Annotated in this window: 40 protein-coding genes and 4 pseudogenes; 11 read left to right on the plus strand and 33 right to left on the minus strand. The window is 34.7% G+C overall.

Annotated elements, in window-relative coordinates; all coding sequences use genetic code 11:
• From M014_RS0119585 to M014_RS0119610, 6 genes and pseudogenes are all read right to left on the minus strand, one after another.
• A pseudogene (locus tag M014_RS0119585) lies at positions 1 to 226 on the minus strand (helix-turn-helix domain-containing protein); the annotation flags it as partial.
• A 204-nt stretch (positions 227 to 430) separates the two neighbouring features.
• The gene (locus tag M014_RS0119590) at positions 431 to 1,933 is read right to left on the minus strand and encodes a malate:quinone oxidoreductase (protein WP_026593210.1); all 1,503 of its coding nucleotides are present in this window, start codon (positions 1,931 to 1,933) and stop codon (positions 431 to 433) included.
• A 446-nt stretch (positions 1,934 to 2,379) separates the two neighbouring features.
• Complete coding sequence (locus tag M014_RS0119595) at positions 2,380 to 2,925, minus strand: DUF2179 domain-containing protein (RefSeq protein ID WP_026593211.1); 546 nt, start codon at positions 2,923 to 2,925, stop codon at positions 2,380 to 2,382.
• 211 nt (positions 2,926 to 3,136) lie between these two features.
• Positions 3,137 to 3,547, minus strand: a complete 411-nt coding sequence (locus tag M014_RS0119600) for an ATP synthase subunit I (RefSeq protein ID WP_026593212.1) — start codon at positions 3,545 to 3,547, stop codon at positions 3,137 to 3,139.
• Positions 3,548 to 3,599: 52 nt separating this feature from the next.
• Positions 3,600 to 4,901, minus strand: a complete 1,302-nt coding sequence (locus M014_RS0119605) for a hemolysin family protein (protein WP_441296564.1) — start codon at positions 4,899 to 4,901, stop codon at positions 3,600 to 3,602.
• A 145-nt stretch (positions 4,902 to 5,046) separates the two neighbouring features.
• Entirely contained in the window at positions 5,047 to 5,454 is a 408-nt protein-coding gene (locus tag M014_RS0119610; RefSeq protein WP_026593214.1) for a MerR family transcriptional regulator, read from the minus strand.
• A 418-nt stretch (positions 5,455 to 5,872) separates the two neighbouring features.
• Here M014_RS0119610 and M014_RS0119615 point away from each other — a divergent pair, with 418 nt between their 5' ends.
• Positions 5,873 to 6,760, plus strand: a complete 888-nt coding sequence (locus tag M014_RS0119615) for a DMT family transporter (RefSeq protein ID WP_026593215.1) — start codon at positions 5,873 to 5,875, stop codon at positions 6,758 to 6,760.
• A 145-nt stretch (positions 6,761 to 6,905) separates the two neighbouring features.
• Here M014_RS0119615 and M014_RS0119620 read toward each other — a convergent pair whose 3' ends face one another.
• Both M014_RS0119620 and M014_RS0119625 read right to left on the minus strand, forming a co-directional pair.
• A complete protein-coding gene (locus tag M014_RS0119620) occupies positions 6,906 to 7,346 on the minus strand; it encodes a hypothetical protein (RefSeq protein ID WP_026593216.1) in 441 nt (146 codons plus the stop codon).
• Positions 7,347 to 7,444: 98 nt separating this feature from the next.
• Entirely contained in the window at positions 7,445 to 8,314 is an 870-nt protein-coding gene (locus M014_RS0119625) for a pentapeptide repeat-containing protein (RefSeq protein ID WP_026593217.1), read from the minus strand.
• A gap of 187 nt (positions 8,315 to 8,501) precedes the next feature.
• Between M014_RS0119625 and M014_RS0119630 the strand changes: the two genes are divergently transcribed.
• Positions 8,502 to 8,678 carry a DUF1272 domain-containing protein gene (locus M014_RS0119630; RefSeq protein WP_026593218.1) on the plus strand — a complete coding sequence of 59 codons (177 nt, stop codon included), beginning with the start codon at positions 8,502 to 8,504 and terminating at the stop codon, positions 8,676 to 8,678.
• 39 nt (positions 8,679 to 8,717) lie between these two features.
• Here M014_RS0119630 and M014_RS0119635 read toward each other — a convergent pair whose 3' ends face one another.
• The 4 genes and pseudogenes from M014_RS0119635 to M014_RS30500 all read right to left on the minus strand — a co-directional run.
• A complete protein-coding gene (locus tag M014_RS0119635) occupies positions 8,718 to 9,287 on the minus strand; it encodes an SGNH/GDSL hydrolase family protein (RefSeq protein WP_026593219.1) in 570 nt (189 codons plus the stop codon).
• 14 nt (positions 9,288 to 9,301) lie between these two features.
• Positions 9,302 to 10,126, minus strand: coding sequence for an MBL fold metallo-hydrolase (locus tag M014_RS0119640; RefSeq protein ID WP_026593220.1), 825 nt, complete (start codon positions 10,124 to 10,126; stop codon positions 9,302 to 9,304).
• 49 nt (positions 10,127 to 10,175) lie between these two features.
• Entirely contained in the window at positions 10,176 to 11,024 is an 849-nt protein-coding gene (locus tag M014_RS0119645; protein ID WP_026593221.1) for an aminoglycoside phosphotransferase family protein, read from the minus strand.
• 116 nt (positions 11,025 to 11,140) lie between these two features.
• Positions 11,141 to 11,416 (minus strand): annotated as a pseudogene (locus tag M014_RS30500) (NUDIX hydrolase); the annotation flags it as partial.
• A 141-nt stretch (positions 11,417 to 11,557) separates the two neighbouring features.
• On the opposite strand from M014_RS30500, the gene M014_RS0119655 reads away from it, so the two are divergent.
• Entirely contained in the window at positions 11,558 to 11,767 is a 210-nt protein-coding gene (locus M014_RS0119655; RefSeq protein ID WP_026593222.1) for a hypothetical protein, read from the plus strand.
• 50 nt (positions 11,768 to 11,817) lie between these two features.
• On the opposite strand, the gene M014_RS0119660 is transcribed toward M014_RS0119655, so the two are convergent.
• Positions 11,818 to 12,585, minus strand: a complete 768-nt coding sequence (locus M014_RS0119660) for a GNAT family N-acetyltransferase (protein ID WP_026593223.1) — start codon at positions 12,583 to 12,585, stop codon at positions 11,818 to 11,820.
• A gap of 646 nt (positions 12,586 to 13,231) precedes the next feature.
• On the opposite strand from M014_RS0119660, the gene M014_RS0119665 reads away from it, so the two are divergent.
• Entirely contained in the window at positions 13,232 to 13,501 is a 270-nt protein-coding gene (locus M014_RS0119665; protein ID WP_026593224.1) for a DUF1292 domain-containing protein, read from the plus strand.
• Positions 13,502 to 14,151: 650 nt separating this feature from the next.
• On the opposite strand, the gene M014_RS27285 is transcribed toward M014_RS0119665, so the two are convergent.
• Positions 14,152 to 15,009 carry a M23 family metallopeptidase gene (locus M014_RS27285; protein WP_231503980.1) on the minus strand — a complete coding sequence of 286 codons (858 nt, stop codon included), beginning with the start codon at positions 15,007 to 15,009 and terminating at the stop codon, positions 14,152 to 14,154.
• A 614-nt stretch (positions 15,010 to 15,623) separates the two neighbouring features.
• Between M014_RS27285 and M014_RS0119680 the strand changes: the two genes are divergently transcribed.
• Both M014_RS0119680 and M014_RS30240 read left to right on the plus strand, forming a co-directional pair.
• Entirely contained in the window at positions 15,624 to 16,043 is a 420-nt protein-coding gene (locus M014_RS0119680) for a VOC family protein (protein ID WP_026593226.1), read from the plus strand.
• A gap of 1,002 nt (positions 16,044 to 17,045) precedes the next feature.
• Positions 17,046 to 17,185: pseudogene (locus tag M014_RS30240) on the plus strand (enoyl-CoA hydratase); the annotation flags it as partial.
• 93 nt (positions 17,186 to 17,278) lie between these two features.
• Here the strand turns inward: M014_RS30240 and M014_RS0119695 are convergent.
• On the minus strand, positions 17,279 to 17,809 hold the full coding sequence (locus M014_RS0119695; RefSeq protein ID WP_026593228.1) for an NAD(P)H-dependent oxidoreductase: 531 nt from the start codon (positions 17,807 to 17,809) through the stop codon (positions 17,279 to 17,281).
• Positions 17,810 to 17,939: 130 nt separating this feature from the next.
• Here M014_RS0119695 and M014_RS0119700 point away from each other — a divergent pair, with 130 nt between their 5' ends.
• Positions 17,940 to 18,275: a winged helix-turn-helix transcriptional regulator gene (locus M014_RS0119700; protein ID WP_026593229.1), complete on the plus strand. Its 336-nt coding sequence runs from the start codon at positions 17,940 to 17,942 to the stop codon at positions 18,273 to 18,275.
• Between the two features lie 19 nt (positions 18,276 to 18,294).
• Here M014_RS0119700 and M014_RS27290 read toward each other — a convergent pair.
• The 5 genes and pseudogenes from M014_RS27290 to M014_RS0119725 form a co-directional block, all read right to left on the minus strand.
• A pseudogene (locus tag M014_RS27290) lies at positions 18,295 to 18,615 on the minus strand (subclass B1 metallo-beta-lactamase); the annotation flags it as partial.
• Positions 18,616 to 18,649: 34 nt separating this feature from the next.
• On the minus strand, positions 18,650 to 19,471 hold the full coding sequence (locus tag M014_RS0119710; RefSeq protein ID WP_026593231.1) for a hypothetical protein: 822 nt from the start codon (positions 19,469 to 19,471) through the stop codon (positions 18,650 to 18,652).
• A gap of 466 nt (positions 19,472 to 19,937) precedes the next feature.
• Positions 19,938 to 20,219 carry a MazG nucleotide pyrophosphohydrolase domain-containing protein gene (locus M014_RS0119715; protein ID WP_026593232.1) on the minus strand — a complete coding sequence of 94 codons (282 nt, stop codon included), beginning with the start codon at positions 20,217 to 20,219 and terminating at the stop codon, positions 19,938 to 19,940.
• Between the two features lies 1 nt (position 20,220).
• A complete protein-coding gene (locus tag M014_RS0119720) occupies positions 20,221 to 21,237 on the minus strand; it encodes a C45 family autoproteolytic acyltransferase/hydolase (protein ID WP_026593233.1) in 1,017 nt (338 codons plus the stop codon).
• Positions 21,238 to 21,298: 61 nt separating this feature from the next.
• On the minus strand, positions 21,299 to 22,144 hold the full coding sequence (locus tag M014_RS0119725; RefSeq protein WP_026593234.1) for a MerR family transcriptional regulator: 846 nt from the start codon (positions 22,142 to 22,144) through the stop codon (positions 21,299 to 21,301).
• A gap of 207 nt (positions 22,145 to 22,351) precedes the next feature.
• Here M014_RS0119725 and M014_RS0119730 point away from each other — a divergent pair, with 207 nt between their 5' ends.
• The gene (locus M014_RS0119730; protein WP_026593235.1) at positions 22,352 to 22,729 is read left to right on the plus strand and encodes an FAS1-like dehydratase domain-containing protein; all 378 of its coding nucleotides are present in this window, start codon (positions 22,352 to 22,354) and stop codon (positions 22,727 to 22,729) included.
• 234 nt (positions 22,730 to 22,963) lie between these two features.
• Here the strand turns inward: M014_RS0119730 and M014_RS0119735 are convergent, their stop codons facing one another.
• From M014_RS0119735 to M014_RS0119745, 3 genes are all read right to left on the minus strand, one after another.
• On the minus strand, positions 22,964 to 23,962 hold the full coding sequence (locus tag M014_RS0119735; RefSeq protein ID WP_026593236.1) for an HAAS signaling domain-containing protein: 999 nt from the start codon (positions 23,960 to 23,962) through the stop codon (positions 22,964 to 22,966).
• Entirely contained in the window at positions 23,949 to 24,296 is a 348-nt protein-coding gene (locus M014_RS0119740) for a PadR family transcriptional regulator (RefSeq protein ID WP_026593237.1), read from the minus strand. Before M014_RS0119740 ends, M014_RS0119735 begins: the two co-directional genes overlap by 14 nt.
• A gap of 171 nt (positions 24,297 to 24,467) precedes the next feature.
• On the minus strand, positions 24,468 to 24,920 hold the full coding sequence (locus M014_RS0119745) for an AraC family transcriptional regulator (protein WP_026593238.1): 453 nt from the start codon (positions 24,918 to 24,920) through the stop codon (positions 24,468 to 24,470).
• A gap of 226 nt (positions 24,921 to 25,146) precedes the next feature.
• Between M014_RS0119745 and M014_RS0119750 the strand changes: the two genes are divergently transcribed.
• On the plus strand, positions 25,147 to 26,184 hold the full coding sequence (locus M014_RS0119750) for a serine hydrolase domain-containing protein (protein WP_026593239.1): 1,038 nt from the start codon (positions 25,147 to 25,149) through the stop codon (positions 26,182 to 26,184).
• Between the two features lie 83 nt (positions 26,185 to 26,267).
• Here M014_RS0119750 and M014_RS0119755 read toward each other — a convergent pair whose 3' ends face one another.
• From M014_RS0119755 to M014_RS0119775, 5 genes are all read right to left on the minus strand, one after another.
• Positions 26,268 to 26,633, minus strand: coding sequence for a DUF4180 domain-containing protein (locus tag M014_RS0119755; protein WP_026593240.1), 366 nt, complete (start codon positions 26,631 to 26,633; stop codon positions 26,268 to 26,270).
• A 55-nt stretch (positions 26,634 to 26,688) separates the two neighbouring features.
• Positions 26,689 to 26,937 (minus strand): hypothetical protein, encoded by a 249-nt coding sequence (locus M014_RS0119760; protein ID WP_026593241.1) that lies wholly within the window; start codon positions 26,935 to 26,937, stop codon positions 26,689 to 26,691.
• A gap of 277 nt (positions 26,938 to 27,214) precedes the next feature.
• A complete protein-coding gene (locus M014_RS27295; protein WP_081811095.1) occupies positions 27,215 to 28,315 on the minus strand; it encodes a flavin-containing monooxygenase in 1,101 nt (366 codons plus the stop codon).
• A 500-nt stretch (positions 28,316 to 28,815) separates the two neighbouring features.
• Complete coding sequence (locus M014_RS0119770) at positions 28,816 to 29,922, minus strand: alpha/beta hydrolase (RefSeq protein ID WP_026593242.1); 1,107 nt, start codon at positions 29,920 to 29,922, stop codon at positions 28,816 to 28,818.
• 95 nt (positions 29,923 to 30,017) lie between these two features.
• Positions 30,018 to 32,309: a glycoside hydrolase family 3 C-terminal domain-containing protein gene (locus M014_RS0119775; RefSeq protein ID WP_026593243.1), complete on the minus strand. Its 2,292-nt coding sequence runs from the start codon at positions 32,307 to 32,309 to the stop codon at positions 30,018 to 30,020.
• A 151-nt stretch (positions 32,310 to 32,460) separates the two neighbouring features.
• Between M014_RS0119775 and M014_RS0119780 the strand changes: the two genes are divergently transcribed.
• Positions 32,461 to 33,723, plus strand: a complete 1,263-nt coding sequence (locus M014_RS0119780; RefSeq protein WP_026593244.1) for a helix-turn-helix domain-containing protein — start codon at positions 32,461 to 32,463, stop codon at positions 33,721 to 33,723.
• Positions 33,724 to 33,932: 209 nt separating this feature from the next.
• Here the strand turns inward: M014_RS0119780 and M014_RS0119785 are convergent, their stop codons facing one another.
• The 4 genes from M014_RS0119785 to M014_RS0119800 all read right to left on the minus strand — a co-directional run bounded on the left by M014_RS0119785 (position 33,933) and on the right by M014_RS0119800 (position 38,684).
• Positions 33,933 to 35,153: an aspartate aminotransferase family protein gene (locus tag M014_RS0119785; RefSeq protein WP_026593245.1), complete on the minus strand. Its 1,221-nt coding sequence runs from the start codon at positions 35,151 to 35,153 to the stop codon at positions 33,933 to 33,935.
• Between the two features lie 118 nt (positions 35,154 to 35,271).
• Positions 35,272 to 36,186 (minus strand): D-alanine--D-alanine ligase, encoded by a 915-nt coding sequence (locus M014_RS0119790; protein ID WP_026593246.1) that lies wholly within the window; start codon positions 36,184 to 36,186, stop codon positions 35,272 to 35,274.
• Positions 36,187 to 36,197: 11 nt separating this feature from the next.
• Positions 36,198 to 37,640 (minus strand): MocR-like pyridoxine biosynthesis transcription factor PdxR, encoded by a 1,443-nt coding sequence (pdxR, locus tag M014_RS0119795; RefSeq protein WP_026593247.1) that lies wholly within the window; start codon positions 37,638 to 37,640, stop codon positions 36,198 to 36,200.
• A 624-nt stretch (positions 37,641 to 38,264) separates the two neighbouring features.
• Positions 38,265 to 38,684 (minus strand): GNAT family N-acetyltransferase, encoded by a 420-nt coding sequence (locus tag M014_RS0119800; protein ID WP_026593248.1) that lies wholly within the window; start codon positions 38,682 to 38,684, stop codon positions 38,265 to 38,267.
• Positions 38,685 to 39,796: 1,112 nt separating this feature from the next.
• On the opposite strand from M014_RS0119800, the gene M014_RS28710 reads away from it, so the two are divergent.
• Complete coding sequence (locus tag M014_RS28710) at positions 39,797 to 39,904, plus strand: YjcZ family sporulation protein (RefSeq protein WP_000505670.1); 108 nt, start codon at positions 39,797 to 39,799, stop codon at positions 39,902 to 39,904.
• A 247-nt stretch (positions 39,905 to 40,151) separates the two neighbouring features.
• Here the strand turns inward: M014_RS28710 and M014_RS0119820 are convergent.
• A protein-coding gene (locus M014_RS0119820; RefSeq protein WP_231503981.1) for an IS3 family transposase occupies positions 40,152 to 41,218 on the minus strand; the annotation gives its coding sequence in 2 pieces (ribosomal slippage) (positions 40,152 to 41,026 and positions 41,026 to 41,218; 1,068 coding nt in all).
• Positions 41,219 to 41,325 lie beyond the last annotated feature (107 nt).

The following is a 41,325-nucleotide window of genomic DNA, read 5'->3' on the forward strand; positions in this document are numbered from 1 at the left end:
CTATTTCACTTAACTCCCCGGGTCCTTTTCCGTAAGAATACTGTTTACCTACAGGTTGTTGGAAACGATGAGTCTGATCTGTATGATACCAGTTCATCCATCTTTTAATTTGACTTACATTTTTAACCCCCAATGTTTCCATAATTGTTCGGTTAGAATAACCTTCCTTTTTCATTTCAACGACTTTCCATTTTATTTCTTCTGGATAATGAACTCTTTTCTTCAAATGAAAAACACCTCCACTTAATTCGCATTTAGTATGCGAATTAAGGAGGTGTTTTTTTCATGTCCCATTAATGGGGTTCACTTTATTCATACATGGGGCTTTCATTTTTTATAATATACAATCTTTAAGACTAACTCTTATCAAATATTTGTTTACAAATTACTTATATTCTCTTTAAACATCTTTGTTTTTACATCCAAAGAATTAACTATAAACTAGTTCTTTTTTGCTTAAACCAAGCACCTCTGCTGTTGAAGTATGAATTTCTTGGAAAAGCTCTGGGTTTTCTACTAGTGACACACCATAAGAAGGAATCATTTCTTTTATTTTCGATTCCCATCCGTTCATATGTTGTGAGAAGCACTTTTCTAATACTTCGAGCATAACGTTAACGGCAGTAGAAGCACCCGGAGAAGCACCGAGCAATGCAGCTACCGAGCCATCAGAAGCACTAACCACTTCCGTACCAAATTGAAGTGTTCCTTTACCACCGGCATCAGTATCTTTAATAACTTGCACACGTTGGCCTGCCACCACTATGTCCCAATCCCCGCTTTTGGCATTTGGAATAAACTCACGTAATTCTTCCATACGCTTTTCACTCGATAACATAACTTGCTGAATCAGATATTTCGTTAATGCCATCTCTTTTACACCTGCCGCCAACATAGTGAGGACATTATTTGGTTTTACGGAACCTATCAAATCAAAATTCGAACCAGTTTTTAAAAACTTTGGTGAAAAGCCAGCAAACGGCCCAAACAGCAATGTTTTCTTGTTATCTATATATCTTGTATCAAGATGTGGAACAGACATTGGCGGAGCACCAACCTTAGCTTTACCATATACTTTTGCATGATGCTGTTCTACAACTTCTGGATTGTTACATACCATAAATAATCCGCTTACCGGGAAACCTCCAATATGTTTTGACTCAGGAATACCGGTTTTTTGTAGTAAAGGTAGACTTCCTCCCCCACCACCGATAAAGACGAATTTTGCAGTATGATATTCAATTTTACCGTTATCAATATCATGCACTTTCACTTCCCAGGATCCGTCGCTAGTACGTTTAATATCCTGAACACTATGCTTGTAGTTTATCTCGACATTTTTACTCTGTAAGTGGTCAAACAACATACGTGTTAAAGCCCCAAAGTTGACATCCGTTCCAGAGTCGATTTTTGTTGCCGCTATTGACTCATTCGATGTACGACCTTCCATGATAAGCGGCATCCACTCCTTCAGTTTTTCAGGGTCATCAGAAAATTCCATCCCTTGAAACATCGGATTATTTGAAAGCGCTTCAAAACGTTTTTTCAAAAACGTTACATTTGTTTCCCCTTGTACCATACTCATATGAGGTATTGGCATAATAAAGTCCTGTGGATTACGAATCAGATTACTGTTTACAAGATAAGACCAAAACTGTCTTGAAAGCTGAAACTGTTCATTAATTTTGATAGCTTTGCCAATATCTATAGATCCGTCAGGTTTTTCGGATGTATAGTTCAGTTCACACAGTGCAGCGTGGCCCGTCCCAGCATTATTCCATTCGTTAGAACTTTCTTCTCCTGCGTTTGTAAGTTTCTCGAACACTTTGATTTCCCATTCAGGTGCTAACTCTTTCAATAATGATCCCAAAGTCGCGCTCATGATTCCGGCACCAATTAAGATAACGTCTGTTTTCTGCTGCATGTTGCTCATGATAATCTCTCCATCCCCTATATTAGCAAAAAAGTGTAGGCGCATCTTCTCAGATGTCGCACGCCTAGGCCCCAACCTAGAAACATATCTTTTCTGCCTCAATTATAGCCATATCATATTCTATTATAACTATTAATCGACTAAAATATCTAGTATTATCTGATAATTATAAACCATTTAATCCGGTAAACAAGTAAGAAGTTCGTACACAAGGGCCTAAAAACACCAAATAACCAATGTCTAAACCTTAAGATAAAGGCTTTGGTTCGCCTTTACCTGTGAACCGAAACCCTCCAATTTTTTACCGTTACTTATAATATGTTTCCCCGCACTTAATAGAGATTAAAAAGGAAAAATTAATTAATTTACAATGTATACTACGTCACTTTCTCTCAAAAATATCCATATCATCAATAAAAAGGAGAAGCTTTTCGCTTCTCCCTTCTTTACGATGCGTGCTCCTTCTTCTTCATTAATGCTCTTTTTTTCATAGCTTTTGTTAAGTAGCCACCTTTGAAAGAACGAATCTCATATGAAGACATAAATGCCTTCGGTGCGATTCGATTAATAATTTCTAAAAGCTCTTTCTCACGTGAACGCTTTGCAACAATATCTAAACGGTAACGAATCGAATTTATCCCTTCCCCTTCAAATACAGTTACACCAAATCCTGAATGTCTTAACTCATCAACTAACTCATTGCAACGGTCTAGTAAACTAACTTGGTATGTAATATACCCAATTGCCAATTTATTTTCTATATAACCACCTAATAAAAGCCCGGCACTAAAGCCAATGACATAGGATACAATATTCATCCAATTTGATAAATCTTGGAATACAATCCCTAAACTTACAATATAGATTGCACCTTCTAATAGTCCAACACCAGCAGCGGATCTTGTTTGATTCTTTACAAGCAAAATCGTCCGGATTGTTAAAACAGGAACATAAATAATTTGAAGTACAAAAATAAGTAGCGCTTGTAACATTTGCATCCACCTCTTTCAAAAAGTCTTTTGTCATAATAACATATATAACCTTTAGAAAGCGATGGGTTTTCATAAAATTCTTTAAGATTTCGCATGAAAAATAATGTAAAACTTTATTCTCCGTGTTTTTTCTTCACCTTCATATGTTTAGAGGTGGGAGTCCTCTCGAAAGATATGATAGAAAAAGGACTTTACGCCGGTCTTTTTACATTTAGTTCAAATTCTTTTCATTTTTTCCTCTTCGTTTCTCTTCTTCTTTAGCTAATTGTATATTCGCATAGGCTAAATTCGCAATCATTAAAAAGTGCCCGCCTAAAATGCCAGTACCAAATGCCCACATTTCCATTTCATGTTCAATTTCATACATAATGATTGCACCCAATATAGCAGCTGCAAAACGATTTAAAATCCCTAATCCTGGCGCTCGTTGTTTTAATACAATGCTTTTCCCAATCTTTTCAACTCGTCTTGCTAGCAACCAAAGACAGTATGCGCTGACTGCTAATCCGATCCCAAAGCCAGTAACTTGCTTTGAAAAAGGCGTTATCGTCCATAAAAGTAGTAAACCACTAAAAATCATATATAACTGTAGTTTGTATACTCGTAACGCAACTTCAATCAAAATATCCGCTCCTTGTTTCAAGTTTTGCAATAGGTAAAAAAAAAGCAGCAACCTACACAGTTGCTGCTTTCTCTTGTTGATGATCAATTTTTCGAATTTCAATGCGTTTAATTTGATATGCATCTTTTTCAAGAACTTTAAACTCATATCCTTCTGCTTCGACACATTGTCCTTCTTCAATTTCATGGTTCTGCATCATAATCCATCCACCAATTGTATCCACATCTTCTTCTTCGATGTGTAAACCAAATAAATCTTTAACTTCTGTAATCAACACTTTTCCATCCACAATTTTGTGATGATCATTTATGTGTTGAATTGGTGGGTGTTCATCTTCATCGTATTCATCACGAATTTCGCCGACGATTTCCTCCAATATATCTTCAAGCGTTACAATTCCGGCCGTGCCTCCGTATTCATCATATAAAACAGCCATTGGAATTCGCTTTTTCTGCATTTGCAGAAGTAAATCGTGAATTGGAGTTGTTTCCATAACTTCAATAATCGGACGCATATACGTACGAATAGATGATAAATCTTTTGTATCGCCTTTCATATATCGAATAAAGAAGTCTTTTACGTTAACCATACCAATAATATCATCTTTATCTTCTCCAAAGATTGGATAACGCGTGTATCGTTCACTTTGGATGATGTTCATGTGCTCTTCTACTGAATCTTCGAGATAGAAACCGACAATTTCCGTCCGTGGTACCATAATCTCTTTCGCAATGCGGTTATCAAATTCAAAGATATTATTTACATACTTATATTCTGCTTGATTAATTTCTCCACTTTCATAGCTCTCTGAAAGAATTAATCGTAATTCCTCTTCAGAATGGGCTACTTCATGTTCAGAAGCCGGTTTCAAGCCGAACAAACCAGTTATAACACGTGCTGAACTATTTAGCATCCAAATAAAAGGATACATTACTTTATAGAACATCATGAGCGGTCCAGCAAATAATAAAGTTACTCTTTCCGCCTTTTGAATTGCCATTGTTTTTGGTGCTAATTCACCTACCACAACATGTAAATATGTCATAATCATAAAAGCAAGACCAAAAGTTAATACATGAGATATAGAAGGAGTTATATTCCATTTCTCAAATAGCGGACGCAAAAGCTTCTCTATTGTCGGTTCACCTAACCAACCCAGTCCCATTGCCGTAACTGTAATTCCTAACTGGCAAGCAGATAAATATTCATCTAAATTTGTTGTTACCTTTTTTGCTGCTAACGCACCGCGTTTTCCTTCCGCAACAAGCTGATCTATACGACTTGAACGTACCTTAACAATCGCAAATTCTGCTGCTACGAAAAATCCAGTAAATGCGATTAAAATCGCAACCATGACTAAATTAAATATTCCCAATGAATCCCCTTAGTAAAAAAACTAAGGTGTTCACCTCCTGTATACTTATAATGTTTTCTGATTCTCTATTTCTTTAGAAAACATAGCGCTATACAGAAATTAAAAGAGTCGGATCCAATTTCAACTATAAAAATAGTATCAATGTTTGTATTAAAGTCGTCGTTTGACCAGATAAAGACTTCGATATTTTTTCACGTTGTGAATCTGTTAACCCATCTAATAGAGGTTTCAACTGTGTTAGTTCTGCTTCTAATTGATGGATATGGTTTGTCACTTCATTCACTTGTTTCGAAACGTGTTCATTGATACCGAGCAGCTTCTTTCTCTCCTCGATCCTCTCTTTAATCTCACAAAGCGGCATATGCATTTCCTTGCATTTCTCAATAAATTGTAATGTCTCAAATGCTGTTTCATCGTAATAGCGATAATTAGATTGAGATCGCTCCGCTTTTAAGATACCTAGATTCGTATAATAATCAATCGTTCGTTTCGATACGTGAGCCAAGTGAGCCAACTGTCCGATTCGATACACCTTCCCAACGATTTTTCCCTCCCCATTTATGTTAAGAACATCATACAATACATAAACTGTACAGTCAAACGTGACAGTTTTCTAGCTCTGAATATGAATGACCAATTCGCACTTGATCTCCCTTCTCTAAACTAATTGACTTTGGATAATTACTAATGTGAGACTGAATCACAACATATTTCATTTTACCTATCCCATATTCTGAAAATTAAGTTATAATTTTATTATAAAACTTATTTACGATAAACAAATTCAAAATATTGAGAGGAGAAATTCTTATGTACTACAGCAACCTTTTCGAAAATGATCAACCTGTAATCCGTCTATAATCTAAGGCGGGCATGCTTATATTTTTATAAAAAATATGCCTCGTCTTAGGACTTGTAAGGATCCTACAAATAGACGGAGGTATTTCACAATGAAACAAACAATTTTAGGTGCCATATGTTTATCACTTGCAGCAAGTATTTGGGGTGGTATGTACGTTATCAGTAAATATGTACTAGACTTTGTTCCCCCTCTTACACTTGTTTGGCTTCGCTTTATCATCGCTTTTTTCGTTCTATATATTATTTTGAAAATAATTGAACGAAAAAATAAAAAGAAACTCCTCATTCATAAACGAGACTGGTTACTTTTTGCTTGGATCGGTTTCATTGGCTATTTTATTTCAATTACATGCCAATTTGTTGGAACAAAATTATCAGATGCTCACACAGGTTCTTTAGTTACATCAGCCACTCCAGCATTTATGGTTGTATTTGCTGCTTTGATTTTGAAAGAAAAACTAACTGCACGTAGAATACTCTCTACCATCTTAGCTACAATAGGCGTCACAATTGTCATCGGATGGGATATAGAGATGGGTTCTTATTTTATTGGCACAATCATTTTAGTTGGAGCTGCCATTACATGGGCTTTACTATCTATTTATGTAAAAATTGCTTCTAGCCGTTTTTCATCCTTGGTCATTACAACGTATGCAATATTCTTTTCGTTATTTTTCATTACACCGTGCATGATTTGGGAGTTACAATCAAGTCCAATTGAAAACTTAAATCCCACAATCATTTTAGGTATTCTATATTTAGGAATCATCTCCACTGCAGGTGCCTTTTTTCTTTGGAATAAAGGACTTGAGTTAATGGATGCCAGCATCGGTTCATTATTTTTCTTTTTTCAGCCCATCGTTGGTTCATTACTAGGGTGGCTATTATTGAATGAAACATTAAACAGCAACTTCTTTATTGGTGGTGCCCTGATTATATTTAGTGTAGTGATTACTACACTTGAAAAGAAGGGCTAACAATAGCAAAAAACACAGGCTGTATAATACTCCAGCCTGTGTTTTTAATTTCTGTTATACACTGTTAAATATTGATGTTGACAATAATCAGAAGTATATTGGGCCTGTTTTTATATCCACTTCTTTAAATCCTTATTTACAAATGTCAAACATACCAAGCATCCTCAGTGAATCTATTCCATTCTAATGTAAAGTTGTTTGCTTTAAGTTTGATACTGCAAAATTGTTTTGTTTTCCAATCAGTGCCGAACATTTCAAAAATAAAATTATTTCTAATTGAACTTTGGCTAAAAGTCAAAAACTCCATTTCTTCCAATTCAACTATTGGGACTTCCTTATCAATTCCATCATCAAAATGGATAATGAGTTTAATCATTGTTACACCTTTAAAAGTAAGTTTGCATCTATCCGTTGCCTTTGCAACTTTATAAGGATTGAGAGGATGAATTTTGGAAATATAAACAAATTCAAATTCAAAAATAGCCATATCTTTTTCAACCTTTATTTCTTCAACACAGCAATCGTGAAAATCTAAGTAGTCAAAATAATGATTTGTGGTTTTATATTCCCAAGAATTCAAATTCACTCTATTTAACACCCCTCAATTAGAAATTACGATAAATGAATAATCTAGGTTTATCCTAAGTGGTAATTGTTATGAAACATTTACATATTATCTTTTCCTCAAGCAGACCAGTGCGCCGGACGAGAAAGCAATCTTGGTAATTTCGTGTTGACATCCCCTTTCGCTGCGTTAACCTGAACTTGAGTCAGAAAAACACTCTCAGTAAGATCTGCCCCACGAAGATCAGCGTCTCGTAAATCGGCACCAATAAAGTCAGCCATTCTTAAATCTGCTCCTCGAAGATCAGCTGCAATTAAGTATGCTCCTCGTAAATTTGCTCCCTTAAGATCTGCCTTTCTAAGCTTTGCCCCCATAAGGTTTGCTCCTCGATGATTAATCCTTTTATTTTTTTTCGAACTCTTATACTTGTAACGTGACTCCGTCCATACTAATTCGCTTGTCTTTAATAGAAGTTCATTTACATATGCTCGGTGTGATGGAATGTTTAAATCCATCAGCAATTCTGGACTAAGCTGAGAAAGTCGTTCCGTCTCTGCAATTGCGTCAAAAATTCCCTTATGAATCGTACGTGTCGCTTTTAACGCTAAAGCCTCATTCAAATACCACAGCATCTCATGAAGTTGGTGCATAATTGGGAAAACGTCATACATTTTCTTGGCATGTTTTGAATCTCCCCTCCAGTCAACTCCCTCAAAAGTAACCTGTGAAACTTTTTGTCCCGCACCAAAACACTCAAATACAGTACATCCTTTAAAACCTCTCTGCCTTAGATTTTTATGAATGCTACAACGAAAATTTGATTGCAGATTAGAGCAAGGCTTACCAGCATCCTTATTAACTGCAAAATCTGCCGAAGCTGCGAAAGGTAATGCAACGCAGCACAAACTGAAGCAATTCTCACAGTCAGCTCGTAAACTATTAAAACTCACATCAGTTTTTGCATCCAAAAAATTATTATTCTCTAACAAAACATGTACCCCCTGTTGTTCTACCTCTTATTTCATTTTAAATACATAATCAATTCGTAAATCAAATATCATATTTCATTTCAAACGCTACGCTAACTTCCAAATATAATTTCATATGAAAAGGACATATTCTCCAACCTATATTATCATTAAATTATAAAGATTCATACAATCAGGAGGGAATCATATGACATTAGAAATGAAAACAAACTGCCAAACTTGCAATGCTTCACTTCAAACGGATTCGGAAGCTTATATTTGCACTTACGAATGTACATTTTGTGCACCGTGCACGGAAAAAACAAATCATGTTTGTCCAAACTGTGGTGGTGAATTAGTGCGTAGACCCAAAAGAAAATCATAAAAGCAAAGCTACTCATAGCTTTGCTTTTCATTTGAACACTTATTTAAAAATCTCTTTCAATTCACTTCCAATTAACTCAGATAAATATTCATAACCAACAGCATTAAAATGTAAGCCGTCACGCTCTTCATTTTCTACGAATTTCTTATAATCTAATTCTTCAATCATGTGAGAATGTAGATTAAGAAAATGAACTCCTGTTTGTTCTGCCACTTCTCTTACTACTTCCGCATACTGTAATAATACTTCATTTGTTCTTGCGTACTGCCTTTCCTCATCCACTGGTGCTGGACTTATGAGAAGCACTTTTTCTGGTGAAATTCTTTTCACAATCGTAATTAAATTTTCTTCATATTCTTGTAGTGATACTTGTTTATGAAATGCTGCATCATTCGCACCAAAAAAGACTGTTACAAATGTTGGCTCGTAACATAAGACATCCTCTTCTATTCGTTTTAATGCGTCAAACGTATTGTCACCAGAAACCCCTGCATTTACCACTTTCCATTCAGGAAACAGACTTTGTAAACGCGGTGTTAATCTAGGTTCGCCATTCCAGAATGTTTCACCGTCTGTAATACTATCACCAAAACATACTAATGTTTTCATTTCCGTTTCCCTTCTTATGTATGAAATAATTTTCCTTCTAATGCTGAAATATAGCGCTGAGCCGAACGTTCTACAGCTTCATTTGCATTCTCTTTTACTACCCTGTGAAAAGCGTTGTATAAACGATTAAAAGGAAGTGACTTTACCCTTTTGGCCATTTCTTCAACTTTATTTACTGGTAACGGAATTAAATTGGGATAGCTATACATAAAGCTCACCCACTCTTGATCCGCTACAACTTGAATAATGTCCCCTGTTAATAAAATCCCTTTCCCTTCATTCCCCTGTGACCAGTGTAAAACAGAACCACCTTTAAAATGTCCGCCTAGACGATGCACAGTGAGTTCATGAGATAATTGCAATGATTCTCCTGACCAAAAAACAATATGTTTACTTGGACGCATGACCCACTGTTTATCATCTTCATGAATATAGATTGGTACATCGAATCTTTCCGCCCATTCTACTTGAGTAGAATAATAGTGCGGATGGGATAACGCAATTGCATCTAATCCCCCTAATTCTTTCACCTTCTCAATCGTATTTTCATCGAAGTATGTAATACAGTCCCATAACAAATTATACGATTCTGTTTTTACCAAATAAGTTGTTTGACCAATCGCAAATTCTGGTTTCGTTGTCATGCTATATAATCCTGTTTCTTCTTCAATGATTTCATTTTGATATGTATGGCTCGCTTGTAAATCATCAAGTGTTGTCCAAGATTGCCCTTTCGGATTCACATACTGCCTCTCCTCATTACAAATCATACAATTCACTGGTTCTTCTGTACTCGCTGCATATTGCACGCCGCACGTTGTACACACAAAATTCTTCATAAAAATTCTCCTGTCCCTATTTATTTTTTTATCTATCAATCTTTCATTGTTAATGAATTTGATCCATCCAATAACGCCAAGCTTGTAAATAAGCTTCTAAATCTTCAGGATGATGTCTCATACAAGTGTCTAATCTGCAATATAAAGCGATTACAACTTCTTCATATAAAACTTTTCTCGTTCTATTATGAAATACACTCTTTTCTACTACCTCGCCTATTGTTTCCTTCGTTAGATCTTCCGGCGTCGAACAAAATGCATAAATGAAATCATATATTGGATCTCCCAAAACTGGCAGAGGGTCAATCACACCATATAGTCTATGCTCATTAAATATAAAATTATGAAATCCACAATCCCCATGTAATAAATATGGTTGATTACTATATCTCGTTCTATTTGGACTGTGTACTAATTTAAGAACAGTATGAAAATCTTCTTCTGCTATATAGGATTTTACAGTTTCATTAGCTTCCATCACCCTCTCTAAAAGAAAGACCTGCCAAGAGTCTACCGGTTCTTCTTTCCATCCCCACTGATCCATTTTCATAGCTGGTTTATATGTATGAATCACTTTCTGTACAAGTGTAAAAAGAATATCTTTTTTATTCTCAACATCATAACTTGTGGAACCAGGGATAAATGAATAGACCATATATCTATTGAGTGAATCTACATACAAAAGCTTAGGAAATACACTTTTGTCTTCATAAAATTTAAGGAAATAAGCCTCTTCTCCAATTACTTTCGGTTCATTCAACTTAACAACGCACGGCTCATTTCCTTCTATAAGGTACAGTCTACTTGTAGTACCGCCGGTTAATCTCTTGCACCCTTTTGGATAATGATCAATGACTTCATTAACAATTAATTGTTCAATAATTTCTGAAATATCCACTTTTCCTATTCCCACTCTGCAAATGTATTTGAAATTCCTATAAATAAGACAACGTTATTATTATTTGACAAATATAAGGAAACTCCTTTAATTTTTATATTATAAAAAAGCAATCCTCATTTCTCCGACACCGATAATGCTGCAACTAATATCTCTATACAAATTTCATTCCACTTTGGATAATATAATGTAATCTCATTTGGTTTCACAAATACCATACTACTCGATTCGTACTCACCGCTAAAATCATACACTTCTGTAATATCCATCCGGTACAACGGTTGATATCCTACCTTAGGCTATGGATCATTGGCATTCCAATTCGGGTTTTCACCATGGTTTACAGCAATATATCCAAGTAAAAGACATTCTCCTTTTACATATCCTTCTTCCTAATACATATTTTATTTTCACACAACAAAAACCTGCTACAAATTGGAGGTTATATAAAATGAACCTTACTTGTATTCTCTTTTAATTTTTATAAATAAGGGAATGCTATAAAAACACCCGTATAATAGGAGGTTTTATATATGAAACACGATTTTTTACAAGCCGTAAATCAAGCTATCGGTAAGGTTGAACATATTCATATTGAAGAAAGTGGCGCGGACAGCCTACTGATTCATCACGATGATGTAAGGCAATTGAAACAAGTTGCTGAAACGTTAGAAAATAACAATTTCCATTCCGTTATGAGGCAAAATGGGAATACATCTTTTATTGAAGTAGTAAACAGATAAAAAAAGTTCGGTCATATACCGAACTTTTTTTATCCTCTCAGCCCCTAAACCTATTTAAAAGTTTTGCAATACAATTCCGTTTCTGCCTTTATAGAGCATCCGTTTTTCAAAAAAACCTTTTGCATTTTTTCATTTGTCATATGGGTACTTCCTATATAATAGGTAGCTCCCCTTTGCTTTAACAAACGTAAAGATTGAAGATGAATATGAGCACTAAGTCCTTTTCCACGTTCCTCTGGCAATAATCCGAAATAAAATAATCGTCCTTCCTCCTTCGTACCAGGTTCAATATGAGGAATAGATATTCCAATCGGTTGCTCCTTATCATAAAAGGCAATACATGATTTTTCCCAACCCTGGCCTAATTCTGCTTGTATAGCGTAAAAATGTTCATTGATATTAAGAATGGATGATTTATTATCTGACCCTAGCATACATCGCTCCCAAAGTGATTTAAATTCTTCTTCAGACAATGTCCCTTCATCTATAGAGCGAAAATTATACTGTTTCTCTGGAACTACGATACACGAAAGTTTGCGAAACACTTCTATTTTTGCTGCATAAAGCTGAAAACCAAATTCACGTAATATTTTTGCACTCGGAGTATAACTGTTAAAACTTTTATCTAGTAAAACACTCGCTCTTTTTACCTTCCAACTTGAGCAAACCTCTACAAATCTTTTTATCTTCTCTTTATAATTTTGAAGATCATACAGCGCATCTTCTTCAATTTCTTCAATTGTTACTGCATTTGGTAACCCATTTAATACTTTTTTGGAGGAACCAAATATGTTTTGAACCGTTGTAAGATTACACATTGTGTTCACCTTTCTATGCAAAAGTTAAAACTACCAATCATAGAGTACAAACATCCGAAATTATACTATTCGGGTTACCCCCATTAAATCCCTTTCAGTTCTAGAATAAAATGTTTTCAGTTTAATGAAAATTTAACCGTAAACATACAGATAAAAAATGGGCTCCTAGCATTTACATTTCCGTTTCATTCCGCCTACTTCTATAGCGAATTAATTAAGTGTAGCGTGAGACATACATCTATATAACGCTTCGGTAAATACAGATAACCCTTGTTTTTATGCCTATTCATAAAAAGCACGACACCCTTTCTCATTAACATAAGAGAACAGTAATGCACTTTTAATCTCAAGAATTTGAAATGTCCCCAAAACGAAAAATTTATTATTTTACAGTTATTTATGAGAATTCGACTCATTTTTTTCGTTTTTGGCGCAACCCATTTCTAAAGTTCATGGGCATATGACGAGAACCCAAAATGTATTCATTCATATTCACAGATGATATCTTTTTAGTTTACTTCTTATGCTGAAGCAGCAAGAAATTGTTGTACTTTGCGCATTAATTTGATATTTTATGGAAAGATATACTAGTAAGTATACGATTTGAACATTCTATTTTTTAGAGTGTAACAGGAGGAGAATGAATATGTCTGAAATTGAAGTAGGCGAAATTTTCACCCTTAGCGATGAGAGTAATGAGGAGCAGGAAGTTGAAGTGCTCGGAACAATGAATGTCGAAGGAGCAGAATACATTGCTGTTGGCTTTGTAGAAGACATTGAAACGGAAACAGAGGAAGACATTGATATCTTCTTTTTAAAAGTAGAAGAAGATAGTGAATTCTCATACATTGAGAGTGATGAGGAATTTGAAAAAGTATCTGCTGCGTTTGAGAAAATGATGGAAGAGCATGAATAATATTAGTTGGACACAAGAGGGGGATGCATATCACCCCTCTGTTTTTGCATATAAGGGTGCCGCCCATCTCCATCAAGCTAAGATGTTGAATTACCCCCAAAACGAAATTTTTCTCACCAAATTTATTTGCGTTAATTAAGTTCAACTTTTTTGTTTTTGTAGCATTTAATTTCATTAGGTTGAATACCCATTTTTTTGAGAATTTCCTGATTCATTTTAAGATGGAGGCGGAAATCCATAGCATTTCTCGAAACACTTTGCTAGATCACACTACTTGCATTCTTGCAATCTATATAACCATTATGTGCATTATGCATCAAAGGCTGTATTTTAACAGATTTACTAATCTCTTCACGGTGCTTTCTAATTTTACAAATCAATCCTAGAAAAAACGATCCAAATAACGAACTGCTGTTGGTTTGAAATAGTGTTTGATTAAAATGGAACTACAAACGCTGGATTTATAACATAAGAAAAACTCACATTTTGAAAAAAGATTGATCAAAATATGAGTTCGATTTGTTATTTGATGATTATTGTTTATAAAAATGGTTGATCATTTTTAGGTTCGTTTTGTTGAATATTAGTGCTCGTTAACTGAATCAAATCGATTAATCTTTCAGATGTAATTTTTCTGAAATAAAAAATTGTTACTTCAATGGAGTATTTTGGGGTTTTATAACAGCATCTTTTTTCGGCATTAAGTCACCGTTTATACCTTTAAAAAAGAGAGGTAATCCTTCTGCTAAGACAGGGTGTATAACTTTAGTTGGATCTTGTCTTTGATGATGAATATGTAAATGAGGTTCTGAAGATGAACCGCTATTCCCAACACGTCCTATTACATCCCCTGGTTTTACATGATCTCCTACTTGAACAGAGATACTATCTTTTTTTAAATGGTTAAGTAAAAGATAAGTACCTGTTTCTTTTATTTTTATGTACACATGATTTCCTTCCATTGAATTAAAATTTTCTGATCCTGGTTTAATGTCAGCTTCATCATCTGAAACAGCAACTACTATTCCAGAAACCGGCGTATGAATTTCTTTATTCCATATTCCGTAATCTTCATTCCTATCACTTTTAATATTATATGGTTCCATTACTAAATCATATGCCCATCTCTCTGATGCCCATGTTGCATGAGGTAAATTATCTTTGACACTATCTCCCCCCCAACCAACTACAGTTTTTTCAGCTAAAGGCCAACTTACCGTTATAGATGGTTGTGCACGCTTAATATTGTTTGGATAAGCACAGAGAATAATATTCATGGTCATTAAAATTGGAAAGATTAATACTATGTTTATCATTACATTAATAAACAACTTTAAACTTTTTTTCTTTTTAACAATTAAAATGATAAACATGACAAAATTAATTAATAATCCTAGTGCTCCTATGATAGGTAAAACTAATTTGAGTATTGCCCATGAATACGCACCAAATATACCACCAATAAAAAAAGAACTGATCCATAATAGTAAAATGAGCCCTATTAACACACAATTTGGATAACCAATCTTTCGCAATAATTTTTTTAAAATAAACTACCCCTCCTTATATCTAAAATCTATTAGGATTAATATTTCAGTAGGCTCTTAACTCAATCTGTTCATCTATTGCCAAATAATAAGAACCATTCCCATTAAATATAACAATTTAAGGATAAAATTTCCATGCAACTTCAGGTGTAGATTCAGTCCGTTATTATTTTCTTATTAAGCAAATCTGTTCCTATAGTTAAAAAAGAAACCTACCCTTAGACAAAAATTATCTAAGGGAAAAAATATCGTAACATTTTTAGAAACGTCGTGACTTTATTCAAAACATCGCGACTTTATTTCAAATCCACAACTGCATCTTATTGAATAGAAAGTTCATTATTTGGTCTCTTTTGATGTACCCGTATAGGAAAAAGCAATTTCATATTGATAGTAAAGATAACTACAGAATAATTATGATGTTATGTAGCATATATATAGTCTAGTTGCCTGAACTATTAATCATAAAAAAAATCATATCAGTAACACTCTAATACTTTTCTTTTACCATTCAGGTGTTACTCGTATAAGGCAATATATTTCTGTTTAATTCCTGTTTAAAAGGAGATGGTTGAATGAAGTTAAATCATTTGAATCTATGTGTTGATGATTTATCAGAAGCTAGGCATTTCTTTGAAACATTTTTTGATTTCCAATTTTTAGAGCAAAAAGGAAAAGCTCTTGTAGTCATGAGTGATGAAAATGGATTTATTCTCGTGTTAAGTGATCCAAAAGCATTCAAGGGAAACAAGGCTGTTACATATCCTGAAGCTTTTCACATTGGTTTTTTGGTGGAAACTTCAAGTGAAGTTGATCAAGCATATAATCGTTTAGTTGCTGGAGGCATCGAAATAGATAAGGAACCTTATACAATGAGAGGTAGTAGTTACGGGTTTTACTTTACAGTATTTAATGGTTTATTAATTGAAGTTTCTTGCCTTGACTATAAAGATGGTAAGAAAGTTTCAAAAGCCAATGACACATTCCTTACATAACAACTTTCAACCGAACAAGTCATATCTCATATAAATTAGTTACGAAAAAGGTCTCTTTTTTCTATTCAGGGGCCTTTTATATTGAGTAGCGATCAAGAATATAAAATACCTTACGTACATAAAAATGAGGCTTCTACATAAGTTTTAAGCAAACTTTTTTATAAAATGAAATGTTCATCCATACAAAAAGAATCCATTTGTTCAAACCTTATTCCAAACCAATCCATTACATAAGTAAGCGTCAAATATTTTCCACCAGCCATTTGTATATAACCCATGAGATAATCTCTTTACATACTACATGTGGAGGTTTTTTATGGAAAAACACCTATTAGAAAAAGAATGGGAAGTTTAGTTTAGAAAACCTTGCAACAGAACCAAGTTAATAAGCGATTTTGATCCAAAGGCGGCAAAACATATTCCTCCGATAGCTTTGCGGTCTATTCATACATTACCAATTTAAGCCCATTATGATATAATTTTTGTAAAGAGAGGTGAATTTTTTGGAAAGGAAAAATCTGAAGGTATTCACTAAAATCTCGTTCTTTACAGCACTGACTACGATTATTGTTATACCAACCTCCTTATTCATTTCATCTATAACTTCGGACGAGAGTGTGGAATCTATCCTAAGTGTCTTTATATCACTTGCGTTTTTTACTTCCTTATTTGGCATTCCCTTGAGCATCGTTTCAATGTTCAGTAAAGAAAATTTAACTAAAAGAAGTTTTGCTTTAATTGTAAATTCACTGCCAATCACTCTTTTTGTTTATGCTCTAATTATGGAATTTATAGATGAATTCCTTCAAATTGCACCTTAAATGAGTTCAAATAAAAAGGAAATATAAATAATTTTGAGTAATTAGCTATTAGGAAAAATGATATAGAAAGTCTTTACGTGGAGTGGCGAGAATGATTGACTTGTTTCTCAAAAACGGTTCATCAATCGCAGAGACTTGCCCATTAGCTTTCAGTTGTATTAACTAAATAAATATCGAAATATTCTCACGCCCAGTTTTTAGTAATGGTACCATCCGTTGTGACGTAACTATTAAACAATTTGAACTGGATTAAAAAATCGCACAAAAATTATTGCGGCGTTTACATGTATGAATCAACTTGAAAAGGAGTTTGTTTCATGAATATTACATCTCTTTCGACTTACTGTTTTATTATTACGTTTACTTACATAAAAAATATCCCGATACCTACAAAAGGACCGGAATATTTTTAAATCATATATAAAGATTACGTTTATTCATAATATAGTTAATATACTTAGCTGCACTGCTCTCGATATCTTCATCCTTTAGTTGATATTCCGCTCCATACAACGTAAATGTTGGTATAAATTTCATCCCCGTATATAGACAAGTCGCCTGGAATGGTTTTGTTAGTTCGTTCATTGTAAACCCATCTTTATACTGCGTCTCTAATCCCCCTATAGAAATCGCCAAACCAAACTCTTTATTACGTACTTTATCCCCTGTAGAACCATATGCAAAGCCGTACGTCAGCACATCATCAAACCACTTCTTTAATAATGGTGGTGAACTATACCAATAGAACGGAAATTGAAATATGTAACGATCGTGTTCTAATAATAACCTCTGTTCATAATCAACATCGAATTCCCAATTAGGAGCTGTTTTATATAATTCATGCACTGTTATCTCATTAGAATACTTTTCCAATTCTTCTTTCCATCTTTTATTAATCCGTGACTCTTCAATATTAGGATGTGCTACAATTACAAGTGTTTTCATCGATTATTTTCCCCCTTATAAAAAAATGAAATCCTTAAGTATTAGTATGTGTTAGTTACATATAATTGAAAAGTACGTACTTTCAGGTGCTATAGGAACCTCAAAGTACCTATGGAGGTGTAATATATAGATGAATCAGAATCATAACTTTCCTATCGCTACCACCCTTGAAGTCATCGGAGGAAAATGGAAGAGTAGTATTTTATGCATTCTCATGAGCGGAAAGAAACGGACACACGAACTGAAACGTGCAATCCCAGATATTACACAAAAAGTTCTGACGCAACAATTGCGACAACTTGAAGCTGATGGAATCATCCATCGTACTGTATATAAAGAAGTTCCACCAAGAGTTGAATATACAATAAGTGAATATGGAAAATCTTTAATTCAAATTATGAATGAAATGTGTGAATGGGGAAAAGATCATCAAGTCAAAAAATCAACAAAACAAAAGAACCCTTAAATGGGTTCTTTATATATCACTCTTGAAATTTCTTTTCAGTCATCTCTATTAATTCCTTTGTAAATTTATCATCCCAGGAAGAATCAATAAGTACCAACCCTTTAGAGATATTTAATATTAAGCCATTTGAAGGGACTGCGTCCCCATTAAAGTAACCAAGTTCTGTATGAACCCATACTTTTGAGTTTATCTGAGAGATTGAAATAGTCCTCTCCTGATTTTTAATTACGCTTTGTTCTTCTTTTACTACCGCATGCACTGGCTTTACAAAACTAGCAAACTGTCATCCCCCTAATAAGGCTATGCACACCCCTACTTTTAACGCTTGTTCTTTTCTCATAATCATTACTTCCCCTCGTTTTTTCTGCACATTTTTATTTACTAGGAAGCTTTGATAGACGCTCCTTATAATTTTTAGATAATAAAATATTTAGCACACCTATCATATTATTTGTTTCTTGTCGTGCTTTTTCATATGCTTCTGAAAAGGCCACTTTATTTTCCTTTGGTTTTTCAATGTTTGCCAATTCACGCCAACTTTTCTTCATCATTTCATATTTTGCATATAACCCGGAATCTGTTTCAGATTGTGCTACTGGGGCCATATAATCAGATTCTCCACCTTTTCGAAGATATGCAAGTGCCCCTGTAATCTCATCATTTGAAAAATCACCTTGTCTTGCGGGTGCTTCTAATACACGAAGTGACCGAACAGATACGTATACAGCCTTTACAAGTGCTCTTTCTAAATTCGATATTTCATCCCATGATTTATACTGAAAAGAAGGATCCTGTCCTCTAGTCATAAATGTAAACCCTTCTTTAATCAAATCAGTTGGCGCATTTTCCAGCGGCTCCCCTGTATGAACATTTACAATTAAATCCCCATAATTAGATATATCAGTTCTTCGACCATCTTCACTCGTAACACGGCGAATCGGATGATCTGTGTAAAGTATGTATCCACGTTTATCAATATGTTGCTTTAATTCCTCTACTGTTGTTGCAATTCCAATTTGTCCCTCTTCTTTCTTTTGTACTTCTTCTTTTTTCTCTGCAGAATTTTTTCCTTCTTGATTCAATGCCGTATTTTCTTTTTTCTCCTCTGCTGGCTTTACTGCTTCTTTTTCAGCACAAGCAGACAATGTTAATAATGCAACCATTGTTATTAGATTTAGTAACCGTCTAAATTTCATGTCATTTCCCCTCCATATTCATTATACATACAAAAATTAACAAAAACTAACATAATCTTCTTATCATTCATACTTTTCTAATTGTACAATTACATACTCTATTCCCTCTTGAAATGCGCTATTTGTCCAATAGAACATCTACGATTATTTTAATATCTGCGATGTAGCATAAAAAAAAGAACTTGGTGTATCCCAAGTTCTTTCTCCTCTTTATTCATTAAAGATAACTTTTTAAACTTCTCTACAGTCTCAAAATAATAATCTGATTCCTTTTCCCTTTGCTTATTAATTCCCGGAATTTGATGGGACCAACCAGCTGGCAAATGTAACGTTACAGCTTTTTGCTATTTCTAGTGCAGATTTTAAATCCTCTAATACAATAACTTCATCTTCACGTAAATTCCTACCTATTGCATTCCTTTCACTATTATTTCATGTTAGTGTCATATCATCTAACTTTATATCTTTACCACTCTCTATCTCGATTGATTTTCATCTTTTCCTGAAATGCTTCCTCTAAATCAATTTCTAATTTATTCGCTAAATCGCACACATTCCAAATTACATCAAACATCTCTAAGCCTATTTCTCTATTCGTATTCTGATCCTCATTTCGCTTTACAATTGCTTCTGCTAGTTCCCCTAATTCCGCCATTAAGTACATTGTACGCATTTCAATCGTTGTATTCTGAAATCCTTTTTCTTCACTGAAGTTTGCTACATACTGCTGAAATTCAGAAAGCTTCATTTTATATCCCTCTTCCCTTTTTATGAATTTCTTCTACCAATCTTCTATCTTCTTTATATTTGCAGCGATTTGGCTGCCCTTCTGCACGATGTATTCTTAAGCTATTTAACTCATATACAACTGAATATAACGTCCCAAAATTATATTTTTTTAGATTTAAACAGACATGTTCTTTACTATTCGATAAGATACCCTGTACACTTTCTCGATTTAACTGCGCATTTTTTCTTAACTGTTCCTCCATATAGATATATCTATTTTGGGATTTACTCCAATCATTATTAACATTTTGTTGTAAACCTATCATTTCTTTACTTACAAAATGATTTGTACAAATGATAAAATTTTCATCCTCTCTTGGTCTCCGTACAAACATGTTATGTGGCGCTTTTTCTACTACTGCCATATTTCCTGACCCGTCTGCTAATAAGTAATTATTACAAATTGAAGACGGGAATTCACTTATAATATGTATCGCCTCTTCTACCGTACTTGCATTTTCTAATATTTTGCGAACTGCCACATAAAAATTTAATCCCACTTCTTTATATTCACTTTGTACAAGCGTAATCGCCACTGCTAATCCTTGTTCATTCATCCCATCTACTTTCCCTAAAAACACATCAGAATGTCCAACATACGAATATTTCTCGTTAGGACAAACGAGTGAACTCTCCGTATATTTTTTCATATCTAAAATCAAATCATAGTTTCTTCCCATAATCACTTCTGAACCGTTATAACATGCAAATATACTACATTGCGCTTCTGGTTCGAATACGCCTATACTCAATATAAAAGAACTGACCTCTTCATACGTTACATAACAACCTTCAGCAAACCCTTTCATTTCTTCTATAAGTTCTGGGTAAAAGTCTTTTAATAAACCATGACTTTGTCTCCCAAATATTAATTTTTCTTCTGAAACTTTTGGGAATCGAAAACCATTTTTATATAAAATGCTTCCATAATGTTTTCCCATCTCATAATGTGTTCCCCGTAGCCTTGGGTGATACATATAACCCTCTCCTTTTCTCTTCCTAAGGATAAGGTATATCCTCCTGTAACAGGAGGGTCAATTAAGAATAGACCGGAACACACACTTTCGTTATAAAATGTAACGGATTATGTTTGGATGCCGGCCGAATGTTTTTATAATCGATTTGTTCAGTAAACACTCCCTGTTCATACACTTCAAAAGGTGAATCCCTTACTACATATCCCTTTTCCTCAATGAAATCCATTATTTTTTCATATGCAATTTCTAATTCCGAATACGGTCCTTTTACAATCGCGCAAATATGTTTTCCCCCCTCTAAACAACGAACATTTGAAAGTGCACGATCGTACTCTTTTATAGGTACACAAACTTCTAAATCTATCGGTGCATTCCCTTTATCAAATTGATGAAAAACTGTCATCATTTTCCCATCTGCTTCTAGCCCATATGCGTATAACCTTTCAAACAATTTTTTTACAGTAAAATCGATTTCTCGCATACATACTTTTTCACGAACGCCATAAATCCATTGTCTTTCCCGTATTTCTTCAAAGCATTCTGTTACATTTGAAACAGTTACAAACGGCTCATTTCTTTTCAAATCATTAATAGATTGATGAATCCCCTCCAAAGTTTGCTGTATTTTTATCATTTTCCGCTCTAACTGTAGAGCCTTTTCTTGCAAATGATTCACTAATCCGGTGTCATCATGACTTTCTATGACTTCCTGTATTTCTTGTAATGAAAAACCGAAACTCTTTAGCTTTTTTATATATTGTAACGTTTTTATTTGCCCATAATCATAATACCGATATCCTGTTACAGAATCAGTATGCAAAGGTTTTACAAGATGAATTGCATCATAGTGATGTAACGTTTTTATAGATACACCACATATTGTTGAAAACTGTCCAACTGTATACATGTACGATCCCAGCCTTTATTTTCAAATTATTTCCTATCAAACTATATTTTACTATATAACGTATTTATTTTTTCACTCAACTTATTTTAATCTATATGTGTACCTTATTGAACTAATGGTCAGAATAGTTGAACACCGCCCTTAATTGCTATAATATTCAAACTATAATAAACCATAACAGTATTTAAACTTTAGGGGGAGATTTATATGTCTTTAAAAGCAGGAGATATCATTACGTTTGAACGAACTTTTTCAGTAAGGGACGTTGAATTATTCACAGAGGTTTCAGGTGATGAAGGGATTCACCATATAACACCAGATGAACAGGGAAGACTTGTAATTCAAGGATTACTAACGGCAACTCTACCAACGAAAATAGGTGGAGATAATAACGTACTGGCTCGTACTATGAATTTTGAGTTTTTAAGACCTGTATTTACAGGGGATACGATAATTTGTGAAGTTAAAATTGAAAAGTACGAAAGGCAAGAAAATAATAGAACAGCTATTATTACATCCTTTTCATGTGAAAATCAAAATGAAAAAGTAGTATTAAAAGGCAACTTTTCAGGTGTAATACTTTAAATACTAATTGTTCCGTCACTCCACCATTCAATGAATTGCTTTAAAGAAGGAACAACCTAAGTACGACCATCATCTTCGTGATTCCAGACATAACTTATAATCATTAAGTAAAGAACCCCCCCTGATTTCAATTAAAAAGCAGGAGGTTTTGGTATTTTAATAGCCTTAGTGAAATGAATAAACTATTTTTGCTTATTCAAGAAAAACAATGATTAATTGAAAAAGAAATACGGATTAACGAATTTTAGCCTTGCGGAAACCATCAAATGCACTGATTACTGCAGATATTGTAAAGATGAAAATACCACCGCCAACTATCCATGTTTTAAATTGATTAGTAGTAATAGTAAATACATCCGCCATATACGTAATGAAATCTTTGTTTAATAAATTAGGATTTAATAATATTACAATGAATACAACGGTTCCAATTAGCTGAAGGACCGCATTGCATATTGCCATTCTTTGCGTCCATTGTCCCTTTATTAATTTATAAAGGGACAATGCTATTTCTAAACCTATCATTATAACAACGATTGGCCAATATCGAAGCAAAACATCTTGACTGAAAGTTGGCGCTACAAATTCAAGTCCGTTTCTACCTCCTTCATATACACCTACAAGATGATTCGCATAAAAATAAAGAGTTGACCAAATTGCAGTCCACAATAAACTTCCAAATACCTCGCCCTTTGAAATCGTTTTTTTCTTAGGGACATTAGGGATATTTTTCAAATCATCAGGAGTCCATTTTTTAAGGCTTGCTGTTAATGGCTGCTCATCTCTTCCATTATCTGTTCTTTCTAAAATAGCAAACACAACTGTTAACCAAAAGAATACTTGGATCCCAACTTCAATGATGGTCCATGCTCCTTTGCCCATAAGACTCAAAACAATATTTATAACCGCTTGTTCTCCACTATATCCAATAAAATATACGGCAATCATCGAAATTAACGAAACGACAGCGGCAATCGGTAAAATCATTTTTAATAGCGCCACATATACATCAAAATAACGTGGACCAATTAAGTGCATTGGCCGATCTCGATAACCACTAGCCAATGTGACTGGACTCCCTAATTTTTCAAGAACCGCCTTTACATCTTCTTCACTGTAATCATCAGGAAGCATATCCTCTATGGTTGATCGTAACTCAAGTGTAATATCTTCACGATTTTTTTCAGGTAGCCTTCTTGTAACTTCCTGAATATAAATCTCAATTAGATTCATCATCTTCTTCCCCTTCTAATAAGTTATAGAGCTTTTTTGAATTCTCCATCCATTCCCTTCTTAACTGTAAAAAGATATCTAGCCCATATTCACTTAGAACATAATATTTACGAGGTCTACTTTCAGATGTATCCCAACTACTTGTCACCAAATTCTGTTTCTCTAATCGGCGAAGCAATGGATATAAAGTACTTTGATCAATCGTAATACCTGATTCCTCCAATAACTGAACAAGTGAATATCCATACTGTGGTGTTCGTAATTGACTTAAAACGGCTAATGTCAATGTTCCTCTCCTAAGCTCTGTCGTTAACGAATTCAATAAATTACTCATTCACCCACCTCATTTTTATTACTATATGTCATACAGTATTTAATTTATGCTATGCAACATACACCATTGTTGTGAGAGAAATATTTTAAATTTAGAAATAAAAAGAAACCAGAAATTAGATACGTCTAATTTCTGGTTTCTTTTTTAGTTTTACTTTAGATGTGCAGAAAGTCATGATTTTATAGGCACGCAGATTTCGCAATAATGATCGCGAACCATCTCTCCAATGTATCTTTCGAAAATTGGCCGAGCGTCAATCTGATAACCATAGTTTGACAACGCAGAAAAAATTTCGCTCCACGCTTTTTGAATATCTTCAGCTGTGTGTTTGACTTTGAAAATCGCATATTTCCCACCAAAAAGTTTGCTTTCACCGACGAGATCATCAATTTGATAATCGTCTGAAATAACGATACCGGCATCGTATCGGCAGTTTTCAGGCAGTGTTGTTTCAGGGGTGTCATGTGAAATCCCAAGAATTATTGATGTGCTAGAGAAAAGATTTTTTTCCGCAGCCCATTGCTTTAATTTTTGCATCGCTTGAACATTAGCAGGACCATATGGACCAACTTGTCGTACATATGCGATGCGATATTGTGGAAGAGTTTCGACCTTAATATTCATATTTTTTATTTCCTTTCTGCATCAATATTTACTACATTTCAAATGCTATCACAATATAAAAATAGAATCATTTGATTTTTTAAAATTTTGAAACACCAAAATCACCAATGAAATTCTACTCCTAATCTAGTTAAATATGATACACCCCTCCCCCTCTATATTTCCCTTTATTTTACATCCAGTTTATAATATAGTGATTATAATAGTATGGAGGAAGAATAATCATATGGTACTCAAAACACTACATATATATGAAAAAATGAATCAATATTCGGTATCCGGACTAAGCTTAGCTATTATTCGTAACGGAAAATTAGAACACACTGAAGGTTTTGGCTCACTTGAGTTGGGTACAGCTAGGAAGGTTAACGTAAATTCTATTTTTAGCGCTTGTTCTATAAGTAAATTCCTCACAGCGATGCTCGTATTGAAATTAGCAAATCAAGGGATACTGAACTTAGATGAAGATGTGAATAATAAACTTGTATCTTGGAAAGTTCCTGAGAATAAGTTTACTAGTAGCAAAAAAGTTACCTTACGAAATCTATTAAGTCATCAATCAGGAATCATTGATCCACCTGAAAGCTTTGATATATATCATTCTACAAAAGGAAAACCTACCATTCTTCAAATTCTTCAAGGTCAAACATTTTATTGCCCAGTCCCAATTGAAGTGCAATATGAACCGGACAGTACCTTTCACTATTCAGATGCAGGATTTTGTATAATAGAACAACTCATAGAAGACGTTACTGGGGAACCTTTTAATCTTTTATTACAAAAATTCATATTTGATCCTTTACATATGAATAACAGTACACTCCTGCACCCAATGCAAGATACGACAAATAATCCTTTCGCTTGTGGTCACGATAAAAACGGACATGTGGTAGATGGAAAATATCCATCCTATCCATATTCAGCTGCTGCAGGAGTTTGGTCAACTCCGACAGATTTATCCACTTTAGTAATAGAAGTCATCCAGTCTTTACAAAGCAAAAGCAAACTCGGTCTTTCCTCCAAAATCGTCAAAGATATGATTTCTCCACAAGGTTGTTCAAAGTGGACTGGATTGGGTATATTTCTGGACACTCCAAACCAAGAAATAGAAATTTCTTCACTTGGTTGGGGCGTTGGGTTTCAATGTTTAATGCTTGCATATCCTTATAGAGGTACTGGCGCTGTCATTATGACAAACTCGGATTTAGGTGTTCATCAAAACGAGGGGATTATTGGAGAGATTGTTAACTTATTAAAACTATAAGAAGCTTTAGTAACAGGCCTATAATAAAAAAGCTAGCAAAAAGCTAGCTTTTTTCGTTCTGACAAGCATAGAAAGATCCAATACTACACAGAATGTAGAGCACTTAAAGCCGATTCTTCATCTGCTAAAAAGAATACTGCCTTCCCTTTATTACATTCATATATAAAATCCGCAAGACTTTTACTATTATATACACTGAAATCCCCGACAATAGCTAATTTTACGCCGTAGTTCATATACTTTTGTAAAATTTCACCCGCTAGACGAGTTCTTAAGTTGAAAAATTCCTCTGTAATATTCATTTTTTTCATCAATATTTTTTGGCAATCATGCTCATAATTGATGGATGCCATTAAGTCTAATGCTCCTTGTACATCACCTATTACGATATCAGTACTTTCTATAATGGCAACTTTAGAATTATCTTTTTCATGAATACTTATTTTCATCTGTATCCCTACCTAACAATAGATTTTTCATTACATTATGATTCCTCTTTTTTCTTTATATAATATTTTTAGCTACAATCTTGAGATGCTCAGGGGCGATGATTTCCTTTATATTTTCTTGAAGATCCTCGTGTAGCATGTCTTCAAGATACTCCAATGATACTTCAAGAGGTGTACACTCTAGTGTTTCAATGTTTAATAGGGAATAATGTTCTTTTTTCTTTATTACCATGTACCGATTCTCTTCCGTTACAAGTAAAGAACCTAATCGAATTCCGAATAAACGTTGATCATCAAATTTCATACTATATACCTCTCTCCATTGATAAACATACTTTAATATTATTTATACACAAATCAATATCCATATTATAACTTTAACAGAATATATATCTAAATAACATAAAAATTGGTATTATCGTCTTTATACATGCAACCGACACTACACTTTTTATATGCAAGATTCTTAATACTCCATATATTACGGTGTAAAAAAACTTTCTCAACATATAAAAATCATTTTTTAGTTTTCTAAATTATCAGAATATATTATAATGAATTTAATAAAAGTTTGACCTCTCCTAATTATGTACATATTGCTGATCGGTAGGAATTGCTACCGATCTATTTTTTATTAACATTAAATCTTCTTTTCGAATAATTGAAAATAAAAACTCTGCATCTCGGCCCACACCACAAAGAAGCGCGGACCCTCTTTGATGTTGCCAAGGCAATCCAATATAATATAACCCTTGCATCCCGCTAACGCCTCTTGTATGAACGGGTAATCCTGCTTGATTCACTGCACCTTCTACGTCAATCCAATGATAATTTGGTATAAATCCTGTAGACCATACTACATTCTGAACCTGGCATGTGTTATCATCTGAAAACACTACTTTGTTCCGCAATGCATTTACGACCTTAGACTTCACTGTTATTGTTCCATTACGAATAAGCTCTCTACATTCATAACCAAATATAGGATCTTTCTGCTTCTGAAACCACCTTCCCCGCCTTGTATGGGTTCCTGCATATAATAATCCTATTTTCTCAAGCCAGGAAAAAATACTCCTTCCCATTATTTTTAGTGGTAAAAAAGAAAGCGGATGACTTACCGCAATCGTAACATCACGAGATTTCGCAAGTTCTACTGCAATTTGTGCACCTGAGTTTCCTCCCCCAACTACAAGAACTGCTCCTTCTGGAATTTGCTTTGGTGATTGATATTGTGAAGAATGAATTTGAAAGATATCATTTGAAAGATTTTGAGAAATGGAAGGAATGAAAGGTTGATCAAAAGCGCCTGATGCGATAATAACACGTTTGGATCGTAGTACTTCTTTAGGCGTATAAACCTCAAATTCATCCTCTCTCTTTCTTACTTTAAAAACATTTGGTTGTAGCCTCACTGGTAAAGAAAAACGCTGTGCATACGCTTCTAAATAATTGGAGATTTCATCTTTAGTAGGAAATTCATTTTGATTTCCCTCTAGCTTCATACCCGGCAGTGTACAATAAGCTCTTGGTGTAAACAATTGTAAAGAATCGTATCGCTTTCTCCATGAATCACCAATTCTTTTTTCTCCATCTAATAATACAAAATTATAGTTTCCTTGCCGCAAGTAATACCCCATAACCAAACCTGCTTGACCAGCTCCTACTATAATTACATCTAACACTTTTTATCCCCTCGTTTCATGTCACAAGACATATGAATATTTGTTCATATGTTCATATGTTTGATTTCATCATATACATTTTCTTTTTACTAATCAAGGAAAATGATTCTTTTTCTGCTTAACCTGTAAATCTAAAAAAACACAATATTGGTGATAAGAAATTTTTCACTACCAATATTGTGCTTTAAAATTTGATAAAAGTAACACTTTAAGTAACTCATTTTTTACTCTCTTTTTGAAATACCACTAGACATATGTTTTTACATTCTCTTTATTTATAAACATCTGCCGCAAGCTCTTGTAATCATTTGAAAAATTAAATTGGAAACCGTATCTGAAAGGACATAGCTGAACCGTTCTCCCCAGCCTACTTGTTTCTTCATCCTGACAATCCGCTTTTTCGATAAAGTAAAAATTCCATCAGTGAGGAATTTTCTTCATCCCTCACTGATGGAAAGCTCTCACCAATCGAGCACATGCCCGTGAATCGCAGAATAATATTAAGCAAACACTCGCTTGATCTCTTTTGCAATTTCATTCATTAAATCTTCTGCTTGCGGATATAAACCACTTTTATCCATAAAAGCATGATCTGTACCATTGTACTGAATCAGCTTCGTAGGAACCCCGCTACGTACTAGTTTTGCCGCGTAAGCTTCACACTCTACTTTTAAATAATCAAATTCGGCAGTTATAATTAGCGTCTCCGGCATTCCGCTTAATTGATCCGACAACAGTGGAGAAACATGGGGATCTGTGATTTCCGCATTATTTTGCAAATAGATTTGGAAGATCCCCCTACTACTTTCACCCAATGCTGTAACCAGTGGCGTGATTATCTCTGCATGGTTACGAATCTCATACTGATCAATGCTCCAGTTGAAATCCTCGGTTTGGACGCCGGCCATATTTACTGACGGATAAATAAGTGCCTGAAATTTAATCATTTCCGTCCCATTCTCACGATCCATTAACGCACAGACTGTAGACAAATTCCCCCCCGCACTGTCTCCAGATATGGCAATTTGCTGTGGATTCACACGAATTTCTTCAGCGTGCTCATACACCCATGTTACGGATTCGAAACAATCTGTTAGACCTGCTGGATATGGATGCTCAGGGGCTAAGCGATAATCAACGGAAATAACAACGGCACCTGCCTTTTCTGCCAATGCTTTACACGGATTTTCCACGACGTCAACACTTCCGGCTATGAATCCTCCGCCGTGAATGAAGACAACAGCAGGCAGAATCCCTTCATTAGAAGGCGTATAGATCCGCAGAGGAATCGGCCCATTTGTGCCATCAATTGTTTTATAAGTGGTTTCGACTTTACTTTTCGTAACATCGTCATTGTTCCAACCAAACATAGCTCGCATTCCTTTAACAAAGCCCATAGTATCTGAAGGGTCAAATGGCTGGTTTTCCATCGCAGCCATTTTTTCTGCCGTTTGTAAAGTCACACCGAGGACTCGAGGGTCTAATTCACCAATCGCATCAGAATCAGGAATCGGTTTAGCAATAAAATCGAATCCTCTTTTTTTGACAACTGGTATCTCCTCGCTCAGTTTAGAAACTAGATTAACGTAAGAAGTTGTATTACTCATCATTACCGTCTCCTTTTTTGATAATTTTAATTTCGGAAAACTTTATTACCGAGTTCTTCAGTATGTTGCTGTACGAGAATCCTCATTCTCACCGCTTAACGATTCACTTTCTCATTGTTTAATAGCTCAATCATTTCACTCAACATTTCCTCTGTAAAAGCACCTGCGCTAAAGTTCACGAGTGCCCTTAATGGCATATAGCCCAGCATAGCATCCATTAATTCGGAAGTATCGCTATCTCCTTCAGACATGCTAGCAAGCGGACTACCTTCTAGCGCCTTTGCCATAAGCTCTTTTGCAATTGGTGCTAAACTTTGGTCTGTAAACAAGTCCCCAAGTAACGTATTACGATGTACTGGTTTTCGAATGAAAGTCGTTGATTGAACATAAATGCTTTCATGCAAGACGATCTCTTTTGAAGACTTTCCTACCAAAATTTCAAACTCACCTGTTTCAACATACCAGTCCTTCAATTCAACGTTATAATAAGCAAATGCTCTTTTAGCTAACGTAAAGGTAACCGTTTTTTCTTCGCCTGGCTGTAATTCCACTTTTTCAAATCCTTTTAGCTCTTTCTCAGGACGGATCACACTGCTTTCCACATCTTTTATATAAAGCTGAACAATTTCTTTACCTGCTGCATTGCCAGTATTTTTCACATTTACACTGACAGAAACAGTCTCCGTATCTTTTATTTCTTTCTTATTAATTGAAAGATTACCATACTCAAATTTTGTATAGCTTAACCCAAAACCAAATGGGAACAATGGCTCAATATTTTTCGTATCGTAATAACGGTATCCGACGAACACACCTTCTTTATATTCCACTATGTCACCTTCACCAGGGAAGTTTAAGTAAGAAGGATTATCGCTTAAAACTTTCGGGAATGTTTCCGCTAATTTTCCGCTTGGATTCGCATCACCAAATAATAAATCAGCAATCGCTCCTCCTAATGCCTGTCCACCCAAATAGCCTTCAAGTATTCCTTTCACTTTACCTATCCATGGCATTTCAATTGGAGCACCGTTACTTAAAACTACAACGATATTACTTTGAACTTCTGCAACGGCTTCAATTAATTGCACGTGATTTTCTGGCATATGTAAATGCTTTCGGTCATACCCTTCTGATTCATAGCGATCTGGAAGTCCAACGAAAAGAACCACTGTATCTGCTCCAGCTGCTACTTCTTTTGCCACATTAATCATGTTTTCATCCAAAGCATCATCGGCAAGATCATAGCCCTCGGCAAATAATACGTTCGTATTTTTACCAGATACAGTTTCAATTTCTTCGAGAATGCTTTCCAGTTTTGTTGGATTAATATGAGAGCTTCCGCCGCCTTGATAGCGAGGTGCCTTTGCAAATCCTCCAATTACAGCTACCGTTCCTGCCTTTTTCAATGGAAGAATGTCATCTTCATTTTTTAACAAAACCATACTTTCGCGTGCAACTTTTCTTGCAAGCTGATGGTGCGCATCCTTACTATACACAGCGTGTTCCCGCTTGTTATCAGCTGCTTTAAAAATAATGTTAAGAAGACGTTCTACTGCTTGATCAAGCTTTTCTACAGATAGCTGACCACCATTAACTGCATCAATAATCTTCTTCTCACCAATTCCAAAGCTTGCAGGCATTTCTAGTTCCAAACCGTTCGCTAAACCTGCAACACGCTCATTTACTGCACCCCAATCAGAAACGACAAAACCTTCAAATCCCCATTCATTCTTCAAAATATCATTTAACAAATAGTTATTTTCCGAAGCATATTCACCATTCACCTTGTTGTAAGCACTCATTACTGTCCATGGCTGTGCTTCCTTAACAGCACCTTCAAAACTAGCAAGATAAATTTCACGCAGTGTTCTCTCATCAACAATAGCATCCGTCGACATTCTACGATGTTCCTGATTATTAGCCGCGAAATGTTTTAATGATGTTCCAACCCCTTGACTTTGTACGCCGTTAATATGATTTGCAGCCATTTGAGATGATAAATAAGGGTCCTCTGAAAAATATTCAAAATTTCTTCCGCACAGCGGCGAACGCTTAATGTTTGCCCCAGGCCCAAGAAGAACACCGACATGTTCAGCCTGACATTCCTCTCCTAATGCAACTCCTACTTGTTTTATTAATTCTTTATTCCATGTACTCGCTAATCCTACTGCTGATGGGAAACAAGTAGCTGGGACACTATTATAAATCCCTAAGTGATCTGCTCCCTCTGCCTGTTTCCTAAGTCCATGCGGTCCATCAGTTACCATAATTGAAGGAATTCCCAATCGCTCAATCCCTTTTGTATTCCAAAAATCTAATCCAGAACATAGACTTGCCTTTTCTTCTAGTGTCATTTGTGAAATAATTTGCTTAATATCCCTTTTCATAATAGTCCTCCTAATCAAAAGATTATTGGGTAAGCGCTTTCTTAAACCTATTATAGTTTTTATTTTTCGGATATTATGGTATTGTTTTTAGAAAAATTGTAAAATTTTTAGCTGATGTTATACTGAGTTTTAATGAATGGAGGTTAAAATAATGAATTTCTCCAAACTAGAGGATTTATATTATATTTGTAAGCTGGTCTTTGACATGTATAAAATACCTATCTTTTTTCTTGATAAAAAGAGAGATGTAGCATTTGAACTCTCTCGCAACTTTCAGCATAACCCATTGTATACTTCAAAAGAGGAGATATTTCGTCAACTATTTAAGGAGGAAAACTTCTATCGTTTTCCAGTACTAAGGGAGACCTCCTGCCTTGAAAACTATTTCTCAATTAACCTGCGTTCAAATGACCAACTTAGCGGGAACATCATTGTCGGTCCTGTCCTTTATTCGAGGCTATCAGAAGTATCAATTAAAGGAATCATCAATGACCTTCATCTAAAAATAAACAAAGATGAAATGGTTCGATATTATCATTCTCTCCCTGTTTTAAGCAATTTGAATTTTTTAAATTTGAGCATGGTCCTTTATTACATGCTGTATCAACAAAAATTAGATATGGTTGATATCCTGCAAAAAAATATGCTGTTAGAAAAGGAAAAATTTGAAGTGGAACAGCCCGATATATGTATATCGGAACACCGTCAAAATTTACTGACTCATGTCGATCCACTGGCTGAGAAGAAAATCTTTGCATGTATTAAAGAAGGGAAAAAGGAGGATTTAATTCAAAGCCTAAGGGGATTATCTGAAGAAGGGAATCTGGGGGTGTTATCGAAAACGAGTCACCTGCGTAGCCAAAAAAATTCCGCCATCGCAGCCATCACACTTGCGACTAGAGCTGCCGTAGATGGTGGACTATTCCCTGAAATCGCATACACCCTTAGTGACTTACTCATCCAAAACCTAGAAGAAATAAAAGAAAGTAAAGCTATTATTCCATTTTTGGAGAATGCTTTACTTGAGTTTTCGGAACGAGTAAAAAATGGGAAGTTGCAAAAGTATTCAAAACCCATCAACGCATGTCAAAATTATATATTCACTCATCTTTACGAAGATATTACACTTTCTCATTTAGCGAAAATAGCCGCACTAAATTCTAGTTATTTGTCTTTCCTTTTCAAAAAAGAAGTAGGAATTTCAGTAAGCGAATATATCCAGCGTGCTAAGATAGATGAGGCAAAAAGTTTAATGACCTATACGAGACATTCTTTATCCGAAATTTCCACACTATTAAACTTTCATGATCAAAGTCATTTTACGAAAGTATTTAAAAAACATACTGGTGTTTCACCTAAACAATTTAAAAATGGGTGTGTTGAATTCCCCCCACCTACCTCTACACGAGCTTGAGTTGGGGGATTCTTCTGTTTCTGCTAGGACAAAAATAGTTCCTCTCGTTCAACAAAAAGGATACAACGATATAGAAGCTCTGTAGTGTCCCCTTGTAAGACAGACGACCTATTCTATTTTCCAGGGAAAACAAGTAGAGCTAAAGGGATATAGCGGCACGACTTTATTCTAACTCCACAAAAGTAAATAGCAAAAAGAATAATCGTATATCAAACCCCGCTTGTCAACGCGACTGATTTGGGGATACAAGAAATAAACTGATTAATAAATTCATCGATTTCTGCCTTTGTAATAATATAAGGAGGGAGTAAACGAATCGTATTTCCATTTGTAACGTCCACAAGCATACCTTTATTCAATAATTCCAACTGTAGTTTTTTTACATTTTCATTCGTATCCTGAATACTAATTCCAAACATCATTCCAGAGTGACGCACTTCTTCAATAAAAGAAGAGTTTTCCTTCTGGATTTTTTGGAGTTTTTCATTTAAATATAAGGACGTTTCATAAGACTTTTGCATTAAACCATCATCAATTAATGTTTTTAATACAGCCAACCCTAAAGCCGTACCAATTGGTGAATGTGCGAATGTTGTTCCATGATCACCTGGTGAGAATATATCATAAAGTCGTGGACCTACTATTATCCCTCCTAATGGTGTACCGCCTCCCGCTCCTTTACCAAATTGAATAATATCAGGTGTAATATCAAAATGTTGATAAGCAAACAATTTCCCAGTTCTCCCTATTCCACTTTGCACCTCGTCAACAATAAATAACATATTATATTGTCTACAAAGCTCTTCAACACCTTTTAAATATCCCCCCGACAAAGGGTATATCCCACCACTTCCTAATACTGGTTCTACCATAATAGCAATCGGATTTTCTTTGAGTATGGTTCTTTCAAGTTCCTCTAAATTCTCTCGTTCCACTTCATATATAGGAATAGACGTACGAGGAAAATTCTGATATATACTTTCTTGTCTTGTAAAGTGCAGAGCGCCTAATGTACGTCCATGAAAACTTTCTTTGAGTACAATCACTCCATCACGTTTTTGATTCGTTATATGTCTGTACTTGTGGATTAGTTTTAAGGTTGCCTCAGTAGCCTCTGAACCCGAGTTTGTATAAAAAACTTTCCCATCCTTTAAAGAATAATCGACTAATTTTTTTGCATATTCAATAGCCACTGGGTTTAAGAAATGAAAGGGAAGATGTAAGCATTTTGTAACTTGTTCAAAGGTGGCATTTATAATATTAGGATGATTGTAGCCTAATATATTTACTCCCACACCAGAAAATAAATCAAGGTATTCTTTACCATTCACATCATAAAGCTTACAACCTTCTCCCTTTTCTATAGCAACCGGCGTACGGGGATACGTAGACATTACATATTCTTTATCTAATTGAGACCAATTGGTCATGAATGATTCCTCCTAGGTGTAAACACATTAACTTTACATTATTTCACATGTTCTCACACGAATTTTTGGTACAACTTGTGAATTGACTGTACCATCATCCTATTTACAAAAAATACCATTAGAAACCTTCACTCCTTCTAACCTGTAAGGAGGTTTCGATAATTATATCCAATAGCTTGTTATAGGATATTCCCGCCGCATGAGCGCTTTTAGGCAGTAAGCTATTTTTGGTCATCCCTGGCAATGTATTCACTTCCATAACGTACGGGATTCCATCTTTTATCATCATATCCACTCTAGCATAAACACTGCATTTTAATGCTCTATAGCAGGTCATTGCAGCTACAGCGACACGTTCATATGTTGCAAGTGGAAGCTCTACAACCTCTTCAATCGTAGCGATATCATCGTATTTCGCATGATAATCAAAAAATTCAGCCGTATGTTGAATCGAAATGATTGGTAAAAGCTTTCCGTCCAAAATAGAACATGTAATTTCTTCGCCCTTTATATATTTTTCAATCACTATTTCAGAATCCCATTTGAATACATCCTCAAGAGAGGAAAGTAAAGAATCCTTATCATAGACAATCTTTACCCCTACACTGGAACCACCTGAGTTTGGTTTGACCACTAACGGATATCCCATTCTATCTATTTCATCAAGCTGCAGATCTTCCATATTTGAAAGATGAATCCAATCTGGTGTTTGAATGCCCTCATAACGAATCATTTTTTTTGATATATTTTTATCCATACAAATACTACTTGATAGCATGCCGCTTCCTGTATAGGGAACGCCAAGGGTTTCCAATGTACCTTGAATCGTACCGTCCTCCCCATATTCTCCATGAAGTGCTAACAATGCAATATCAAGATCTCTTCCCTTTTCAACAAGCTCTTTTTTATCATTTAGTTTAATAGGCACTATTTCATACTTACTCTTATCCAAATGTGCAATCATTTCTTCCCCTGTCATAAGGGACACTTGTTTTTCAGAGGACACTCCTCCCATAATAACGCCAACTCTCATTTTCCCAACTCCTAATTTTCATTTTTCAAGGTATCGCCAATTATCTTAATCCCATTGAAAATATCCTCTTCTTTTAAACGAGAGAATCCTAATCGAAACGTATTACTTCCGCCTCCATCTGTATAAAAGACATCTCCAGGAGAAAAAACAACTCCCTTTTGATAGCACTTTTTCAAAAGTATACGAGCATTTATTTCTTTTTCTAACTCTATAAAAAGATGAAGTCCGCCATCTCCAGTCATTCTTTTAAATGGAATGTATTGATTACAAGAATGAAGGGCTAGTTCATATTTTTTCTTATAAATTGACTTGGCCTTTTTTAAATATTTTTCGAAATAACCATCATGTAAATATTGATAAAGCACTGCCTGATCCAATGTGGACGTATGAATATTGCGTGCTCTTTTCATACTTTCTAAGTAGTGGATTAATTTCTTATCCGCTAATATCCATCCAACACGTAAGCCCGGAAAAAGAATTTTTGAAAAACTGCTAATATAGATAACATTGTTCCCGGGTCCCGAAAAGGTCAATAACGGCGCTAAATGTGAACCTGAATAACGTAACTCCTCATTAAATCCATCCTCAACAATTGGAATTTGATATTTTGAAAAAAGGTTCATGATTTTAGACCTTTTTTCAGAGGAGGTGACAATCCCAGTAGGGTTATGGTAGGACGGAATTAGATATGCAAAATCAAAATCTGTTTCGGACAAACTTTTCTCAACTTGACAAATATCGATACCATCATCCTGCATCTCCATCCCGTGGATTTCATATCCATGTAATCGAAAAAGCTTTAATGCAGTATGATGGGTAGGGTTTTCGCAAATAATACGCCCGGATTTTTTAGCTAAGGAAGACAATAAAATATCCAGACCCTCAGTGAAGCCATTCGTAATGAGGATATCTTTGTTGGAAATGTCTACCCCTTTCATTTCCATATAGTGAAGAAGGTAATGAATTAAGGGTCTATAACCTTTGGCATATCCGTAGTTCAAAATGATATCTCCTTCATCGGATAACCTGGTCAAAAAAGCCCTTTTAAAATTTTCGACATCAAAAAGCTTTTCATCCGGGGCAATACTATTGAATGAAATCATACCTTTTTCCCAGCGAACACCGTGCTTCATTAAATCTAATTCATCCGCTTGCAACGTAACTTCACTGAGCTTTTCTTTCCAGTTGATTTCGATAGATGGTGTTTGGGATGCATCGACTTTCCCTACAAAATTCCCTTTTCCCTTTATTGCATAGATTAGACCTTCTTGTTCTAAATCTGCATAAGTAGTGAGAACGGTCGTTCTGCTAACCGATAATAATTTACTGAGTTCTCGGGTAGATGGGAGTTTCTGATGCTCCAATAGCTGTCCTTTCATAATCATTTTTTTCAAATGATCCTTTAATTGGATATAAACCGGACGATTTTCTACAAACTTAAAATCATTAAACACTTTCTTGCCCTCCTTATTATCATTTTTACATAATTTTATCTATCTCAAAAGGTCCACCACATATGTATTTTCTTTAACTAGTGGTATGGTTTAAAACACCATTCATACATCTTTTTACAAATGTAGTGTAGTGCTTTCCTAAGTGGAAGTAAAAAATCCCTCTTGGTAAGAGTACTATTTTTATACCGTAACCAGTTGTTTTGTATCCTTTAAAAGACTTACATGAAATTAGTGTTTGATTAAAAAATGTTTTAGACTATAGAAAAAAGTATTAGACTGTCAAAATATAGTTGCAGACTGAAAAATTATTTTCTGCACATGAAAGCACCTTTTGTTAAGATAAAACCAACGTATCGCAAAAGATTTAAAAATCTCAAACAAGCATAACCCCGTTCTAAATTTAGGACGGGGTTAAAAATATAGTTGCTTTATTTTTGATGTAAGATACTTCACTACACTAAAAAACATAACAATAAAGTCATATATAAATTTAAGTTTTATTCAACAATAGCGCCCGATTGCTGAAGATTTTATTGAAGATAAGCATCCCTTTAGCTTAATAATGAAAAGACAATTTCTTACTATTAATTGATGCCTTCTCCTACAATTAAAAATCTATTATGTTTATTTTTTTGAAATTACATTAAACATACCCGTCATGTTTGGTGAGTAATCTTTAAAATCATACTTTTCATAGAATGATTCTTTACCTTGTGATGCAAACAAACCGACAAACGCCTTATCAGGCGCATTTCGATTTAAGTACTCAACCAAAATATTCATTATTTCCTTCCCAATACCATTTTTCTGATAATCTGGATGAACCACTATATCTTGAATATAGAAATAGATAGCCCCATCACCAACAATTCTCCCCATTCCCACAATTTGTTCATTATCATTGACAGTGATGCAGTGAATCGAATTCTTCAGTGATGTTTCCACCACTTCAAAATTCATATAATTAGTCCATCCCACGGACTCGCACAAATACTTGTATTCTTCCAATGTTGGGATGTTATTTTTAAACTCATATTTCTTCAAAATGTATCCTCCAAGTCCTTAATTTCAACAAGTATATAAATTCGACATCTCTTTATCTATTCCTTTTACTCAACTAAACTCCCTTTAGCTAAAGTACAAACCTTTTACATTCTCTACGATGTTGTTCCACAATCTAGCCCGATTGCGAAACAAGAAAAAATTCTTCTCCAATTTCCACCCTAACTGTAGGGACATCTATATAACTACCATCTGCTAATTTTCGCAAAATTTTATCACTAACCGAAGTACTCATAATTTCTCTCCCCCCAAAAAAGATTTATAGTTATTATTATAAAGCAATTCCAGGAGGTGAAATATGGATAAATCAAAAAGAAAAACATTATAATTTTAGCACTCATAGTTTTAATAACAGGTTATACTATATCAACTATCCAAGACAGAAATACAACGAAAGAAAAAGCTGCTGGAGTTGCGAAAGAGCACATAAAAAAAGAAGAGAATATAGATTTCATGGTAACTGATGTCAAAATTGAACATTTAGAACTCGCAGGATTTATTACAGTCTCAGGATATGATAAAAATAATAAACAACAAAGACATTATGTTGTAATAAATAAGACTCAAAATTATATCATCGATCATTAGGGAAAAGAATAAGGTAATTATAATAAACTCCCAACAACTAAATACATAAAATAACATAATTATAGCAAGGGACTGCTTGTGTGCTAATTTGTAATGCATTCCCTTATTCTAGTAATTTAAAAAAGAACAAGCTGCTAAAGCTGCCATAGAACATATTAAGAAAAAAGAAAATATAGATTCTGTGGTAACTAATATCAAAATTCATCAGTTAGAACTCAGAGGTTTTATTACAGTTAGAGGATATGATAAAAATAATAAACAAAAAAGATTTTACGTTGAAATAAATAAAATTCAAAATTATACAGTCACTTCTTTGGGAGAGTAATAATCATTTTCCAACAGAAAACTCTCACCTTCAAATACTATGTTAATAGGGTACCTTAATGGTGTCTTTTCTTTATTTATTAAAGGACCTGCTCAATTAGTTCGTAACAGCATAAAATAAACCGAATCCGTTACATGTGAACTCCTATGTTTTTTCCCTCTTACTTAAAGGAGGAAGTATTATGGGCTTTGGTGGTAGTTGTGGAGGCTGTGGCTTTGCTGGAGGATTTGCTTTACTCGTTGTACTTTTCATATTATTAATCATCGTTGGAGCTGCTTGCTTCTGCTAAAAACAATTAGAAAAGGTGCTCATAAGAGTGCCTTTTCTTTATGGGGAACAGCCACATTGCCATCAACCTAAGAAAACAGGTTACCCCCAAAATGATAAATAAGCTCTTTTTCACAAGAAAGCCCAAAAATTTCGTTCTGGGGTGTAATAAAACTTTAGCTTGATGGGCATGGGGTAGCACCACACATCCATCAACTTAAGAAAAGTAAACACCCCCAAAACGAAAAAACTGGTATGTCAACACGAAACTAGACAATTTTTTTAAGGTGTTCTTGCCTGTACTGAACAGGACTCAAATAGCCCAGTGTTCCATGGATTCTAACATTGTTAAACCAGTTTACGTAGTCGTCCAATTCTAAGATCAACTCTTCTAAATTTGTAAAATGACGACCCCGAACGAACTCTGTTTTAAAGATTTTGTAGGTTGCTTCCGCTACCGCATTATCGTATGGGCAGCCTTTCGCACTTAATGAACGCTTAATTTTGAAGGTCTCCAACGTATCGTGAATCAGCTTGTTTTTGAACTCATTTCCTCGATCTGTATGAAATAAGGTAATCCGATTCAAGTTTGTTTTCACCGTTGCGAAAGCTTGCGAAACAAGCTCGGCATCTTTCTTTTTGCCTACACTATGTCCTATGATTTCTCGATTAAAGAGATCAACTAATAAACATACGCAATTCCACTTTTTGTTCACACGGACGTATGTTAAATCGCTTACGACTACAGCCAGTTCTTCTTTCTGATTGAACTGACGATCGAGTTCGTTTGAAATTTTTTCTTCATTACAGCTAACTTTCTTTGGTTTAAATTGTGCAATCGTATAGTGAGATACTAAACCTTGGTCCTTCATGATTCGTCCAATACGGCGACGTGAAATCACATATCCTAACTTCTTCAATTCCACTTTTATCTTTCGTGTTCCATAGTTCTGACGGCTCTCTCGGAAGATTTCTTTCACGAGTGGTGACAATTCATCTACTGTATCTTGTGCTTGTTTTGCCTCATAATAATACGTTGCTCTTGATAATTGTAGGACATCACACATTGCTGATATCGAGTATTTATGTAGGTTATTCTTCACTACTTTTACTTTCGTCCTAGTATCAGCGCCGCTTGCTTTAAAATATCATTTTCTATAAGAAGCTGTTTGTTTTGCTTTCTCAACGCTTCCAATTCTAGTTGTTCAGCCGTCTTATTGTCTTTCTCTTTAAATGAGCCAGACGTATGATTTTGATTGATCCATCGATCCAATGATGATGGTGTTAGTCCGTATCCTTTAATGATGTCTTTCCTTGGTTTACCATTTTGATACAGTTAAACCATTTGGTGTTTAAATTCTGCTGTAAAGGTTCTTCTTTCTCTTTTATTTTTCGTCATAGTAGATTCTCCTCTAATATATTAGTTGTAGTCTACTTGACCTT

Source organism: Bacillus sp. UNC437CL72CviS29, assembly GCF_000482345.1.
Classification (GTDB): Bacteria; Bacillota; Bacilli; order Bacillales; family Bacillaceae_G; genus Bacillus_A; species Bacillus_A arachidis.

What these genes read in the sequence shown, in the direction of transcription:
- M014_RS0119590 (WP_026593210.1), bottom strand. Translation starts at nt 1,933, where the DNA reads ATGAGCAACATGCAGCAGAAAACAGACGTTATCTTAATTGGTGCCGGA.
- M014_RS0119595 (WP_026593211.1), bottom strand. Translation starts at nt 2,925, where the DNA reads ATGTTACAAGCGCTACTTATTTTTGTACTTCAAATTATTTATGTTCCT.
- M014_RS0119605 (WP_441296564.1), bottom strand. Translation starts at nt 4,901, where the DNA reads ATGGTTGCGATTTTAATCGCATTTACTGGATTTTTCGTAGCAGCAGAA.
- M014_RS0119615 (WP_026593215.1), top strand. Translation starts at nt 5,873, where the DNA reads ATGAAACAAACAATTTTAGGTGCCATATGTTTATCACTTGCAGCAAGT.
- M014_RS0119630 (WP_026593218.1), top strand. Translation starts at nt 8,502, where the DNA reads ATGACATTAGAAATGAAAACAAACTGCCAAACTTGCAATGCTTCACTT.
- M014_RS0119635 (WP_026593219.1), bottom strand. Translation starts at nt 9,287, where the DNA reads ATGAAAACATTAGTATGTTTTGGTGATAGTATTACAGACGGTGAAACA.
- M014_RS0119640 (WP_026593220.1), bottom strand. Translation starts at nt 10,126, where the DNA reads ATGAAGAATTTTGTGTGTACAACGTGCGGCGTGCAATATGCAGCGAGT.
- M014_RS0119655 (WP_026593222.1), top strand. Translation starts at nt 11,558, where the DNA reads ATGAAACACGATTTTTTACAAGCCGTAAATCAAGCTATCGGTAAGGTT.
- M014_RS0119660 (WP_026593223.1), bottom strand. Translation starts at nt 12,585, where the DNA reads ATGTGTAATCTTACAACGGTTCAAAACATATTTGGTTCCTCCAAAAAA.
- M014_RS0119665 (WP_026593224.1), top strand. Translation starts at nt 13,232, where the DNA reads ATGTCTGAAATTGAAGTAGGCGAAATTTTCACCCTTAGCGATGAGAGT.
- M014_RS0119680 (WP_026593226.1), top strand. Translation starts at nt 15,624, where the DNA reads ATGAAGTTAAATCATTTGAATCTATGTGTTGATGATTTATCAGAAGCT.
- M014_RS0119695 (WP_026593228.1), bottom strand. Translation starts at nt 17,809, where the DNA reads ATGAAAACACTTGTAATTGTAGCACATCCTAATATTGAAGAGTCACGG.
- M014_RS0119700 (WP_026593229.1), top strand. Translation starts at nt 17,940, where the DNA reads ATGAATCAGAATCATAACTTTCCTATCGCTACCACCCTTGAAGTCATC.
- M014_RS0119710 (WP_026593231.1), bottom strand. Translation starts at nt 19,471, where the DNA reads ATGAAATTTAGACGGTTACTAAATCTAATAACAATGGTTGCATTATTA.
- M014_RS0119715 (WP_026593232.1), bottom strand. Translation starts at nt 20,219, where the DNA reads ATGAAGCTTTCTGAATTTCAGCAGTATGTAGCAAACTTCAGTGAAGAA.
- M014_RS0119720 (WP_026593233.1), bottom strand. Translation starts at nt 21,237, where the DNA reads ATGTATCACCCAAGGCTACGGGGAACACATTATGAGATGGGAAAACAT.
- M014_RS0119725 (WP_026593234.1), bottom strand. Translation starts at nt 22,144, where the DNA reads ATGTATACAGTTGGACAGTTTTCAACAATATGTGGTGTATCTATAAAA.
- M014_RS0119730 (WP_026593235.1), top strand. Translation starts at nt 22,352, where the DNA reads ATGTCTTTAAAAGCAGGAGATATCATTACGTTTGAACGAACTTTTTCA.
- M014_RS0119735 (WP_026593236.1), bottom strand. Translation starts at nt 23,962, where the DNA reads ATGAATCTAATTGAGATTTATATTCAGGAAGTTACAAGAAGGCTACCT.
- M014_RS0119740 (WP_026593237.1), bottom strand. Translation starts at nt 24,296, where the DNA reads ATGAGTAATTTATTGAATTCGTTAACGACAGAGCTTAGGAGAGGAACA.
- M014_RS0119745 (WP_026593238.1), bottom strand. Translation starts at nt 24,920, where the DNA reads ATGAATATTAAGGTCGAAACTCTTCCACAATATCGCATCGCATATGTA.
- M014_RS0119750 (WP_026593239.1), top strand. Translation starts at nt 25,147, where the DNA reads ATGGTACTCAAAACACTACATATATATGAAAAAATGAATCAATATTCG.
- M014_RS0119755 (WP_026593240.1), bottom strand. Translation starts at nt 26,633, where the DNA reads ATGAAAATAAGTATTCATGAAAAAGATAATTCTAAAGTTGCCATTATA.
- M014_RS0119760 (WP_026593241.1), bottom strand. Translation starts at nt 26,937, where the DNA reads ATGAAATTTGATGATCAACGTTTATTCGGAATTCGATTAGGTTCTTTA.
- M014_RS0119770 (WP_026593242.1), bottom strand. Translation starts at nt 29,922, where the DNA reads ATGAGTAATACAACTTCTTACGTTAATCTAGTTTCTAAACTGAGCGAG.
- M014_RS0119775 (WP_026593243.1), bottom strand. Translation starts at nt 32,309, where the DNA reads ATGAAAAGGGATATTAAGCAAATTATTTCACAAATGACACTAGAAGAA.
- M014_RS0119780 (WP_026593244.1), top strand. Translation starts at nt 32,461, where the DNA reads ATGAATTTCTCCAAACTAGAGGATTTATATTATATTTGTAAGCTGGTC.
- M014_RS0119785 (WP_026593245.1), bottom strand. Translation starts at nt 35,153, where the DNA reads ATGACCAATTGGTCTCAATTAGATAAAGAATATGTAATGTCTACGTAT.
- M014_RS0119790 (WP_026593246.1), bottom strand. Translation starts at nt 36,186, where the DNA reads ATGAGAGTTGGCGTTATTATGGGAGGAGTGTCCTCTGAAAAACAAGTG.
- M014_RS28710 (WP_000505670.1), top strand. Translation starts at nt 39,797, where the DNA reads ATGGGCTTTGGTGGTAGTTGTGGAGGCTGTGGCTTTGCTGGAGGATTT.